The sequence below is a fragment of the Nocardia vermiculata NBRC 100427 genome, from assembly GCF_001613265.1.
Lineage (GTDB): Bacteria > Actinomycetota > Actinomycetes > Mycobacteriales > Mycobacteriaceae > Nocardia > Nocardia vermiculata.
The window spans coordinates 1-56,424 of the sequence record NZ_BDCA01000032.1; the positions used below are offsets into that span (position 1 = coordinate 1).

A 56,424-nucleotide genomic window follows, 5' to 3' on the forward strand; every position below is an offset into this window, starting at 1 on the left:
GGGCAAACACGAGAAGAAGTACTACGCCGTCGATGTGCCCCAGGGGGCAACCGCCTACGTCAGTGCCACGCTCTCGTTTCCGCTGATCCGTGACCGCGACTCCATCACCAACGACACGAGCAGCATGGACATCCGCGTCTACGGCGCAGGCGGCCAGGACTGCAACGCATTCGATTTCGAATCGACGGTGTATTCCAGCCACGGTGTCTCCCTGACGGTTGCCGAGACATGGGACGGTGCGACGAAACAAAAGGGCGGCGACAGCCCCTCGGCCGACGCATGCCGTGGCGGTGGCCGCTACTACTTCGCGCCGGAATGGAGGGGAGTCGTCGAGCAGATGCCCGACCGGGTCCCGATGGAGCTGGCAGTGGCGATCGAGCCGGGTGTGAGCGATCCCGGCCCCGCCGCCACGACGTCGACAACCCCCTTCACCGCGCCCGGCGGTGAGCCGGTCTCCGTGGTCGGTGCGGGATCGTTCAATGCGGCCACGACCCTGAACGGTTCGGGCAGTTATGCCGACGTGGTGCAGCGCGGCGAGGTGGTCTACTACCGAGCCAGGCTCGACTGGGGACAGGGCCTGGCCTACCGAGTGACCTTCGACGAGACCGAGCGACACGGTGTCGACGGATTGTCCGTCGTTACCACCACGCTGTACTCGCCGATGCGTAAGCGCATCGATGATGCGTTCACCTCGTACAACGGTGACCAGAACATCCTGCCGGGCAACGATCCCGCGCTGGCAACCGTGCCCGTCCGCTACCGCAATCGTGACGCCGGACCGGGCGACGCAGATCAGAGCATGGCTGGCTGGTACTACATCGGCGTCAAGATCGGGCCGTCACATACCGAAGGCGTGGGAAGCGCCGTCCCGATTCGCATCGACCTGCACGTCGCCGGCGACCCCGAACCCGGACCCGCCTACGAATCGCCGACCGCGGACGGCGTATTCGGGGAGAATGCCACCCCTTCGGATGGCGGAGCGTCAACGGCTGAGAGCACCATCACGATGGCAGATCTCGAGGACAGCGATGACGGCGGATCCCTGATGATGGTGCTGCTCCCCGCCGGCGTGATCGTGCTGATCGCGGTGCTGGGCGCCACGATAGTGCTGGTCAGGCGCAGAGCCGCCCGCAAGTAGTGCGCAGTGGCGGCCTCATCATCGGTTTCGTTGCACCACAACATGAGACAGGGTGATGAGGTCGTCACAGCCGAGGCCCGGGGGGAGACCGGCGAGAGCAGCCTCCACTGCCTGATCCGCGCGGCGCTGGGTCCGTTCCCGGCCCCCCGCCTCGGCAACCAATGCTGCGGCGCGCTCGGCATCGGCATCCGACATCGGCCGAGGGTCGCGATACATCCGGGCCAGTTCGTCACCGGCCGCCGTTCCGGAGGTCAATGCACACACGATCGGAAACGACCGCTTCCGTGCCCGGAGGTCACTGTGACCGGGTTTGCCGGTCACACTCGGATCACCCCAGATGTCGATCGCGTCGTCCACCAACTGGAACGCCAGGCCGAGGTTGCGGCCGAAGGTGTTGAATCCGGCCACGGTGCGCGAGTCCGCACCGGCGCACAGTGCGCCGAGCGCGCACGAGCAACCGAGCAGGATCGCGGTCTTCCCCGCGGCCATGGACAGGTAGTCCTCGACGCTCACATCCGGGCGGGTTTCGAAGTCGATGTCCTGGAACTGTCCGTGGCACAGGATGGCGGTGGTGCGTGCCAGCCGGATGACCGCCGCGCCTCCCGCCTCCTCCGGGACACCACCATCGGACAGGACGGCGAACGCCAGGGCCTGCAGGGCATCCCCGAGCAGAGTGGCATTGGTCGTCCCCCACACCCGCCACACGGTGGGGCGGCCGTGCCGCATCGGATCCGCATCCATGACGTCGTCGTGGATCAGCGAGAAATTGTGCAGTAGTTCCACGGCGGCCGCGGCATGCACGGCGTCGGCGGCCGATGCTCCGCAGGCGGAGGCCGTGGCCAGAGCCAGCGCCGGACGCAGGCCCTTGCCGTGCACGCCGTGGCACAGCGTCCCGTCGACATCGCACCAGCCGAAGTGGTAGCCCGCCATGCGGTCGAGCGGATGGCCCAGCGTGGCCACCGCGGCGCGCAGCACCGGTGAGATCGCGGTCCGTGCATCGGCGAGCAGCGCACCCGCCGATCGCTCGCCCGGCACGGCATCCGTGGCGGCCCGGATGCGGCGACCCGGTTCGCGGGTGGCGGCATGCGGGCGCGGGGTGGGTTTCGATGAAGATCGCATGGTCGTACCCGCTCCCTCGGACACGGCCACCGCTCGGCGTCGCGGTCGCCGTAGTGAAAAACTGTCGTCACATCGGAACCCGCAGGATATCTCGCCGCGGTCGATTACGTATCGGCAATATTCACCGGTGTCGCCTGTGGACGTACCCACCGGTGTTCCGGAGGCTGCCGGGCCGGAGGTCGCGCGCGCCAGGAAATGCCACTAATCCGGCAAAACGACTGGTAGACGGATGTTGAGCGCGCATTCGGGGCGGTCGAGAAGTACTCTGCTGCTGCGGCACGACACCGAGATCGAGGAAGTCCGATGGGCAGGTCACGCCGCGCCGGGTGTCGAGCAGAGGTGGTGAGGGCGTGCGCGAGCGGCGAGCACATCTGGTGGTATGCGCGGTGCTGGCGACGATCGTCGTTCTCACCGGCGGCTGTGGTGATTCCGGCGACGGAGCCTCGGCCGTGCAGTCGAACGCGCCCGTGGTCACGGCACCGGCCACCATCGATGTCCCGGCCGCCGACCACGGCCCTTGGAACCCCGCGGCCCCGATCGTGGTCGGCTCCGCCGACGGACTGCTCCAGGCCGTCACCGTCGCCGACGGTGACGGCACAGCTGTCACCGGCACATTCGCTGCCGACCGGCACCAGTGGACGTCGACTGGCCCGCTCGCCTACGGCACGACCTATCGAGTGGACGTGAAGGTGGTCGACCTCGCGCAGGTGGTGACGGACCGGACCGAGACCGTCACCACGATCGATGCCGAGCACAAGGCTTATGCGAATGTGGTTCCCGCGCCGGGGCTCGTCGCCGAGTCCGGCATCGGGGTCGGGCAGCCGATGGTTTTCCAGTTCACCGCCCCGGTGTCGAACAAGGCGGAGGTGCAGAAACATCTGAAGGCCACCGTCACCCCGGCCCAGCCCGGCGCCTGGTACTGGGTCGACGACAAGGATGTGCACTTCCGTGCGGCGCAGTACTGGCAGCCCGGCACCAAGATCCACATCGAGGCGGATGTATTCGGGGTGGACCTCGGCGGCGGCGTGTACGGAGCGGAGAACAACAGCGCCGACTACACCGTGCACGACGCCTGGGTCGCGCAGGCCGACGGCAGCACCGACCAATTGACGATCTTCCACAACGGCGCGCAGGTGAACCGGATGCCGATGAGTCTCGGCTCTCCGGGGTTTCCCTCCCACGAAGGGCCGCACGTGATTTCGGAGAAGATGCCGACCATGATCATGGACTCCTGTAGCTATGGCGTGTGCGCCGGGCAGGCCGGGTACTACCGGGAACAGGTGGATCTGGACGAGCGCATCTCCAACGACGGTGAATTCGTGCATTCGGCACCCTGGTCGGTCGGGCAGCAGGGTGCGAGCAACGTCTCGCACGGCTGCGTCAACCTCTCACCCGACAATGCCCAGTGGTTCTTCGACCATTTCGGCGTCGGTGACGTCGTGGAGATCACCAATTCCGGAGGGCAGCCACTGCCGGTCTGGGACACCTACGGAGATTGGGAAGTGCCGTGGGACGTCTGGCAGGCGGGCAACGCGAACGGTTGAGCAGCGCCGGCGGGCACATTCGTGGAGCCGAGGCCCGACCGATAGCATCGGGGCATGATGGCGAACTCTCTCCGCGTACTCCCGCTGCTCGCGGTGCTCGTCGGGGGTGTCGCCTGCTCCGGCGGCACCGACGCCGAACCCGCCGACACCGGGCCGGACTCTCCGGCCGGCCACAGCTACGAGTCGACAGCCGTCCGAGGCCCGGAAATCCCCGGGGCCGGCCCGCTGCATCTGACATTCGGCACCGACGGCCGGCTCAGCGCGAACGCCGGCTGCAACACCATGATGGGGCAGGCCGACCTCGCCGACCACACACTCCGCACCGGCGTGCTGGCAACGACCCGGATGGCGTGTGTCGGTGAGCGCCAGGGAGCCGACGACTGGGCCACATCGTTGCTGCAGAGCACGCCGACCTGGAGCCTCGACGGTGAGACGCTGACTCTGACCACCTCCGACCGCACGGTCACGTTGCGCGAAACCGAACCGGACCGGTAGCGCGCTGCGGGCACTAGCCCGCGCGCGGTTCGCGCGATAGTCGCGACAGGTGCGGGCGCCGGCGGGCAGGATGACGCTATGCGCGCACTGATACAACTTCGTCCCGCCACCGATGTGATTGCCGCAGTTGCGGATCCGGGCATCCCGGTCACCGCCGGTGATATCGCGGGGGAGCTCCCCGAATTCGTGCTCGACCACACCTTCGCCCCGTGTGCAGTTCCCGGAGTATCGGGCGCAGAGCAGGTGGTGGCGGGGGATTCGGTGGTGGTGCGTGGGGAGATCCCCGACCGGGATCTCGCTGCCGTTGCCACCCGCCTGTCGGAACATCCCGATGTAGCAGGCGTTTTCGCAGATCCGCGGATCCAGACCTGCCCGACCTGCGGCGGTGATTCCGCCGTCGGAGACTCCGGCGAGGTACGCACCCTGCTCCGTACGGGCGATCTGGCTGCCGCCGGTATGGACGGCGGATCGGTCGCGCTGGCCGTCGTCGACACCGGGATCAACGCCGCGCAGGTGCGCAAAGTGCTCGGCGGCGAGGTGACCATCGATACCGTCCGCAGCTGGAATCCGCCGGGCGTGCAGGGGAGGGCGGGGGAGTTCCCGGTCGACCACGGATCGATGTGCGCATTCGACGCGTTACTGTCCGCCCCACGCGCGAGCCTGCTCGACATCCCGGTGCTGCGTAGTAGGACCCACGGGGAAACCACGATGGACGGCCTGCTGTCCGACGCGCTGGCCGCCTACGCCCATCTGCGTACCGTGCTGATCGACCAACCCGAAGCGTCACGCGCGCTGGTGGTCAGCAACAGCTGGGGTGCATTCTCCCCGGAGTGGGATTTTCCGGTGGGGCAGCCCGGGAACTACTCTGACAATCCCTCGCATCCGTTCAATGTGATCGTCGGCTCGCTCGAGGCAACCGGTGCGGACATTCTGTTCGCCGCGGGCAATTGCGGGCGCGACTGCCCCGATTCGCGCTGTGCCTACCGGGAAAAGCCGATCACCGGGGCGAACTCGCATCCGCAGGTGCTGAGCATCGGGGGAGCCGATATCCACGGCCGGCGGGTCGGCTACTCCTCCCAGGGGCCGGGCCGGCTCGCCGATCGCAAACCCGATATCTGCGGCTACACCCATTTCCTCGGGTCGAAGGCGTTCGGCCCTCAGGAGCCCGATACCGGCACCTCGGCGGCCTGCCCGGTCACGGCCGGGCTGGTCGCCGCCATCCGAACGGTGTATTCCGCGAGCGTCCTGCCACCCGCCCGGCTGCGGTCGGTGCTGCAGACCACCGCGACTGCCCGACCCGATGGCTACGACTACGACTACGGATACGGCGTCGTGGATGCTGCCGCAGTACTGAAAGCACTGAAGGACAACGGGGTGCGCGCGTAGCGTGACGGCATGCCGTTGCTCACTGTCCGGCTCCCGGCCGATACCACCCTGGCGGCAGCCCTGCGGGCGCTGGACCTCGCCGATGACGAGGTGGACCAGGCCTACGGGCTCGTCGCCGTCGATCCGGCCCAGCAGCTCTACGCCCTACGGGTGACGGAGACGGCCGCGACCCGCGTCGCGGCCGCTACTTCCGGCGCGGCCGAGGTTTTCGCGGATCCGCGCATCGAGTCCGCGGGTACCGATTCCGGGGGCGTCGGCGGTGATACCGCACCGCCCGCGGAGTCGTCCGGACGGTGAGAGGTGTGCCACGTTCGCCGGGTTCGGTTTGCCACTCTCCCCTGACGGGAGGGTAGGGTCGCCGGGTCTCGAGCGGTCGACCTGCCGCCGGTGTCGGCGGTGCCGTCGCGCCGGATCCGCGACCGGAATTCGTGGAACTGCTGGCAGCACGCGGGCAGTAGCCACGCACCCGCTCATCGGTCGATGAATTCGAGAGCATCGCTGAGTGCCGTCGTCGGGAGCTGTCCGCCTGTCGGCTGTCCCGGTCACGGGCGCATCGCGATGAACAACGCGCGACCTTGCGCGCAGATCCGGTCTCCGTGGCGCAGCGTGCCGCGCAGTGTGCGTTTACGACCGGATTCGTCGGTGAGCTCGGCTTCCAGGACGACCGGTTCGTCGATCGGGGTGATGCTGCGGTAGTCGAGCTGCAGCGACACGGTGCGCGACGGCGTCCGGCCGTCCGCATCGGCGAGGCGGCCGAAGACCTCGTCGAACGCCAATGCCACCGCACCACCGTGGGCGGCAGCGTATCCGGCGTGAAACGGTCCGAAGACGGTTTCGCAGACCAGCCGCCCGACGCCGGATTCGATCACGCGTACCGGAGCCGCGAGCGTCTGGCCCCGGCCCGGTGTGTCGATGATCCGGCCGTAGATCCGCTCGGTCGCTTCGGCCCGGTGCGGCGCCAACAGGGTGCGGGCGCGGTCCAGCAGTTCGGTGACCGGTCCGACCACCTCCGCGGGTGGATTGGTGGCGGCCACCTCGTCCTGCAGGACGCGCAGCTCCTCGATCATCTCCAGCCAGCCCGGTGCCGACCGTGCTCGCGCCCGTCCGCCGAGGTCCTGCCAGAATGCGCTGAAAGCAGGCCCGGGCGGGGAATCGATGGTGTCGATGACAGCCTCCCTGAATGCCCATAGATAGAGAGCGTTTACTTACATCATCGCAGTACTGCGGGAACGGGACACCGCTTCTCGGTAAATATCCGCCGCGGCGACACCCGGCGCGGGTCGACGCGCCTGCATCCGAGCGGCGCGCATGCCTTCGCCGCCGTCTCACCGGGAGCCGTCCGCGAAAGGCGGTGCGCGGGCGCCCCTTCCGAGCCGGCCGGGGCAAGTAGAATGCGCTCATGTCACCTTCGGTCCCACAGCGAGCAGTTCATCGTGCCCTGGTTCTCGGCGGAGGGGGTTCGGTGGGGCTCGTCTGGACGGTCGGCCTGATCACGGCACTCCGTGCGGAAGGTATCGATCCGGGAGCAGCCGACCGGATCATCGGCACCTCGGCCGGTGCCATCGTCGGCACGATCATCGCCGACGGCGGTGACCTCGACCGGATCCTGCAACCGCCTTCGCAGGAGGTGTCGCCGCCTGCTGTCGACCCCGCCGCCGTCACAGAGGTGTTCGGCATCTTGTCCACGCCCGGGATCGACGCGTCGGAAGCGCTGCGCCGGGCCGGGAAACGCGCACTCGAGCTGCCGCTCGGCGACCCGGAGGATCACGTCGCCCGGATAACGGGGCTGACCGGGGTCACCGCATGGCCCGGGGGCGACCTCGTCATCACCGTCGCCGATGTCACCGCGGGGCGGCGCCGCGCACTGACCGCGGCCGACGGGGTCCCGGTGACCCGAGCGGTCGCCGCCAGTACCTGCGCCCCGGGTGTATTCGCACCTGTTCCGATCGACGGCCGGCACTACATGGACGGCGGCCTGCATTCGCCGGTGAACGCCGATCTGGCGGCCGGCGCCGAGGTGATCGTCGTCGTCGAACCGCTGGCCCACCTGTTCCGGCGCGCACCCGAAGATGCCGACCTGGGTAGCGGCACAGTGTTTTCCGTAATCGCGGACGCCGACGCCATCGGCCCCGACCCGTTCGACACGGCTGCGTTGACACCCGCTTACGAGGCCGGTGTCCGTCAGGGACACGAGGTGGCGCCGCAACTACGTGAGATCTGGACGGCCGGTTGACGGTTCGCCGCGACCGCTGGTGCGACAGCGAGGTCAGGTGCTCGGCCCACGGCCGGCCGCGGCGCGTTGTTCACGACCGCTGACTGCCGGATTCGCCACACCGACGGTCACGCGGACCCGATCCTGGTAGAACCCGATGTGGTCACGGATCAGCGCCACTTCGGGATACGGGTCGTGGTATTCCCAGGCAACCGGGTCGCCCCCGGCGCTCGGGCGCCAGTACCGGGCTTGCCCCTTGAACGGGCAACGCGAGGTGTAGTCGTCGGGAGTCAGGAGATCGAAACGCACGTCGGCGGCCGGGAGGTAGAACACGAGCCCGTGATCCTGTTCGGCCACCAGCAGACCCGCCGTCGTTTCGGCGAGTAGTCGGTCGTCGTGGTCGACCGTGATCAGGTTGCGGACTCGCCGCACGTCGATTCGGTAGTCGGGCCATTCGGTGAAGCCTGACGGTTGCATGCGGTTCCTCCGATGTTCGGCGTCAGAGCACGGTGTCGGTGCGGGCGCGGGCCGCCGCATCGCCGGGGCGGAACCCTCGCACCATCGCATGCACACTGTAGGACGCCAGCAGCCGGCCGTCGGCGCTGTGTATCCGTCCTTCGCTCTGGGCGTGGCCGCGCCCGGTGTAGACGACGCGCGTGCCGTACAGCAGCCATTGCGTCACATCGGCGTCGTCGTGGAAGGTCATGGTGATCATGGTGATTCCGGTGGAAATCGTCGAGTGTGCCATGGACTCCCCGAACCCGGGATGGGGACGTAGGGCCGCGGCCACCGTCCAGTGGCCCGCCGACTGGGTGAGCAGTGCCTGCTGCAGCGCAGCCGCGCCGGGCGCATCGCGGAATCGTGTCCAGACGAACAGCTCCGGTGGGCCGACGGTGTCGGGGTCCGGGGTGTAGGCGTTGCCGACCACACGCATATCGCGGCCCTCGACCTCGGTGCCCGGAATATCGAGCGACGACAGCGCTTCCGGCGGATCGACATCCGGCAGCGGCGCGGCCGAGCGAATCAGGTCCGGCGCTCCCGCGTCCAACAGGACGATGCCGGTGCAGCACTGCGCTTCGCGTTGGGACACCTGCACCCGAGCCGTGCCGAACGTCCGCCCGGCGCGCACCACGTCGACATCCACCGCCAGCGGTTCGTCGTGGGCGGCGGCACGCGAGAAGACCATGGACGCCGACACCACACGGTGCGCCGGCGCTTCCTTGGCCGCCGCGACGATCGCGGCACCCAGCAGTTGGCCGGCCTCGACCACGTTCCGGATCGTCGATCCGTGCGCCGGTGCCACGTAATGCCCGTCGCCGGAGGGGGATACGTCCATCAAGCGGATGAGTTCGGCCTCGGACCAGGGCGGGCCCGTCCGATCGGCGCCGGTAGGCAGTTGGTGGTCGTTCATCGAACCCCTTCGGATGTAATTAGCACTCTCCGAATACGAGAGTCACATTACCAAAGGTGGATGCGGGCGTTGTCCCGGTAACCGGAATTCGGGACCGGGAGCACCACACTCGTTGATATGACGATCTGACGACCGCCGGCAACGGCACGATCGATAGGACGTCTATGCGGGATCTGTTCGACAACAATGACATGACCGGCCTGGCCGCGGCGATCGAGACCGGCGAGGTGAGCGCGGCCGAAGTCGTCGAGTTCAGTTTGCAGCGCATGCAGGAACGCAATCCGGCCATCAATGCGGTCATCGCCGATCGTGCCGAAGAAGCACGCACCGAGGTCGCCGCGGGGGTGCCGGCCGGACCGCTGCACGGTGTTCCGTTCGTGATCAAGGATCTGCACATGAATGTGGCGGGGATGGCGAGCACCAACGGGTCTCGCCTGTTCGCCGACGTCGTGGCCGGTGCGGACTCCGAGTTGGTGCAGCGGTATCGCCGCGCCGGTCTGGTGATCGTCGGCAAGACGAATTCGCCGGAGTTCGGGTTGAACGCGAGTACGGAGCCGACACTGTTCGGACCGACTCGCAATCCGCGGCGCCTCACGCATTCCGTCGGCGGCTCCTCGGGCGGTTCTGCCGCGGCGGTCGCGGCCGGAATCGTTCCCGGCGGTCAGGCCAGCGACGGCGGTGGTTCCATCCGGATACCGTCGTCCGCGTGTGGCCTGGTCGGACTCAAGCCCAGTCGCGGACGTGTGCCCGCCCATCCCGAAAAGAATCTGCTCGCCGCCCCGATGAGCGTCAACCACGCCGTCACCCGGAGCGTGCGGGACACCGCGTTGCTGCTCGACATCGGCGCCGGTGCCGTTCCCGGCGATCCGTATGTCATCGCGCCGCCGGCGAAGCGTTACGTCGACGTGGTGGGAACCGATCCCGGACGACTGCGGATCGGCATCGCGACAGTGTTGCCGTCCGGGGTACCCGTGCACCCCGATTGTGCCGCCGCAACCCGCGAGGTGGCCGGGACGCTCGCCGGCCTCGGCCACGAGATGGTCGACCGAGCACCGGACTTCCCCTTCGAACAGATCATCAGCGGCCTGCAATACCTGATGGCGGTGCCGGTGGCGGTGGAGATCAATGCGCGCCTGACCGCGCTCGGGCGGCCCCTGCGCGACGACGACCTCGAACCGATGACCCGGGTGATCTACGAACGCGCGAACCAGAACAGCGCGGGGGAGTACGTCGAGGCGCTACGCGACCTCGAACGGGCGGCCACCACGCTGGGCGGCTACTTCACCGACCACGACCTGCTGCTGACCCCTACGCTGGGCACGGTCGTCCCGCCACTGGGATTGCTCGACACCAACGACCCGGCATCGATCTGGGAGCACGGGATGACGTTCAGCGGCATGACGAGTCCGTTCAATGTGACCGGGCAACCGGCCATCTCACTGCCGTTGGGCACCGACAGCTCCGGTATGCCGATCGGTATCCAACTCGTGGCCGCCTTCGGCCGCGAGGACCTGCTGCTGCAGGTCGCGGCGCAACTGGAACAGGCGCGGCCGTGGACCACGACCCCGATCGAGCCTGCGGTGACGGACTGACGGACTGACGGAGCTCCGGCGCCGGGAGCGAGGCAGGCTTCCGGCGCCGGTAACGCTATGAACTACAGGTGGACGGGGCCGATTCGCCCGCCATGACACGGTCTGCGAAGTCCTGTGCGTCCTGTAGCGACGCCGGGACGGTGCCCCGGTGGTCCTGTCCCTCGTAGACCCGATAGTCGGTCGGTACTCCCTTGTCGCACAGCGCTTCGACCAGCGAGTCGGTCCCCGGCTTCGCGACGGCCGTATCCGCTGTTCCCTGCGCGACGAGGGTGGGGACCTCCGGCGTGACCCGTGCCGGATCCTGCTTGTCCAGATAGGCAGTCAAGCCTGCGAAGTCGGCATTCGGTGCGAACAACCGAGCGGGTGGTACCGGCGGCACCGCCCTGATCTGTGCCAGACATCCGGTACGCCCGGCAGTCAGCAGCGGCGCAGCCTCCGGAGTCAGCAGTTCATCCGGATCGATCGCCGGATCGGCAGCCTGAGCGCCGAGCAGAATCACCGGCAGGAATGCCTCCGCGGCCGCCGCACCGGGCTTGTCGTTGCGCATGTAATCGACGGTGCCGCTCAACCCCACCCCGCCCGGCGCGATCGATACCGCACCTTTCAACTCGAGTTCGGGAGCGCGTTTTCCGGCGTCCTGGGCCGTGAACAGTGTGGCCTGACCACCTTGACTGTGCCCGGCGACGACCCAGCGGTTGCCGATCGAGGAATCCAGATCGCGTGCCGCCCGGACGATGTCGGTGACCGTATTGGCTTCGCTGGTGCCGTTGATGTAGGGGTGCCCACCAGGCGTGCCGAGACCCTCGTAATCGGTCTGCACCACCGCATAGCCCTTGGCCACCCACGAGTCGAGGTCTCGGCTCACCGGGCCGAGATAGTCGTGGTCGGGTCCGTCGGCGGTATCCGCGGAGGGGGCGCAGGTGTCGGCATATCCGGTGGTGCCGTGCGCCCAGCTCAGCACCGGCCACCCTTGCTCAGGGGCGGGAGATTTGGGGATCGCGACGGTGCCCGAGACGACGATCGGTCGCCCCTGCGCATCCTGGGACATGTAAGTGATCAACCGGGTGCTGGCCGCACTGGGCAGCACCGCGGCGTCCATCGCGGGCCTGGAGGTCAGCAGCTTTCCCGGTTCCAGCGTCTCGCTGTCGGTCTCGGTTGCTCCGGAGCAACCGGCGGCCAGCAGCGCCGCCGCCGCCAGACCAGCGCCGATCCGGGTGGTATTGCGCATTCGTCGAGACAGCACAGCCGTCAACTCCGATCACTCGAGTCCGTTGAGATCACCGAAGGATAGAGACGATCCTCGCACCGAGGTTCGATGCTCCCACTCGCCAGGACTGTCGTGATCGGGCCACGACGGCAGCAGATTCTTCCACCAGTTGGAAAGTCGGGTGTTGCGCTCGACACACATGGTCTGTAATTCCGTTCATGACCGATCCCACTCCCTTCACCCCCGGCCCGCTGCTGGCCAGCCGGCGTGCCGTGGTCACCGGCGGGGCCGCCGGAATCGGCGCCGCCGTCGCGCGGGTGTTCGCAACTCACGGCGCCCAGGTGCTGGTAGCGGATATCGAACAGCCGGGCCCCGCCGAGTTCGACACTGCCGCGGGCGGTGCGATCACGACTATCGAATGGGATGTGCGCACCGCGGCCTGCCCTCCGGCAATCGTCGAGCACCGGCCCGACATTCTGGTCAACAACGTCGGGCACTACCTGCAGCCCCCGCACACGTTCGCCACCAACTCGCAGACGCTGTGGGAGGAATTGCACGAGATCAATTTCGGGCACGTCCTACGGCTCACGCAGGCGGTGGTGCCGGGTATGTCAGAACGGCACCGCGGCTCGATCATCAACCTGACTACGGTCGAGGCTCATCGAGCGATTCCGGGCCACTCCGTCTATTCCGGCTACAAGGCCGCGTTGACCGGGTTCACCCGCTCCCTGGCCGCGGAGGTCGGAAGCGACGGGATCCGGGTCAACGCCATCGCGCCGGACCTCATCGAGTCAGTCCAGGTGCCCTATGCCGAGCTGGTTCCGGAGCAGGATGTGCCCCTGTGGCCGACCTGGTCACCGCTGGGCGGCCCCGGCCGACCCGAGGATGTCGCCGGGGTGGCGCTGTTCCTCGCCTCGGACCTGGCCCGCTTCGTCACCGGCGGCACTATCCACGTCGACGGTGGGACCCACGCCGCGGGCGGGTGGGTGCCACGACAGTCGGGTGGCTGGACCAACCGCCCGCGCAACCCCTGATCCACCGAAAGGCAGCTTTTCGTGAAAGTTTTGATCATCGGCGGCACCGGAATGATCGGTGCACACGCTGCGCTCCATCTGCGTGACCACGGCGACGACGTCACCGTCGCCGGCCGCGGCCCGATCGGCGACGATTCCCCTGTCGCCGGCTTCGCGCATCTGGCCGGCGACTACACCGTTCCCACCTTCACCGAGGAACAACTCGCCCCCTTCGACGGCATCGTCTTCGCCGCGGGCCAGGACGTGCGGCACAAGAAGCCCGAGGACGACACCGACCAGTTCTGGGAGAACACGCAGATCACGGGGGTGCCCCGGTTCGCCGAACTGGCCAAGCGCGCCGGTGTGCGGCGCTTCGTCCAGGTCGGCAGCTATTACCACCAGCTGCGCCCGGACCTGGCCCGGAACAATCCCTACATCGCGGCACGCAAGGCCGCGGACGACGGTGCCCGCGCACTCGCCGACGAGTCGTTCACGGTCTGCACACTCAACCCGCCGTCGATCATCGGCGCGGTCCCGGGGGCCTCGGCGCGACGGTATCGGCGCATGGTGTCGTGGGCAGCCGGCAACGAGCCCGACATCCCCGATTTCGCTCCGGCGGGCGGCACCAACTACATGTCCGCCGAGTCGCTGGCACAGGCTGTGCGGGGCGCGCTCGTGCACGGCGAACCCGGTGCGGCATACCTCGTGGGCGATCAGAACATGTCCTACCGGCAGTTCTTCCAGATGCTCGTCGATGCCGCCGGTGGTGGCCGAACCATCGACGAGCGCGACGAGTCGCATCCGTTGCAGCCGGACCCCTCCATCATTCAGGGGCGCGGCAACACCCTGGCCTATGAACCCGACGCCGACCAGGTACGCCGTCTGGGCTACGCCCGCAACGACTGTGCCCGAGCGGTGAAAGCGCTCGTCGACGTCGTCACGGCCTCGAACTGACCCATTGGTGACCGTGTGACGGGTGTGCTGCCGTTGTCGGCAGCCACCGTCCGGGTCGAATTCGATCACTGACGCTGGAGCTCCCATGGACGTACCGAAGCAGCAGCCCGCAGCCCCGACGCTGCCGGACAGTGCGGTGCGCGCGAGCGCGACCGATACCACGCAGTTGCGCAAAGTCGCGCTGTCGAGCTTGCTCGGCACCGTGCTCGAGTACTACGACTTCCTGCTCTACGGCACCATGGCCGCTCTCGTCTTCGGAGATATCTTCTTCCCGTCGTCGAATCACGCAGCCTCCACTGTCGCGGCGTTCGGCACCTTGGCCGCCGGTTATGTCGCCCGTCCGGTCGGGGGCCTGGTGTTCGGCCACTTCGGCGATCGCCTCGGACGCAAGTCGATGCTCATCATCACCATGGTGATGATGGGCGGTGCGAGCTTCCTCATCGGTGTGCTGCCCGACTACCGGTCGATCGGCGTACTGGCACCTGTTCTGCTGGTGGCGTTGCGGGTGATTCAGGGCGTTGCGATCGGCGGCGAATGGGGTGGCGCCGCGCTCATGGTGATCGAGCACGCCGACGACGACCGGCGTGGACGATGGGTGGGGATCATGCAGCTCGGATCCCCGCTCGGGTCTCTGCTGTCCACCGTCGTGGTCATGGCAGTCACAGTGCTGCCGGACGACAGTCTGTATTCCTGGGGCTGGCGGATCCCCTTCCTACTGGCCGGTGTGCTGGTGGCAGTCGGCCTCTACGTCCGTCTGGGCGTGGTCGAAAGCCCGGTATTCCGGGAAGCGGTAGCGAAGGCCGACGCCGAAAACGCCACGGCGGCACCGAAAACACCGTTGGCGCAGTTGCTACGCCGTCCCGGACCACTGCTCGTGGCCTGTGCGGCTGGTATCGGACCGTTTGCACTCACTGCGCTGGCCACTTCGCACATCATCGCCTACGCCACGGATAACGGTTACGACTCGTCCCAGGTGATGCCGGCCGTCGCCGCGGTCGCAGCGCTGTCGCTGATCACGATCCCGTTGTTCTCCGCACTCTCGGATCGGCTGGGTCGCCGGTCGGTGATCCTTGCCGGTGCGGTCGGGGCTGTCGTGTTCGCATTTCCGATGTATGCGCTGGTGAACACCGGATCGCAGCTGTGGTTGCTGGTCAGCCTGCTGATCGCCCAAGTAGTGCAGAACATGATGTACGCGCCGCTGGCGCCGCTGCTGGCGGAGATGTTCGGCACCGAGAACCGCTATACCGGTGTGTCTCTCGGATACCAGACGGCCAGCCTGATCGGTGCCGGATTCGGGCCGCTGATCGCGAGCAGCCTGCTCGCGTCGACCGGCGGTTCCAGCGTCTCTCTCAGTCTGATCATCGTGGTAGCCGCCCTGGTCACGGCAATCGCGGTCCGATCTACAGCCGAAACACGAGGACGTGACCTGAACACCGAATTCATCGGCTGACTCGCTCGGCTCACCCGATTACGCGGCCACCACGCCAGGTGCCGTGTCGCTGGGTGCTGCCCACGCACTGCCCGGAGTCCCACCGGACAGCCAGGATAAGAAAGAAGAAACGACATGCGTAAGACGCTGCCCACAGCCGCCACATTGCTGGCGACGCTGGCAATCACCACCGGGATGACCACAGGCACTGCCGGCGCCGCCGATCCGGCCGCCGGTCCGGTCGGATTCACTGCGGACCAGCGAGGAAATTCGACGGTCGTCAGCATCGATTCCGGTGCTCTCGTGGTCGACGACGGGAAATTCGAAGTCACCGCAGCGGACGGGACGGTACTGGCCGGCACCCCGCTCAGCTTCCGGGTCGACGATTTCGAATTTCCGATCGCCGCGCAGATCGACGGCAGGACCGCGACGCTGACCCCGATGTTCGATACCGAACATGCCCGGTATTCGCCGGTGGCCCTGCCGTACGAGGACCAGGCCCCGTGGAAGACCCCCTACGACCGTGAGCAGGCGGCGTGGTCTCGCATGGTCACCACCATCACCATGGGTGCCTCCGTCGGTTCGGTGGTCGGCGGACTCGGCGGCGCAGCGGTGGGTTGTGTGCTCGGCGGTATCGCCGGCGCCACGGTTGCCGCGGCGACGATCGTCGGCATGTTCGGCCCCTTCATTCCGGCGGCCGCGGTCGGATGCCTCGGCGGTGTGATGGCCGTGGGCGCCCTGGGAACCGTCGCGGGGCAACTGTTCGTGACCGCACCCGTCGCGATTGCGGCCATCGCTCAGTACTTCACGACGATCAACAGCCCGATGCCGGGCAAGTGATCGCCGAAGTTCCGCAGGAGCGACGCGACACCGGAGTCGATGAATAGTCGAACATGGTGTTGCACAACCTTATTCGCACTCGATCAGCACCCCCGGCCACAACCCCGGGGGTGCTGACGTTCCCGGGTCAATGTTCGTCGTAGTGTCCGTCGTGCGCCGCGTGCCGATGTCCGTCGTGGATGTAGTCGACGTGATCGCCGTGCGGGATGGCGACATGCCCGCACCCCTCACCGTGGACGTGCTCGTGACCGCTGTGTTCGGCGTGTTCCCCGGCCTCGCACTCGTCGACATGCCCCTCGTGGGCGCGGTGGATGTGTCCGTCGTGGATGTAGTCGACATGGTCGCCGTGCGGGACGGCGACATGCCCGCACCCCTCACCGTGAACGTGCTCGTGACCGGGATGAGTGGTATGCGTGCTGCTGGTCATCGGTGCGACTCCTTTCACTGCCTACCATCTACTTATTCGTATCCTCGCATGTCCCGCAGGGTTAGCGAAAGGGTTGCCGGACGACTCTCGGGCCGGCCGCTGCGCTCCGCTCCGGACCGGCAGCGCAGCGGGGGTAGGCATGGCGTCCGAGTCGGATGCGGTGGCGTTTCGATCGCGTCGCCGGCCGGTTCGGACTGTTGCAGCAGGCATGACAACCAGTACTGCGACACCCGAGGCGGTCGCGCCGCACCCGGACCGCCGGGCCCGGTCGGCCTTGTTCATCATGTTCCTGGGCAGCTTCTCGCTCGTCACGGCCGAATTTCTGCCGCCGGGTGTATTGACCGAGCTCGCAACCGATTTGCGTGTCCCGGAAGGAGTGGTCGGGCTGTCGGTGAGCGCGACAGCGGTCACCGCGCTCGTCGCGGCCCTCGGGCTGAGCTCAGTATTTCCCCGGCTGGACCGGCGCACCCTGCTGATCGTGCTCACCCTCGGCGCGGCCGTATCCAACCTCGTGGTGGCGCTCGCACCCAACATTGTCCTACTGCTGGCGGCGCGACTCCTGCTCGGTGTCGCCGTCGGTGGCTACTGGTCGATGGCGCTGGTGATCGCTTCCCGACTGGTTCCGGCCGATCGGCTCGGCCGGGCGATGATGATCGTGAACGCCGGTACCACGGTGGCGACGGTCGCCGGTGTGCCGCTGGGAGTGGTGCTGAGTACGGCCGCCGGATGGCGAGTCACATTCGTCGTGGTGGCAGCACTGACCACCGTCGCGGCGGTGGCCGTCCGGCTGGCCCTGCCGCCGATTCCGCCCACACCCGGAATCGGCTGGGCCGCAATGGGAAGCGCGCTGCGCACCCCCGGACTGATCGCCGGTCTGGCCGGTGTGGTTGCCGTGATCGGCGGGCATATGGCGGGGTTCACCTACGTGCGTCCGGCCCTGACCGAACTGCTCGGTGCCGGACCGGCGGTGGTCGCGGTGCTGCTGGCATTGTTCGGCGTCGGGGGAGTGCTCGGCAATTTCGTGCTCGGGGCGCTCGCGGATCGACGGCTGGAACTGCTGCTCACCGTGGTGCCCGGCGCGATCGGGGTGTCGCTGCTCGCTGTCGTCGTCTCCGAGGTGGTGGCGCCCGCGGCCTATTTCGCCGTAATCGTCTGGGGAGCGGCATTCGGCGGCATCCTGAATCTGGTCCAGGTCTGGGTCTCGCGGATGGTGCCCGATCGGGTGGAGGCCGGTAGTGGCCTGGTGGTAGCCGGGTTCCAGCTGGCGATCATCGCGGGCTCCGCGATCGGCGGCCGGGGAGTGGACAGCCTCGGCACGGCCGCGACCTACGGACTCGCCGCCGTCGTGGCGGTAGCCGGTGGGGCTGCGCTCAGAATGTCACTGCGCCGCGCACCGCGATAACGGACTACTACACCGCGGGCATGCGGGCCGCACGTCGCCACTGTGAGGGCGTGAGGCCGGTATGCCTGCGGAACGCCCGCCCGAAGGCGGTCTCCGAGGTGTAGCCGAGTTGCCGCGCGAGCTTACCCACCGGGATGTCCTGTTCGCTCAGGTGACGCTGCGCGCGTTCGACACGCAGTGTCGTGACGTAGCGGCCCGGGGTGAGTCCGGTCGCCTCCTGGAATCCGGCGGCGAAGCCGGACCGCGACGCGAGGGCGATACGGGCCAGCGCTTCGACCGTCCAGTCCCGGCCCGGATGGGCGTGGATGGCAGCCACCGCTCGCGCGATCCCCGGCTCGTTCACCCGCAACAGCCACTGTTTCGGCGCGCAGCCGCGATCGTGCCAGGATTCGATTGCCATCGAGGCGATCAGGGTGGCGACCCGGTCGCCCTGTACGCCGCTCGGGTCGGGGCATTCTTCGACCAGATGGCGCAACATCGTCGCGGCGAGCGGTGCGTGCGCGGCGAATCCGGTCAGTAACACTCGTGGTGGCAGCGCCTCCATGGCCGTACCCGTGGCAGCCGGGGCCAGCTCTATACGCAACACCCGAGCCGCGGCCAGGGCGTTGATCGCGACACGGCGAGGCTGCGGCAGGAACAGGAAGTCCTCCTGTGCGAGGTCCTCGGCGTCTCCCGGGCCTTCGACCCGGATCAGTCCCTCGGTGACCAGCAGGGCGCTCGGAGCATCCGAAAGAAACTGCCACTGCCCGGTATCGAGGACGACGGTATCGCGCCCAGCGAATCGCCAGCGCAGATCTGCCAGCACAGTGTCGAGGCCCCTCGTGCCCACGTCGACCGGTGTCATCGTGCAGTTCCTCTCGCTGCCGAACGTGCCGATCCACAGTAACAATCCGCGCCCCGATCGTCGTCCGGGCTCCGCTGATAACACATCCGCCTGCCGTCCCGATCACACCGAGGACAGGCTCGGACACCGGCGGGCTCGAATTCCTGCGTCGTCAGAGGTTTCGCCGGTGTAGTACCGGGAGGTGTACCGATGAAGTCCACTCGACGCGGGCTGGTGGTCGCCGCCACGGCGGCAGCGCTCGCGATACCCACAATATTCACCAATTATGCTGCCGCGCAGCCGAACAGCATCGCGCCGGAGCAGATGCCCGGCCCACTGCTCGGATACGCCGGATTTCAGCGCACGACCGATGCGTTTCGTGAGATCGATCCCGCCCAGGTGATGTACCCGTCGGCATGCGCGCCGGCCACGGTCCCCGATCAGTACTCCACTGCCGACAGTCATCGCGGCCGCGCGTACGAGGTCGCCGGGTTCGCTGCCCACGACGTCACCGGTCCGGCCGGGGAAGTAGGGTCGGACGTCTATTCCTACGATTCGACCGAGGGTGCCACGGGCGCCTTCGATCGGCTGCGTTCACTGTTCGACCGGCAATGCCCGCTCGATCACGAGGCGATCGGGTGGGAGTTCCTGCGCGAATCCCCGATCACCGGAACCGGTTCGCCCTATGCGCCGCACCGGGCGTTCACGGCAACGGCCGGCAACGACGCGCTGGGGGCTCGCACCTCGGTCACCTTCTCGGTGCTCGACGATTACGTGGTTGCCGCCGGATACCGCGTCGAGACGAGCGATGCACCACAGGATCCGGGCACCTCGGCCGATATCGCCGATCAGGCGGCTCGTGCAGCACTGGAGGCCGTCGTGGAGCACTCCGGACGCTGAGTACGGAACCCTCGAACGGGCCGCAACCGGGGCGCCGCAGAGCCGACTATCAGACCGTGACGCTGATTTCTCCCGGATTCGTGGTCATGGTGACAACCACCGTGCCCGGTCCGGTATCGGCCAGGGCCCGCTGATAGCCGTGATCGGTGGGATAGGGGCCGCCCGGATTCGGGATCGACGACACCGAGACGTCCTGGCTGCCACTCGCCCCGGAATCCAGGTTGCGCCAGGTCAGCGTCGCATGCGCCGAGCAGGCCGGGTCCTGGCGGTCGGCCCGGAACATCACCGCCGCCGCGACGCCGTTCGCATTGTTCGGCAGTGGAGCGACCGCGACCTCCGTGCGGACCGTGCCACCGCATCCCGGTGACACCTCCACCCGGGCATCCTGGAAATCGGCAGCCGTCTGAGCCCCCGCGGGCGCCGCGAACGGGAGCAGGGCCGATACGGCAAAAGTGCCGAGGGCGAACGGACGCAGGAGCATTCGCAAAACGGTGTTTCCTCTCTGGGGACTTCGGCGCCGATTACCCCGAAGCGCCGCCCCGGTAAACCCGACCGGTGCGTAACGAACCGGCACCGGAGGTACGAACCCTCCCGCCGGGGCCGCGCCGCGGGCCGACCCGGAGGCAGCCGCCGGCATTCGGAACGCAGGCCGCACACTGTGGGAGATGAAACTGCCGGAACTTCCCGATCTGCCGATTCGTGACGTCCTCGACGACGTCGTCGAGACGGTGACCGAACACGCGACGGCCGTGCTGGTCGCCCCGCCCGGGACCGGGAAGACGACACTGGTGCCATTGGCACTCGCGGCCGCTGTCTCGGGTCGGGTGGTGGTAGCAGAGCCACGACGGCTCGCGGCCCGGGCCGCGGCCGCCCGGATGGCCGCACTGCTCGGCGAGCAGGTGGGTGAGACGGTCGGATATTCGGTGCGTGGTGACCGGCGCGTCGGGCGCCACACCCGTATCGAGGTCGTGACCTCCGGTCTGCTGGTGCGCCGGCTGCAGGACGATCCCGAACTGGCCGGGGTCGATGTGGTGCTGCTCGACGAATGTCACGAGCGCCATCTCGACGCGGACCTGCTGCTGGCACTGCTGCTCGACGCGCGGGCCGGACTGCGACCGGATCTGCGAATCCTGGCTACCTCGGCGACGGTTGCCGCCCAGCGCCTTTCATCCGTCCTGGGTGAGTCGACCCCGGTGCTTCGAGTCGAGGGACGGACTCATCCGGTGCAGACCACCTACAGTCCGCCACTGCCACGCGAACGCATCGAAGCCCACGTGGCGCGAACCACCCGCGCGGCCCTGGCCGGCTCCGCGGGCGATGTGCTGGTGTTCCTTCCCGGTGCCGCCGAAATACGCAGAACGGCAGCGTTACTCGACGACGTCGAGGTGGATGTCGTGCCATTGCACGGCCGACTGTCCACGACCCGCCAGGACACCGCACTGCGGCCCGGAACCCGGCGGCGAGTGGTGCTTTCCACGGCAGTCGCGGAGTCCAGCCTGACGGTGCCGGGGGTGCGGGCCGTGGTGGATTCGGGGCTTTCGCGGGTGCCGCGCATCGACCGGGCGCGGGGCCTGTCCGGGCTCGCGACCGTGCGGGTCTCGGCAGCGGTGGCCGAGCAACGAGCCGGACGCGCCGGGCGGGAGGCTCCGGGGCGGGTGTGGCGATGCTGGGCCGAGTACGAGCACGCCACCCTGCCCGCATATCCGGAGCCGGAGATCCGCACAGCGGACCTGACCCGTCTGGCGTTGGAGCTGGCCTGCTGGGGCACCGCCGACGGGCAAGGACTGAGCTGGTGGGATGCGCCGCCGCCCGGTGGCTTGGCCGCGGGGCGCGAGGTCCTGGTCGCGCTGGGGGCGGTGGATGTCGACGGCCGGGTCACCGATCGCGGCCGGCGCATGGCCCGGATCGGACTGCATCCACGGCTGGCGCGCGCGTTGCTCGACGGTGCAGCCGAGGTCGGTGTGCGTTGCGCGGCCGAAGTGGTGTCCGTGCTCGACGACGACACGCATCTGTCCGGAGTCGATCTCGTGGCCGGTCTGCGAATGCTGCGGCGCGAGCAACCTCCCCGCTGGCGTCGCGAAGTCGATCGTCTCGCGCGACTGGTCGACGGGCCGCCGGGGGAGGACGACCCGGCTCATGTTGTGGCATTGGCTTATCCGGAACGGATGGCCCGGCGCCGTGCGCCGGGGTCGTCGAGTTACCTGATGGTCGGCGGCACCGCGGTCACCTTGCCCGCCGGGTCCGGGACCGGTGCCCCCGAGTGGCTGGCGGTCGGCGTCGCCACCCGCGATCCGGGACGGTCCGAGGGGCGTATCCGGCTCGCCGCGGCCGCCGACGAACAACTGGCGCGCCGGGCTGCCTCGCCCCTGCTCGCCACGACTGCGGAAATCGAGTGGATCGAGGGTGATGTCGTCGCCCGGCGGACCGAACGGCTGGGCGCGATAACGTTGTCGGAGAATCCGATTCGTGACCCCGATCGCGCACAGCTCGGTGCCGCGGTGCGCCGCGGACTGGCTTCGGACGGCCTGTCCGTGCTGCCGTGGGCTGCGGAGGCGACCGCCCTACGCCGGCGCCTCGACTTCCTGCACCGGACGCTCGGGTCACCGTGGCCACCGGCCGACGAGGAATCGCTGCTCGCCGACCTGGACACCTGGCTGGGCCCCGAACTCGCCACCGCCCGCCGCCGCGCCGACCTCCAACGCATCGATACCGCCGCAGCACTCCGCCGCCTGCTGCCCTGGCCGGAGGCCGCCCGCCTGGACGAGTTGGCTCCCGAACGGCTCGAGGTGCCCTCCGGGAGCCGTCCGCGCCTGGACTATTCGGCCGACCCGCCGGTGCTGGCGGTCAAGGTGCAGGAGGTCTTCGGCTGGACGCAGACACCGCGCCTGGCCGGCGACCGCATCCCGGTCGTGCTGCACCTGCTCTCACCCGCCCAGCGTCCGGTCGCCGTCACCGCGGACCTGTCGTCGTTCTGGCACACCGGCTGGCCCCAGGTCCGCGCCGACCTACGGGGGCGGTATCCCAAGCATGCGTGGCCGGAAGACCCCACCACCGTGCCCGCCCACCGCGGGACCGCCCGTAATGCGCGCCGGGGGTAGGCGGCCCCGCCCCGTCCGGGGCGGTCAGCCTTCGCGGATCGTCATCGACACGATCCGATCACCCCGACTGCGAAAGGTGAAGCGCGACAGTCCGTTGGCGTGCGTACTACGCCAGTCGCCGATCACTGTGACATCGCCGCTGTCGTCGACGGTGACCTGTTGCGGAGTCAGAGTCCCGTTCGCGCCGATGAATTCCCGATCACTCCATCCGGCGATGGCGTCTCGCCCGGTGAAGACCCGCCCCCAGTCGTCGACGAATCCGTCGTCGGTGAATAAGTCGAGACATGATTCACGCTCGTGCCGGTTGACCACATCGATGAAGGCATCCACCGGGTTCGGAATCTCGAGTTCACCGGCCATCGTTCAGACTTCCTTCCGTCGGTTGTCGAAGCACCGTCATGCAACCACGATCGAATCCCTGAGCAACGAACCCGGTTCCCGCGTGTTTCGGCCGGTGCTGTTCATCGCTCTCACCCCGAACTGCCCTTCGACTACTTCGGTAGCGTCGCGGAGTGAAGGGACGGGCAGGGCGTACCCCGTACCGCGGTGGATACGGGTGCACCTGATGCGTGGTCTACTTCGGTCTGGCCTGCTCCGTTACGGTCCGGTTGGTGTGCACGCCCGCCGGGGATTACTCGGCTGGGGCCGGGACTGGGGTATTGCACAGGGCCAGGAGTGCCGTCGCAGTGACCGGGGAACCCGTATGCCGGCATGCACTCCTTCCCGCAACCACGCGGGGGCCGTCCGAGTCCGCCTTTACCGGCCGGCCCTGTGTCATCGGAAAGGGTGCATCGGCCCCTCTGACGGGCGACGGCACCGCGAGTGAAGCGGCCTACCCGTCGAGCGCCACGGGCACAGGGCGTCAAGGGGAAAGGTGGCTGAATCGCCGAATGCGGTAGCCTCTGTGGCTACGGCGTCGGTCTGCTGTTCTCAGATCCTCGCCCAGGCCCCGGCGAGTGTTGGTGCACTTTCCGGGGCTGACTTGTATCCGTCACACTACCAGATAGTTATGACGTCGTAACCGCAGAACTCTTTGCGGCAGACCGTATTTCACGGTTTACCCGGTTTGCCTGATTGGCCGCCGAACAACCACACCCCGTAGCCTCACCCGCCATGAGCGAGCAGCGGTCCAACCCGCACGACTCCTATTTCCGGGCTGTCATGGCCCGCCCGGAAAACGCTGTCTCCGAAATCCGAAGCGCCGTACCCGCCGCACTGGTGTCGCTCATCGACTGGACCGATCTGCAGTTGCAACCAGGTAGTTTCGTCCACCCCGATCTCCGCGACCGCTACAGCGACGTCCTCTATCGCGCCCGTCTTGCCGATCGGCCCGCCTACATCTACATCCTGCTCGAACACCAGTCCAGCAGTGATCGGTTCATGGCCTTCCGCATGCTCGAATACATGACCGCCATTTGGCGGCGCCACCTCAACGACTGTAAACCGAAACGCTCCGGCACAATCTCCACCGCAGCCCTTCCTGCGATCGTTCCGCTCGTCGTACACAACACCGCCAAAGGGCACGCCTGGTCGGCGCCCACCGAGCTCGCGGAACTCATCGATGTCGACAACCTCACCCGCGAGGTCCTGGCCCCCTACCTGCCCCGGCTGCAGTTCCTCCTCGACGATGTCGCCGTCCTGAGCCCCGACGCGTTGCGGGTACGCGACCTGACGCCGGCGACCCGCGTGTTGCTGGTGTTGCAACGTATCGCCCCCAAGAACAAGGCGCTCGGACACGATATGCTGAACTGGCTCGAAGACCTGCGCGAACTCGACGCCGGACCGGACCCCGTCGCCGACTACCTGACCGTCCTGACCTACATCATGACGGTGGGCGAAACCCCCGAGCCCGACGTCGCGGCAGTATTCGAACAGCTCGGCCCACGAGCAAAGGAGGCGATCGTGACCACGGCAGAAGCTATCGAAGCACGCGGAGAAGCACGCGGAGAAGCACGCGGCAAGGCACTCGGTAGGGCAGAAGTGCTGCTCGAACAGATGGCCGCTAAATTCGGTTCGCTCCCGAACACTGCGATCCGACGTGTCCAGTCGGCTACTCCTGCCGAGATCCGTGCCTGGACGACTCGAATCCTCACCGCGCCGACCCTCGACGACTTGTTCTCCTGAGCCGCTCGCTGCCGCGTCGCCCGCACGGTCCAACACATCTCGTGACCGGACGTGCCCTAGCCCGTGGGCCCCTGCGGCCGCTTCGAGAGATGCGGGTCGCAGGGGTCTCGCGACAGGATCAGCTTGGTTTCTGCACCTCCTGGCGCTCTGCCGCAGGGGGAGCGACCGGCCTTTGCGGTCGTGAGCGGTCGAGTCGGTGCAGGGCGTAGGCCGATACCGCGCCGATGAGGGCCAGGCCGGCCCATACTGCCCAGTCGGCCCCACCGGCTCGGGCGGCGCCGACGACGGCACCGGTGGCGAGATTGCCGATCAGGATGCCGATGCCGACGATGGTGTTGTAGAAGCCGTAGTGGGTCGCCACCAGCTTCCCGTCCGCGAGGGAGACCACGGTATCCATCTCGAAGGGGAACACCACTGCGGTGCCGACCGCGAGGAGCGCGGTGGTCAGCAGCAGGGCGCCGATCGCCACGGCGACTCCGAGGAGCCCGGGCCCGGGGACGAGCAGCAGCGGCAGGAAGGCGGCGGCCAGGATCATCATGCCGAGCACGAGACTTCGGCTCGTTCCCCAGCGAGCGCCGAACCATCCGGTGATCCGGAGCTGCCCGGCCACTGCGACCACCCCGGACACCACGAACAGCGCCGAAACGAGCATTTGCGCGTTCGCCCCGGCCAGATACTCGGCCTGCAGCGGCAACGCCAGATACACCTGGAACGACAGCACGTACGAGCCGATCATCGCCAGCGAGAACCACAGGAAGCGACGGTTGGCCACCACGGTTCGCCAATCCTGCAGTACCGCAGTCTGTTCGGCGTTCCTTCGGTCGTGGCGCTCCGGTAGGGCGAACAGTTGCGCCGCGGTGAGAGCCGCGAAGACGACGGCCGCGGCGGCGGCGGTCACCCGGAAGTCGAGGACCATCAGTGCCAAGCCCACCAGGGGACCGGCCAGAATGCCGGCTTGATAGAAGATGTTGAACACGGCGAACGCTTCCACGCGGCGCTCACCGGTATCGGCGGCCAGATAGGCACGCACCGCGGGATTGAACAGCGCCCCGGCGAAACCTGTTGCCGCGGAGGCGATGAGCATGGCCGGGAGCGACGTCGCGAACACCAGCAGGGCGAAACCGCCGGTACGGAGCAGACAGCCCGCGACGATCAGCGGTTTGTAGCCGAGCCGGTCGGCGAGGGTGCCGCCGATGAGGAACATGCCCTGCTGGGAGAAATTGCGCACCCCGAGCACGAGTCCGACTGCCCACGCCGCCAATCCCAGGGGTCCGGCGAGGTAGCCCGCGAGATACGGCATCAGCATGTAGAAGCCGAGGTTGATGCCGAACTGGTTGACCATCAGCAGCCGCGCGGCGAGATCGAAGCTGCGGAAGCTCTGCAGTACGTTCACGAAGCGTCCTTTCCGGATCGGCCGAGGGCGCGAGGGTCGACGACCGTGGTGCAGCGCGTCCACGAGCGCACCACTTGCTGGGCGGGATGCGCGATCGTCTCCGGTTCGATCGGGGGATCGGCGTCGAGGAGGCCGTGTGCGCGGCAGTAGTCGTCGTTGTAGACGGTGTCGAAGTAGCGTTGCGGTCCGTCCGGGAACACCGCGGCGATCCGGGTGCCGGCCGGATAGCTACGCGCTGCCCAGCCCGCGACCAGCGCGACTGCCCCAACGCTCCAGCCGCCGGTCGCATAATGTGTTCCGGCCAGGGCTCGGCAGGCCCACACGGCTTCCGCCGGTGCCACCCAGTGCACTTCGTGGAAGGCGGGGTAGTCGACATTGCGGGGGAGAATGCTCGAGCCGAGCCCGCGCATCACCCGAGGCCCCGCCTGCTGACCGAAGATGGTGGAGGCGATCGTGTCCACGCCGATCAGTTTCAGGTCCGGGTTGAATCGGCGCAGCACCCGTGCCACGCCGGCCGAATGCCCGCCGGTGCCGACCGCGCACACCAGGACATCGACGTTGCCCAGCTGACGGATCAGCTCGGTGCCGAGTGTTTCGTATCCGGCGACATTGTCGGGGTTGTTGTACTGGTCCGGGCACCAGGCGCCCGGTTCGGCGGCCAGCAACTCGGTGACGCGATCACGCCGTGCCTGTTGCCAGCCGCCGCTGGGGTGCGGTTCGGCTACCAGTTCGACGCGCGCCCCGTAGGAGGTGAGCATGCGTTCCACGATCGGTTCCAGCCCTGGGTCGGTGACCACGGTGACGGGGTGGTGTAGCACCGTGCCCGCGAGCGCCAGTCCCAAACCCAGCGTGCCGCTGCTGGATTCGATGATGCGAGCACCGTCGGCCAGCTCACCGCGCTGTTTCGCGCAGCGCACCATGTGCAGGGCGGGGCGATCCTTCATCCCGCCGGGGTTGGCTCCTTCGAGTTTCGCCCAGAATCCGCGTCCGGCGGGCGCCAGCGGCGCCCCCACCCACAGCACCGGGGTATTGCCGACGAGCGAATGCAGCCTGCGTGCCGGAGCCGGTGGTGTCAGTACGGCCGCAGCGTGCCCGGCGATCGCGTCGGGGACGACGTTGTTCATATGTGTGGCTTTCTGTATCCGAACCGCCATCCGGCGGTGAAGACGATGAGCGGGCAGCGGACACCGGCCGGCGCACTTCGTAGGCGTCGGCCTGGCGCTGACCGGTCAGCGTCGGCAGATACAGAATTCTGTGAGAATCGCTTGCCCACTCGCCACGGGCAGGCCACCGCTCGGCGGCCCTCTGATGACGCGGATGCGGGGACTTGCCGTGGCGAACACGGCGAGGGCGGCCACCGCGATCAGCAGTAACCACAGCTCCGGCGCGACCGTCGTGCCGGTGGGCAGGATCAGCTGCTCCAGGCAGTGCAGCGTGTGCTGGTCGCAGTGGTCGCCGGGGTGGTCGTCGATGCCGTGCAGATGGTCGGCGGCTGCTCCGGGTGCGGCGGCCATCACTGTGCTGGAGACAGCATGGGGGTATTCGTCTGCCCGGTGCCCGGTACAGTCCAGGATCGCCGCGAGGAACAGCAGCGCCAGCAGCGCCGCGACCGCCGAATACCCGGAACGCGCGCGAATCTTCACCGTGCGACGCTCGTCTGTGCGCCCGGTCGGCCGCCGCGAGCCGATCTCCTGGTCACCGCTCGCCCTGGCCACATGCATGGAGACCGGTCGCCAGCGGCCCGGTGACGTCCCGATCGCCGCACACTGTTGCCGTGGCGGTCGTGGTCGGGTTACTCACATCGGGTCCTTGCGATCGAACGGGCGAGACACACCACTTATACCATACCCCCGAGCGGTATCTAACGGACTGTGGCACCGCCGCCGAGGGTGCGTCGACGCCGGCACACGACGACTGCGAGCCTAGCGTTCGGCAGCCGACTTGCCACCCGCGCACACCCCTCCTCACCGTGCTGCGGCAGGGACCGGATCCAACACGTCGACACCTGGCGAGAATCGGCCGGTTGAACCGGGCATTCGCCTCGGCGACCACGCCGACGGCTCGGGGTATCTCTGCTGTGGCTCACCACGAGCGGCGCTACGACACCGCCGCAGCGCCCTCCGGAGTTCCGAACCAGCGGGACAGGGCACCTTCCAGGCCGGCCGTTTCACCGGTATCGGCAGCCCACGCCACGCAACCGTCGGGCCGGATCAACAGGGCCGAGAAGTTCCGCGGCTGCGCAGCCTTCACGGTCAGCACCCGCACCCGGTCGCTCCATCGGGCCGCGACGGAACGCAGTGGCGCCGAATCGGTGAGGTCCAGCAGGAGCGCGCGGCCGTCGGTGCAGTGCCGGCTCAGCCAGGTACCGTCGGCGAGTTCGATATCGGGGGCGGCCCGGCCGAGCAGTTCGTGGCCGTCGCCGAGATCGTAGCGATGGGTGACGCCACGGATCTTCTTGCAGACGAAGGTCGCACCGTCGCGCGAGGCCAGCAGCTGCCGGGTGACTGTGCGCATGGCGCGACTGTGCGGGTCCGGACGCATGATCGCCACTTGCGCGCGAGTCCACTCCAGCACCCAGGCGCCGATCGGATGTCGCTCTGCCGTATAGGTATCCAGCAGTTCCGCATCCGAGTCGCCGCGCACCACGGCGGCCAGTTTCCAGCCCAGGTTCACCGCATCACCGATCCCGAGATTGAGGCCCTGCCCACCGAACGGTGAGTGGACGTGGGCGGCATCACCGGCGAGTAGCACCCGTCCGAGCCGGTAGTCGGTGACCTGGCGGGTGTTGTCGGTGAACCGGGTCGCGGAATGCACCGTACCGATCTCGACCCGGACGCCGGACACGGCGAACAGACTCTCCTCCAGCTCGCTCGCGGTGATGGGGGCATCGCGGTCGGCGGGCGGGCCGTCCATCTCCACGGTGAGAAACCGGCCGGGCATCGGCCCGTAGGCGTAGATGCCGTGCTCGGTGGTGTGCCAGCCCGGCCGCAGACCCTCGGTGCCGGTCATCTCGACGACGGCCTGATGCCCGGTGATCAGCGGGTCCACACCCGGGAAGTCGAAACCGGCGAGTTTGCGTACCGCACTGCGGCCACCGTCGCATCCGACCAGCCACTGCGCACCGACGGCCCGGTCGCCCAGCTCGATCCGCACACCGTCGCCGTCGTCGTGGAACCCGGTCAGTTCGGCGCCACGCCACAACGGCACACCGAGTTCGGCCGCGCGTTCGCCGAGTATCTGCTCGATGCCCTGCTGATCGACGAACCAGGCGTCGCCGATCGGGCCGAGATCGGCGAAGTCCGGATCATCGTGGTCGATCACTTCCCCGTCGAGAAAGATCGCGGCGAAATGACCCCCGGGCAGCTTCATCGGGATGGGTGCCGAGCCGGCCGCAGCACGGAACTCGGCCATCTTCTGCAACGCCGCCCGGTGCCGTTGCTGCAACCCGTCCAGCAGGCCTCTCCGCGAGAATGCCTGGACCGTAGGCACATTGACTGCGCCCGCCTTGATCGTGAGATCGGGTTCGGTCAGCCGCTCGACCACCAGTACGTCGACCCCGGCCAGCCGCAATTCGCACGCGAGCATCAGCCCGACCGGTCCGGCTCCGGCTACCACCACTTCGAATGTCTCGTCCATGGATTCGACTGTGCCGGGCAGCTCTTGCACCGGAATTGCATCCCACTGACGTGCCGGCGCAAGCGCCACGGCAGACGAGGCGGTGCGGAAGACAGTGGTCGGCTCGAGTGACGGATGTGGCGCCCGACGGGCAGTCACCCGCGTGAAACGGCACGGTGTCGCACACGGGGCCCCAGCGGCGCCATCAGTCGACGCAGTTCAGCCACTCCAGCGCGCGCGGAAGCGCGCGGAAGGTGAATTCCCAGACTTGACGTCCTTCCCGCCTTGAAGGACGGGGATTCCTACCAGCGGCTCGCGCCACTCTCGGTGGGGTACTGCTTCTCAGCCAAGTGCCGGAACACGTTCCGGTCTTACTTCGGCTCCACAGCCGTTTCGACTGTCCACCCGTCCGGCGGCCAGAATGTTCCTCGCGGCGTTGAGATCTCGATCGTGGGTTGTCCCGCACGTGCAGGTCCATTCCCGCACGTGCAATGGTTTCTTTCCGCCGATCGCCCCACACACCGAGCACATGCGGGTGGAGGGAAACCATCGGTCGACCTTGGCGAAAGTGCGGCCGTACCGCTGCGCCTTCTCCTCCAACATGCGGGTGAACAGCGACCAGCCCGCATCGTGCACCGACTTCGCCAACCGCGTGCGAGCCAAACCCTTGACGCTCAGATCCTCGACATAGATCGCTTGGTTGTCACGAACTATCGCCGTGGAATGCTTGTGCGCCCAGTCTTTGCGGGTATCGGCCACCCTGGCGTGAGCCCTCGCGACCCCGACTCGGGCCTTCGCCCGGTTCTTCGAACCCTTCTCTTTGCGGGACAACGCTCTCTGCGCCTTGCGAAGCTTCCGTTCCGCTTGCCGCAGGAACCTCGGCGAGGCGATCGTCTTGCCATCCGACAGGACCGCGAACGTCGTCAGTCCGAGATCGATACCCACCTCGGACTCGGTCGACGGCAATGGCTCGGCCTCGGTGTGCACCACGAACGACGCGAAATACCGGCCGCTCGCGTCCTTGACGACGGTTACCGAGGACGGTTCCGATGGCAACTCCCGCGACCAGCGCACTTGCACATCTCCGACCTTCGGCAGACGCAACGCGCCGGCCGGAGTCACCGCGAACCGCGCGTTCTTCGTGAACCGGACCGATTGCCGACTGTCCTTGCGCGACCGGAATCGAGGCGGCGCTACCCGCGCCCCTCTCCGTTTCCCAGTGACCGATTCAAAGAAACCCCGGTACGCGGCATTCAAGTCCGCCAGCGCCTGTTGCAGAACGACGCTGGACACCTCGGCCAGCCACGCACGGTCCGGAGATTTCTTCGCCTCGGTCAACCGTTTCGACAATTCCGAGTCCGGCAGGTACGGCAACCGATCCTCGAACGCGGCCTTCCGCGCGGCCAGCGCATCGTTGAACACCACCCGAGCACACCCGAACGCACGCGCCAACTTCCGCTGCTGGCCCACGGTCGGGTAGAGGCGGAAGTTGTACCGGAGCTGCACCACTCCACACTAGCGTTGATTTATGGCCGGATACGAATCCATTCGCACAGGTACGCCCAAGGTCGCACTGTCGCGACGCGCGATCAGCGCAACGGCACCGACCACACCAGAATTGTGCCCGGTCTGTCCGGATTTTCGGTCGCCGCCGGCCCGGCTCCGAACTCGAACCGGCCACCGAGCGACTGGGCGCGCCGCGCCAGATTGGTCAGCCCGCTGGGAGTGATGTCGGCGCCGATTCCACATCCGTCGTCGGTCACCGTGACCGTGAGGTCGTCGCCGACGACGATCGCCACCTCGATGATGCCGGCGCGGGCGTAGCGGACCGCATTGCTGACCGCCTCGCGAACGACGGCCTCGGCATGGTCGGCCAGTTGCGAATGCACCACCGACAGTGGCCCCGTCACCCGGAACGTGGTGCGGACTCCGGTGTCGCCGGTCTGCTGGCGGACCGCCTCCTCGAGCCGCTGCCGCAACCGGGTGCTGGTGCCACCGTGCAGGTCGAAGATGGAGGTACGGATTTCCTGCACCACATCCTGCAGGCCGTCGATGGCATCGGCCAGTCGCGTCTGCACGGCCGGAACCCGAGTGTGCGCAATCGCGCCCTGCAGGGACAAGCCGATCGCGAACAACCGCTGAATCACGTGATCGTGCAGGTCGCGGGCGATCCGGTCGCGGTCGGTGAGCACATCGAGTTCGCGCAGGCGCCGGTGGGTCGCCGCCAACTGCATGGCCAGTGCCGCCTGATCGGAGAACGCGGCGGCCAATTCCAGCATCTCGTCGTCGAAGGGCGCGGCGTCCGTGGCACGTACTGCGATCAGGATCCCCTGCGGAGAATCGCGCGCGTGCAACGGGGTCAGCAGTACCGGGCCGCCGGTGGGGAACATCGCGTCGAGTTCCGCCGCGGCGGCATCGTCGAAGCGCTGCGGCAGGCGATCGGAGAAGACCGTGCCGACCGTACCCGCGACCGCCAGCGAGGCAGCGGTTTCCCCCGCTCGTAGGCCGGAGGAGCGGGTCACCCGCAGCGCGGCGATCTGCCCGACCGGCACATCGGGATCATCGACCGTCGCCAGGAGTACCTGCTCGGAATCGGTCAGCCTGCGCACGTGTTCGACCAGATGGTCGAGCACGGTCCCGGTATCGGTGGCAGCAAGGAATTCGGTGGTCAGATCGCGAGTTGCCTCGATCCACATCTGCCTGTTGCGTGCCGCCTGGTACAGGCGCGCATTCTCGATCGCGATCCCCGCGGCGGCCGCCAGTGCCCGCACGATCAGTTCGTCGTCTTCGGTGAACGGCTGACCGCCGGTCTTCTCGGTCAGATAGAGGTTGCCGAAGATCTCGTGGCGGATATGCACCGGCACCCCGAGGAAGGTCCGCATCGGCGGGTGGTGCGGTGGAAACCCCACCGACGACGGGTGCCGCGCTAGGTCTTCGAGTCGTATCGGTTCGGGCTGGGTGCACAGCATGCCCAGCACTCCGTGGCCTTCGGGAAGCTCGCCGATCAGCGCGCGGGTGGTCTCGTCGATGCCCTCGTAGATGAACTGGGTGAGATGTTCGTCGTGTCCGCGCACCCCGAGCGCGCCGTAGCGGGCATCGACGAGATTGATCGCCGCATGCACGATGGTGCGCAGGGTTTCGGCGAGATCGAGTCCGGAGGTCACCGACAGCATCGCTTCGACCAGACCGTCCATCCGGTCGCGAGAGTCCATGATTTCGTCGACCCGATCGCGGACCTCGGACAGCAGCTCGCGCAGCCGCAGCTGCGACAGCGTGTCACGCACCGAATGCGGGCCGAAACGCGGGTCCTCTGCCGCGCCGACCGAGTTACCGGTCATGGTCGCCGGAGTGGATTCTGGTCGCGTAGACCGCGGCCTGGGTGCGGCGCTGCATGCCGAGCTTCGCGAGCAGCCGGGAAACATAGTTCTTGACGGTCTTCTCCGCGAGGAACATCCGCTCGGCGATCTGCCGATTGGTCAGTCCCTCGCCGAGCAGAGTCAACAGGGTGCGTTCCTGTTCGGTCAGGGTGGCCAGTGGTCCGGCGGGCTCGGTGCCGCGGCGCAACTGATCCATCAGCGCCGCCGCGGCCCGGTTGTCGAGCAGCGACTTCCCGGATCCGACGTCCTTCACCGCCCGCGCGAGCTCCATACCCTTGATGTCCTTGACCACATATCCACTGGCACCGGCGAGAATCGCGTCGAGCATGGCCTGTTCATCGGTGAACGAGGTCAGGATCAGGCACCGCAGCGTATCTAGCTTCGACAGCAGCTCCCGGCACAGTTCGATGCCGTTCCCGTCGGGCAGTCGCACGTCGAGGACCGCGACATCCGGGTGCACCGCGGGGATGCGCGCCAGCGCCTGCGCCACCGTTCCCGCCTCACCGACCACCGACAGATCCGGATCGTTGTCGAGCAGATCGGTCAGGCCGCGGCGGACGATTTCGTGGTCGTCGACCAGGAAGACCGAGATCATGGTGGGCATCCAATCGGGGAGCAGCGGCGGTGTTTCACGATAGATCAGCCGGTGACAGCCACGAGCCTGATGCCTGTGACCAGCGACGGCTCTATCTCCACCACCGTGTCCATGGTCGCGGCAACCCACGATTGCAACAGGTCCTCGTATCGGGAAATGCGGGCCGGGTCGGTGACCGTGCGGGCCAGTCCGGTCACCACGACCGACCAGCCCGTGCGGGTCCGCGGGTCGATATCATCGGCCTCGTAGGCGACGACCACCTCGGGATCGGCCCGGATCGATGAGGTCAGGCGCGAGGTGAGCCGAGTGCGCACGATGATCGTGCCGTCGCGGTCCACCAGGTGATTGACCGGGCGAATGGCCGGCAGCGCGTCCCGTGTGAAAACCACCCGCCCGTAACCGATTCCCTCGAGCAGGCGCATCGCCTCGGCCCGTTCCAGCGGCACCACACGGCTGGGCGCGCCGTCGGTGGCGCGGGCGTGGCCGGTCACGGTGCAGCACTCCTCAGAGACGAAAAGAGAGACGAAAAGCGTGGGTCGCTCACATCTCACCATGCCGGGACGAGGGGGAACAGGGCCGAAAGTCCCATACACCCCGGCGACAGACCCCGGGCCGAGAACCGATCACGCACCCACTGGGACGGTCGTCGTTGCGAATCAACGCTTGCGGCAGGGCATTGCGGCCGAGTAGCCGGTGGCACCGGCACTCCGGAACGAGGACCTTGGGCCCTACACCGCCGCTGCGGGTGCGCGCATGCTCGACAGGTGTTGACGTCCGGGCATGCAACTGTGCCCGGACCCGGATGTACGGAGGGTGCTGTGTTGCAGATGTCGCAAGCGTCGGCGGGTGCGCGGTGACCCGTCCGCTGACCCAGCGCGAGATCCTGACCGAGCTCGAGCCGGTCGCCGAGTCCGCCCTGAACCGCCACCTCGCCCTGGCTCAGGATTGGCATCCGCACGACTACGTGCCGTGGAACGACGGACGCAACTTCGCCATGCTCGGCGGAAATGATTGGGATCCAGGGCAATCCAGGTTGTCCGAGGTGGCGAAGGCGGCGCTGGTGACGAACCTGCTCACCGAGGACAACCTGCCGTCCTACCACCGCGAGATCAGTGCGAACTTCTCCCGCGACGGTGCCTGGGGGACGTGGGTCGGACGCTGGACGGCCGAGGAGGCCCGCCACAGTATCGCGATCCGCGACTATCTGATCGTCACTCGCGGTGTCGACCCCGTCGCCCTGGAGCAGGCGCGCATGCAGCATATGACCGGCGGATTCCACGCCACCGACACGGCCATCGCGACCGACGAGCCCGGGTTCCTGTATTCGGTGGCCTACGTGTCGTTTCAGGAGCTGGCCACCCGCATCAGTCACCGCAACACCGCCGTCGTCTGCGCCGACCCGGTGGCGGATCGAATGCTGCAACGGATCGGCGCCGACGAGAACCTGCACATGATCTTCTATCGCACGCTGTGTGGCGCCGCGCTGGAACTGGCACCGGATCAGGCGATGACCGCGATCGATCTGATCGTGCGCAATTTCCGGATGCCCGGGACCGGGATGCCGAACTTCCGGCGCAACGGTGTGCTGATGGCCAAACACGGCATCTACGATCTGCGCCGGCATCTGCTGGAAGTACTGCACCCTGTGCTGCGCCGATGGGATATCTTCGGCCGCACCGACTTCGGGCCGCAGGGCGAGCAGGCGCGGGAGCGACTCGGGGACTTTCTGGACGATCTCGAACAGGTGCAATTGCCTCGCTTCGAGGAACATCGCGCTCGCGCGCTCGCTCGCGAGGCGGCGCAGGCCTGAGCCGGGACTGTACTTCTCGTGAGCGGACAGGCCCGGCAGTGATCTGGACCGGTTGTTTTCCGGTCCACTGCACCGTGGGAGCAGCGGACTGGCTTTTTATTTTTTCTGACGTATGGTCGAAGTCAGTCGGATGGAACTTCGAAAAGCAGGAGCGACAGTGGCTGACAAATCCCGTGGAAAATCGCTGAAGAAACCGTCGGCGACCATGAAGGAACGCCGGGCGGCGAAGCGTGAGCAGCAGGAGAACTCCGTGGAGGTCGTGCGAAAGAGGAAGCGCTGAAGCAGGTCTCGTAAGCAGCGCAGTCGTGGTCCGCCCGCCCGCAGACCGGGCGGACAGCACGCCGGCAGCCTTGCCGGGCACCCCTCGTCGAACACTCGAAGGAAAAAGGAAGCATTCTTCCCGCTTTTCTCGCATTGTATTCGTTCGACCCTGTATGTGACGAAATTCTTTTTCGAGGAGTGGAACATGACTGCGTCGGCAATTGCAGAGAGCAGAAATTACGACGGAACGCGGTTCACGACCGCCGAAATCAAGTCTCGAATCGAGGCGATGTTCGATGCACGGGCACACCGCACACCGACCGACAGGTTCGGCAGCAGTGAACACGACGAACACGAACCCTAGGGGCGGGGCACCGGTACCTCCCGGGCGCTGCACCGCAGTTCCGTCGGCGGGCCGGGCGCACCGGCTCGAGGACGCGATACTCGCCGAGTTTCGCGAGTTCGGCATCGAGGCCACCACGGCGGGCGTCTCGGACGGCCCCTGCCGGTGGTGGCCGGGCGACCGGTCGCCCGCGCCCCCACAACCGATCACCGTCAGCGGTAGCGGCGACGAGGCCGTCGTGGTCGTTCTCGGCCGCACACCGCTCGAATTCCTCTTCGGTACCGCCGGCGAGGGACGAGCGGGGCTCCCACTGCTGCTGCGCACCGCGCGAGCGCGGTCCTTCGAAAATCGTGTGTGCGAGAAGGTGACCGAGGCAGCCATGGCCGTCGAGGCGCGCCGCCTGCTGATCGTGTGCGATGCCACGCGAACCGGTCCGGCCGAGCGACCGCGTGCCATCCGGTGGGTTCGCGAAATGGCGCACCGAATCGGATACGAGTCGTCGATCAACGGCCTGCAGGACCTTGCGACCTCATATCTCGTCCTGGTCGCCGCCACCGAATCCGCGGATGCGGCACGCTCGGTGCTCGACTGGTATCGGGGCGTCGAAGAGCGCTGAGCGCCACGCACCGGTAACCCGAGTCGCGCCGCGCCTACCGAAGAAAACCGTCGAAGAACAGCTTCGTCAGCAGTTCCGCGAAATCTTCGGTGCTGTGCTCGGCGCGACTCGGCCAGTGCATGCTCGCCCACAACGAGTCGCGCACAGTGCGATAGAAGAGCTCGGCCGGTATGTCGCTCCGGAAGGTTCCGTCGGCGACACCGGCCTCGAGCGCGTCCAGCCAGTAGTTGCGTATCTTCCGCGAGGCGGAGTCCACCGTTTCGAGCAGGCCGTGCTCACGGAGATACTGCCGATTCTGCTGGTATATCGCCGTCGGATGCGGGTGCACATCGATGACCTGCAGGGTTTGCCGGATCAAGCCGCCGACGGTGTCGCGGGGGGCGTTCGAGTTCGCGACGACCTCTCCGAATCGCCGGTCGATATCGGTCATGTAGCCGGACAGGATCTCCTGCACCAGAGCGTTTTTGCTGCGGAAGTAGTGGTACAGGCTGCCCGAGAAGACACCGGCACGGTCGCCGATCTCGCGGACCGAGGTCGCGCTGATTCCGCGTTCGGCGAACAGCTCGGCCGCCAACGCCATGATCTCCTCGCGCCGATTCTCCGTTCGCGCCACCGTGTCTCCTGTGTTGTTCGAAATTCGGCGGCGCAGTCCAACTCAGTGGGAATCGGGGATGCGCATCTGCCGGGACATCTCTACTGTACTTTACCAAGCGCTTGCTCAAGAACGGCGGTGGGAGTGATGCAAACCTTGGAACAACAATTCGAGCAGTTCGTCGGTCAGGAGGCCGAGCCACCGCGGGTGGCGCGATACCCGGTCAATGCGGCGATGATCCGCAACTGGGTCGAGGCACACGACGATCTCAACCCGATCTATGTCGATACCGACGCCGCCCGCACCACGGGTCGTGCCGACGTGGTCTGCCCACCGGCGATGATCTCCACCTGGGTGATGTCGGGTTACCGTCGCTGGCGCGAGGTACAGCGCCTCCGCGCCGAACGGGTCGTCGAGGACTGCGCGTACGCGCGGTTGCTCGCGCTGCTGGACGAGGCGGGATTCACCTCGGTGGTAGCCACCGACGTGGAGCAGGACTACCACCGTGAACTGGTACCCGGCGACCATGTCACCGCCCACTTCACCATCGAATCGATCTCGCCGGTCAAACGCACCGGGCTCGGTGAGGGTCGCTTCATCACGTTGCACAAGTCCTACGAGAACCAGCACGGAGATCTCCTCGCCGAGGAACGTTTCCGGCTGCTCCGTTTCCGGCCCCAGACCGACAAGGAGGCATGATGACCGGGGTACCTCACCTGATCGTCACCCAGGACAACGAGTTCTGGTTCACCGCCGCGAAGCAGGGGCGACTGGAGATCCAGCGGTGTGCCGACTGCCAGACGCTGCGCCACCCACCGAGTCCGGCCTGCCCCAGCTGCCGCTCCTTCGCCTGGGACACCGTCCAATCGAACCGGCGAGGCCGCTTGCACAGCTGGACGGTCATTCACCATCCCAAGGACCCGGCATTCGACTATCCGCTGGCGGTAGGGCTGCTCGATCTGGCCGAGGGAATCCGGATCGTCGCCGACATCGCCGGCGTCGACCATGAGCGGCTCGAGATCGGAATGGAACTCGAGGTCGGCTTCGCCGAACACGCCCACGGCGAGATGCTTCCGCAGCTGCGGCTTCCGAGCGGAGGTGCGGCATGAGCCTGCCCGAATGCACGGTGGGCACCGAGTTGCCGGCCCTGGACCTCCCGCTGGATCGGAGCACCATCGTTGCCGCCGCGATGGCCTCGCAGGACTTCGAGGATGTGCACCATGATCCCGGCGCCGCGAACGAGCGCGGTATGCCCGACATCTTCATGAGCATCAACTCGACGAACGGATTCATCGACCGATACGTCACCGACTGGGCCGGACCGGCTTCCCGGATCCGCAAGGTCGCGCTGCGCCTCGGGGTTCCGAACTTCCCCGGCGACACCATGCGCATGAGCGGCGTGGTTACCGAGATCGACGGCGCCCTGGTGACCATCGCGCTCGAAGGCCGCAACGACCGCGGCGTACACGTCACCGCCCGGGTGAGCGTCGAACCGTACCAGGAAGGAACACGATGACCGCCACCGGCTTCTCCGGGGCCGCCGCAATCGCCGGTATCGGAGCCACCGAGTTCTCGAAGAATTCCGGACGCAGCGAATGGCAACTGGCCTGCGAGAGTGTGCTGGCCGCACTTGCCGACGCGCAGATCGGGGTCGAAGAAGTGGACGGCTTCGCGCTGTTCACCATGGAGACCAATCCGGAAATCGCCGTCGCCCGCGCGCTCGGCATTCCGGAACTGAAGTTCTTCAGCCGCATTCCGCACGGTGGCGGTGGCGCGTGCGCGCCGGTACAGCAGGCGGCGCTGGCGGTGTCCAGTGGTGTCGCCGACGTCGTCGTGGTCTATCGCGCCTTCAACGAACGCTCCGGTCACCGATTCGGTTCGGGCCCACCGCCGTTCGCGTATACCGCGAACACCGATCAGGAATACCGGAACTGGATCAATCCCTACGGCTTGATGACCCCGGCACAGCAGGAAGCCTTCCTGGCCCGCCGCTACATGAACAAGTACGGGGCGACCAGCGCGGACTTCGGCGCGATTTCGGTGCTGTCGCGCCAACACGCGGCCCGTAACCCGAAGGCATGGTTCTACGACCGTCCCATCACGCTGGAAGATCACCAGAACTCCAGGATGATCGCCGACCCACTGCGACTGCTGGACTGCTGCCAGGAAAGCGACGGTGGCCAGGCACTCGTCATCGTCAGCGCCGAGCGGGCCCGCGATCTGCCGCACCCGCCCGCCGTCATCTCCGGTGCCGCTCAGGGCGTCGGTCCACAGCAGATCTCGATGAGCAGTTACTACCGCGACGATATCGACGAGATGCCCGAGGTCGAGCTGGTGGCCCGGCAGCTGTGGAATCAAGCCGGAATCGGCCCGGACGGCATCGATGCCGCGGTGCTCTACGACGCCTTCACCCCGATGGTGCTGCTGCAACTCGAGGAGTACGGATTCTGCGGCCGCGGCGAGGCCAAGGACTTCATCGCTGCCGGTGAGCTCGAACTCGACGGACGCCTGCCGATCAACACCCACGGCGGTCAGCTGGGCGAGGGATACATTCACGGCGTCAACGGCATTGCCGAAGGCGTCCGGCTGATCCGCGGCACATCGGTCAACCAGCCGGCCAAGGACATCGGCAATGTGCTGGTCACCGGTGGTTCACCGGTGCCGCACAGCGCGATCGTCCTGTCCACGGACCACTGATCAGATCGACTCCTCACAAAAGGTAATTCCGATATGACCGATCGCATCACCTACGCCCGGGCGACCCACGGCGAGCAAGAGATTCAGGCCGTCGTCGACGTGCTCCGCAGCGGACATCAGGGCCTCCGAATCGGCAAGAACGTGTTCGAACTGGAACGCCGGGTACCCGAACTGTCCGGCAAGAAGTTCGGCGTCATGTGCAACTCGGGTTCGTCGGGCTTGTATCTCGCCGTCGAACTGCTCGACCTGCCCGCGGGCAGCGAGGTGATCACCTCGCCGTTGACCTTTTCCACCGATGTGGCACCGCTGGTGCGGGCCGGACTCGTCCCCGTCTTCGTCGATGTGGCACCCAGTACCTTCAACATCGACCCGGACCGGATCGAGGCGATGGTCACTGACCGGACCAGTGCGATCCTGGTCCCGAACCTCGCCGGCAACTGCCCGGACTGGGACGCTATCCGCGAAGTCGCCGACCGGCACGGCTTGAAGGTCATCGAGGACACCTGCGACACCCTGGGTGCGCGACTGCGCGGAACCCCCACCGGCAGCCGCGCCGATCTGAGCGTCACCAGCTTCTCCATGGCGCACATCATCACCTGCGCGGGGACCGGCGGGATGGTGATGATGGACGACGAGCAGACCCGTGACCGTGCGCTGCTGCTGCGCCGCTGGGGACGGCGTTCGGAACCGAACCTGTTCGGCAACGGTGCGGGCCGGGTCTTCCGTGAATCTCTCGACGGCGTCGACTACGACAACGACTTCATCTTCGACGCGGTGCCGTGGAACTTCGAACCCTCCGAACTCGGTGCGGCCTACGGGGTGGTCCAACTCGGCAAACTGAACGAGAACTACCGCCGTCGCCGGGAGATCTTCGCCGCGTACACCGCTGCCTACGCTGCCCACCCGCAGTTCTTCGTCCCGCCGGTCGAAACGCCGGAACTCGACACCGCGTGGCTGTGTTATCCGGTGATGGTCGCCGCCGACGCCCCGTTCTCCCGCAGCGACCTGCAGGAGTTCATCGAGTCGCAGGGCATCGATACCCGAACGGTGTGGAGCGGCAACATCACTCGGCATCCGATGATGGCCGGCACCGAGTTCCGGATCCCCGGCGACGGGCTGCCCGAAGCCGACGCGGTCCTCGAGCGGGGCATGACCTTGGGTATGAGCCACGGCCTCACCGATCCCGAGATCGGCCGAATTACCCAGGCGATCAACGATTTCGCCGCGAAATGGTCATGACCGCTCGTTTCTCCGGCATGCGGGCCGTGGTCACCGGTGCCAGTCGCGGTATCGGTGCCGGGATCGCCCAGCGGCTCGCGGCCGAGGGGGCCGATCTGTTGCTGGTCGCGCGGACCCTCGACCGCCACCCGACGCTGCCGGGCAGTCTCACCGACACCGCGGCCCGGCTCGCCGGCTACGGCGGTCGGGTGGAGGTACTGGCCGCGGACCTGTCCGATCCGGACGACCGCGCCCGGATCGTCCCCGCCGCCGTGGAACGGCTCGGGGGGCCGGTCGACATTCTGGTGAACAACGCGGCCGCGGCGATCTACCAACCGCTGGCGGATTACCCGCTGCGGCGCAGTCGACTGACCTTCGAGATGAATGTGCACGCCCCGCTGGAGCTGATGCAGGCGGTGCTCCCCGGCATGCGGGAGTCCGGCCGCGGCTGGATCGTCAACATTTCCAGCGCCAGCGCCCGGCTGTTCGACGGGCCACCGTTCCGGTTGGTCGAGCCGGGGACGAGCTTGGCGGTCTACGCCGCCTCGAAGGCAGCCCTCAACCGGGTCGCCAACGGGATGGCGGCGGAGTTGTATGGCACCGGGATTCGGGTCAACACGGTGCGACCGCGGGCGGCGGTGCTCAGCGAAGGCGCCGCGGTGCTGGCCGGGACGACTCTTCGCACGGATCAGATCGAACACCTGGAGGAAATGGTGGAGGCGGTCACCGCGCTGTGTGCGGCCCCACCGGATCTGACCGGGAAGCTGTGCAGCAGCCTCGATCTGATCGACGAACTGGGACTGCAGGTGCACGGCCTCGACGGCCGCACCTGGAACCGACCGGAGGTATCGAAATGAAACCGGTGATCGTGGATGCGGCTCGCACCCCGTTCGGTAAGCGCGAGGGGTGGATCTCCGGGCTACATGCGGCCGAACTGCTGGGACTGGCACAGCGCGGCGTGCTCGATCGGCTCGACCTGGATCCCGAACTCGTGGCGCAGGTGATCGGCGGATGCGTGACCCCGGTCGGCGAGCAGTACGGCAACATCACCCGTACCGCCTGGATGCATGCCGGCCTGCCGGCGCACACCGGCGCGACAACCATCGACGCCCAGTGCAGCACCGCACTGCAGGCGGTGCACCTGGTCGCGGGCCAGATCGCCTTGGGCACCTTGGATATCGGCGTCGCGTGCGGAGTCGAGTTGATGTCACGGGTGCCGCTGACCGCGAAGTCCGGTTTCGGTCTCGGGACGCCGCGCCCGGCCGACTGGAAGCTGGACACGCCCGATCAGTACACCGCTGCCGACCGGATCGCGCGCCGGCGCGGTTTCACCCGGGCGGACCTCGACGCGTTCGGCTTGCGCTCCCAGCAGCGCGCTCACGCGGCGTGGGACGAACAGCGATTCGAGCGGCAGCTGATCCCGGTGACGGTGCCCGGCACCGACGGCGACAGCACAGTCGTCGACCGCGACCAGGGGCTGCGGGACACCAGCATGGAAGCACTCGCCCGACTGCGCACCGTCAAGGGCGACGGACTGCACACCGCCGGCACCTCCTCGCAGATCTCCGACGGCGCCAGTGCGGCGGTGCTGATGTCCGAGGCGCGAGCCCGGGACCTGGGCCTGGCGCCGCGGGCCCGGCTGCTCGCCCAAACCGTCATCGGTGGCGACATCGAATACATGCTGGACGGCCCGGTCGCCGCCGCACAGCAGTTGTTCGACCGCACCGGCATGAACGTCGCCGATATCGACCTGTTCGAGGTGAACGAGGCATTCGCCGCGGTTCCCCTGTCCTTCGCGCAGGTCCATCGGATCGACTCGGACAAACTCAATGTCAACGGCGGCGCGATCGCGCTCGGCCATCCGGCCGGAGCCACCGGCATCCGGCTGCTGGCGACCGCCGTCGACGAGCTCGAACGCCGCAACGGCCGGATCGCGATGATCGCGATCTGTGCCTCCGCCGCCACCTCGTGCATGATTCTGGAGCGCCTCTGATGCCTATCGCCCTCGACGACGACCACCGTGCCCTCGCGGACACGGTCACCGCACTCGCCGCCCGACATGCCCCACTGGAGCAGACCCGCAAGGTTTTCGACGATCTCGCCGCCGGCGAAAAACCTGCCGTGTGGGACGAACTGGTCCGCGCGGGACTGCATACGATCCATCTGCCCGAGGAGTACGGCGGCGCGGACGCAAGCCTGACCGATCTGGCCGTCGTGGCCGAACAGCTCGGCCGGGCGCTGGTACCCGGACCGTGGCTGCCCACGGTGACGACCGGTGCGGTTCTCGCCACACTCGAGCCCACCGGTCCGGTGCCGGCGTTGTTGCGTGCGCTCGGTGCGGGGGCCGGAGGTGCGCTCGTCACCACGCCCGGGCTCACCGCGACCGCCACCGACGCCGGGTGGACCGTCACCGGTACCTGCGGACCGGTACTCGGCCTGCCGGGAGCCGACACCGTGATCGTGCGCGCGGACCTCGACGGGGCACCGCTGTGGTTCCGCCTGCCCGCGCGCACGGGTGAGATCATCGTCGACGAGGGCACCGACCTCACCCGATCCGTCGGCCGCCTGCGCCTGCACGATGACCTCGTCACCCACGAGGACGCGGTACCGGCACCGGACCCCGACCGCGTCGACCTGATCGTGAACACCCTGCTCGCCGCCGAGGCCTCCGGTGTCGCCGGGTGGGCGCTGGCCACGGCGGTGGACTACGTGCGCGACCGCGTGCAGTTCGGCCGCCCCGTCGGCACCTTCCAAGCCGTGCAGCACAAGGCCGCAATGATGCTCGTGCATACCGAAACCGCTTGTGCGGCAGCCTGGGACGCCGCGCGCGCCGCCGGGCACTCGACCGAGCAGATTCGCCTCGCCGCGGCGCACGCAGCGCTCACCGCGCTGCCCGCCGGGATCGACGTCACCCACGACTGTGTGATGCTGCTCGGCGGTATCGGCTTCACCTGGGAGCACGACGCGCACCTGTATTGGCGGCGCGCGGTGAGTATCGCCTCGATCGGGGGCCCCGACGCCGGGTGGGCGCGCCGGCTCGGCGCGGCCGCACTGACCGATGTCCGCGACTACTCGTTCGTCGAGCAGGACGCACTGCCGCAGCTACGAGCCCGGGTGGCACCGGTGCTGGAGCAGGTGGCTGCGCTGCCGGAGACCGGCACATCCGACGAGGACGACGACCGTCCGGTTCAAGAAGGTGGCCCGCGACGCGAGCTCCTGGCCGAAGCGGGTCTGGTCGCACCGCATTACCCGGCGCCCTACGGTCTGGGGGCCGGGCCCGTCGAACAGGCCGTGATCGCGGACGAATTCGCGCGGCACCGAGTGAAGCAGCCGACCACGGTGATCGGGGAGTGGGTACTGCCGACCCTGCTGGTGCACGGCACCGCCGCGCAGCAGCAGCGATTCATCGGCCCGACGCTGCGGGGCGAGTTCGTCTGGTGCCAGTTGTTCAGCGAGCCGGGTGCGGGATCGGATCTGGCGAGCCTGACCACCCGCGCCCGGAAGGTCGACGGCGGCTGGTCGTTGAGCGGCCAGAAGGTGTGGAACTCGAAAGCACACGAGGCCGATTTCGGTGTCTGCCTGGCCCGCACCGACCGCGATGCACCCAAACACAAAGGGATCTCGTACTTCCTGGTCGATATGCGCAGCGCGGGTGTGCAGGTGCGGCCGCTGCGTCAGGCCACCGGGCGCGCAGAGTTCAACGAGGTGTTCCTCGACAACGTCTTCGTGCCCGACGACTGCCTCGTCGGCGGGCCGGGCGACGGCTGGCGGCTGGCGGTCACCACGCTGTCCAACGAACGACTGAATATGGGCGCCATGCTCACCCACGGTTCCGCCCGCCGAGTTCGGGAGCTGATCGACTCCGGGCAGTACGTGGCCGAGCGCGACGACGCGATCCGAGTCCTCGGTCGCGATACCGGACGCGAAATGACGCTGTCGGCGATGAATCTGCGCAATGTGCTCGGCCGGATGTCCGACGCCGATGTCGGCGCGGAGATCAGCGTGCAGAAGCTCTACAACGCGCTGGTGCAACGCGACGGGGCACGCGCGCTGCTGTCACTACTGGGGCCCGCGGCGGCGATTGCCGACGGTGGCGGCGCCCTCGACTACATCGGTGTGCCCGCAGTGCTTTTCGGGGGCGGCACCGTCGAGATCCAGCTCAATGTGATCGCGCAGCGCGTGCTCGGACTGCCGCGCTGACGTTGCCTGCGGCCACGCGTCGAGCCTGCACCACAGTAATCAGAGGAGACCACATGCAACCCGAGCTGTCCGAGAAGTCACGGCGGCTACGCACCGAACTCCGGGAATACTTCGCCCGGATCATCAACGACGAGGATCGCCGGGCCCTGGTGGACCAGACCGAGGGCGGCCCGGTCTTCGACCGGATCCTGCGGCAGATGGGCAGTGACGGCTGGTTGGGCCTGGGCTGGCCCGAAGAATACGGCGGCCGGGGTGAAGATCCCGAAGCGCTGTATGTGTTCTACGACGAGGTGATTCGCGCCGGCGCCCCGCTGTCGCTGGTCACCCTGAACACGGTGGCCCCCGCGCTGATGAAGCACGGCACCGACGAGCAGCGGGAATTCTTCCTGCCGAAGATTCTCACCGGGGAGCTCATCTTCGCGATCGGCTACACCGAGCCCAGTGCCGGCACGGACCTGGCGTCCTTGCAGACCCGGGCCCGGATCGAGGGCGACGAACTCGTCATCAACGGCAACAAGATCTTCACCAGCGCCGGGGTTTTCGCCGACTGGATCTGGCTGGCAGTACGGACCGACCCGGACGCACCGCGCCATCGGGGCATCTCCATCGTGCTCGTTCCGACCTCGGCACCGGGGTTCTCGGCCACCGAAATCCACACCGTCGGCGGAATCAGCACCTCGGCAACCTATTACGAGGACGTTCGGGTGCCGATCAGCAATATCGTCGGCACCTTGAACGACGGGTGGAGCCTGATCACCAATCAGCTCAACCACGAGCGCGTCGCACTCGCCGCCCGCGGCGGGATCGCCAACGAGCTCTACGACGCCGTGGCGGCCTGGGCGAAGACCGAGCCGGTCGGACCGTCCAGCTTGTACGACGTGCCGTGGGTGCGCAGCACTCTGGCCGAGGTATACGCGCTGCTCAGCGCCGCAGATCTGATGAACCTGCGGTTGGTCTCCGATATCGCGGCCAACACCCTCGGCGGCGGCGATTCGGCGGCGGCGAAGATCTTCGGCACCGAAGCGGTGGTGACCGCGTACGGGAGGCTGCAGGAGGTGCTGGGGGCCAAGGGCCTGCTGCGTCCGGGCAGTGCCGGCGCCGCGATCGAGGGCCGGGTCGAGACGCTGGCCCGCCGAGCACAGAACAACACCTTCGGTGGTGGCACCAACGAGGTGATGCGCGAGATCGTGGCGAGCAAATGCCTGGGTATGACGCTCGCCGCCCGCCGCCGCACCGAGACCCCGGCGAAAGCTAGGAGCTGACAATGGAATTCGCACGCAACGAAGATGTCGCGGCGGTCGCCGAGCTGGCCGGACAGGTTTTCGGCTCGCTCGCGAAACTGGACCGCGTCGTCGAGGTCGAGACGCGGGAAGGCGGGTTCGACCGTCCCCTGTGGGAAGCAGCGGCCGAGGCCGGGCTGCTCGGCATAGCGCTGCCCGAGGAGGTCGGGGGAGCAGGTCAGGGCATGCTCGGACTGGTCGCGATGCTCGAGGAGCAAGGCAAGCGGGTGGCTCCGGTCCCGTTGTGGCCGATACTCACCGGTGCCGCGCTGCCGATCGCGCAGTTCGGCAGCGCCGAGCAGCATGCGCGGTGGCTACCCGGTTTGATCGACGGCACCCTGGTGCTGACCGGTGCGTTCGAATCGGCTCCCGGACAGGATATTCCGGTTTCCGGAATCCGCGAGAAGAACGGGCTCGTGCTGAACGGTGAGATAGCGGCGGTAACGGCGGCTGCGGTCGCCGATGGCATCGTGGTGCCGGTGCGCTGCGCGGACGATTCGGTCGCGGTGGCGGTGGTCCCCACCGACGCGACCGGTGTCACGGTGGTTCCGGTGGACCCGACCAACCGCGAAAGCGCCGCGGCGGTCCGGTTCGCCGATGTCGAGGTGCCGGCGGCCGACGAGTTGAGCGGCGACGGCGCCCGAATCGTCGGCTGGGTCCGGCGACGCGCCCGGATCGCCCTGGCGGCAGTGCAATTGGGTGTGTGCGAGGAAGCGCTGCGGATGACCGCCGGGTACACCTCGGAGCGGGTGCAGTTCGGTCGTGCACTGTCGACCAACCAGGCCGTGGCGGTGCGCGCGGCCGACGCCTATCTCGACACCGAGGCGATCCGGCTCACCACCGAGCGCGCGGCATGGCTGCTCGACAGCGGTCGCGAGGACGAGGGCGAGTCGGCGAGCCTGGTGGCCAAATGGTGGGCTTCGCGCGGCGGGCTGCGCGTCGTGCACGCCACGCAACACCTGCACGGTGGTATCGGCGCCGATGTCGACTACCCGATTCATCGCTACTTCCTCTGGGGGCGGCAGGCCGCCTTCACCCTCGGCAGTGCCGATGCCGTCGCCGCCGAACTCGGCAACGGCCTCGACTCCGCACCGGCCATCGGTGCCGCACTGTGAGGCCGCGGCAGGACCAGGACGGTATCGGGATTCGGGAGCGAGCATGAGCACGATCGATATGACGGGCCGCACCGCGGTGGTGACCGGCGCGGGCGCCGGCCTGGGCCGCGCCGAGGCACTGGCACTGGCCGCGCACGGTGCGAATGTGGTGGTCAACGACATCGGCGAGGCCGCGGATGCGGTAGCCGGCGAGATCGAGGCTGCCGGCGGTCAGGCGATCGCGGTGCACGGTGACGTCGGCCGCTGGGCGATCGGACAGGAATTGGTCGACGCCGCGGTGGGCCGGTTCGGTGCACTCGACATCGTGGTCAACAATGCCGGGATCACCCGCGACACCATGGTGTTCAATATGACCGAGCAGGCCTGGGACGATGTGATCCGGGTCCATCTCAAAGGACATGCGGCGATCACGCAGGCCGCGGCCGCCTACTGGCGCTCCGCGTCGAAGGCACAGGGCGGCCCGGTGTACGGGCGAATCGTCAACACCACCTCCGAGGCATTCCTGCTCGCCGGCCCGGGACAGGCGAATTACGCTGCCGCGAAGTCCGGCATCGTCGCGCTGACCACAGCCACCAGCCGGGCACTGTCCCGGTACGGGATCACCGCGAATGCGATCGCCCCGCGCGCCCGCACCGACATGACGGCCGAAGTGTTCGAAGCCGACACCAGCGGTCGCACGTTGGACGCCCTGGCACCGGAGCGAGTGGCCACCTTCGTGGCCTACTTGGCCTCACCGGCGGCCGCGGCAGTGAACGGCCAGGTGTTCGTGGTCTACGGCGATATGGTCGCACTCATGGCACCACCGACCGTCGAGCACAAGTTCGTCGCCGCCGACGGCGCCTTCACCGCCGAGGAGCTCGATGCTCGAGTGGCGCACTACTTCTCGAACCGTCCGGCGGGCCGCACCTTCTCCGCTGACGGTGTTGCGCAACTGGACACCACCGGGATCCGGACCAAGTCACGGTGAACGCGGCAGGTGCCGCGACCACTGAGCCTCGGGGAAAAGAGAAGTCGATGTTCGATCTGACCGGCCGAATCGCCCTTGTCACCGGTGCTGGGAAGGGTATGGGCACCGGAGTGGCTCATACGCTGGCCCAACAGGGGGCCGCGGTGGCAGTCAACGACCTGGATGCCGTTGCGGCCCAGCGGGTTGCCGCGGAAATAGTCGAGTCGGGTGGGCGGGCCGTGGCGGTCCCCTTCGACGTCACCGAACTCGAGGCCGTACAGCTCGGCGTCGACCAGGCGACCGAACAGCTCGGCGGGCACATCGATGTGCTCGTCAACAATGCCGGAATCGCGCTCGGAATGGCGGTCGGGCCGTTTCGCACCCTGGACCCGGCGGTCTGGCGCGCTCCTGTCGAGCTGAACATCTTCGGATCGATGAATTGCATCAAGGCGGTGGTGGACCCGATGTGTGATGCAGGCTGGGGCCGCATAATCCAGATCTCATCGGGTGCGGCACGAAGGGGCCTGGGTATCGGGGTTTCACTGTATGGCGCGAGCAAGAGCGGCATCGAAGGATTCATCCGTCATCTCGCCGTTGAACTGGCTCCCCAGGGCGTCACCGCGAACAGCCTGGCGCTCGGCCTCATGGATACCCCGGGTTCGCGGACAGAGACGAAACTGGCCCGCGGGATCCCGCTCGGACGGCTCGGTAGACCCGAGGATGTGGGCGCCGCTGTCGCCTACCTGGCCTCGACGGAAGCCGAGTGGATCACCGGGCAAACCTACAACCTCAATGGCGGCTCCTTGATGAACTGAGGTACCGGCGACCGGGATCACTGCACTGCGGCGGCGCGCGGTACCCGGTCCCGGCTGGGCGGGACCTCGCGATGAACACGGGCAGCCCAGAGCGCCACGACAATGTAGAGCAGTTGTTCGGGGATGCGGAACCACAGCGGTGTGGCGGGTGCGCCGTTGAACGCGATATCGGCAATGGCGGCGTAGATGTTGGCGGGAAGGAGCACGACGAACAGTGCGACGAGCCCGACACCGGCCACACGCCGCGTTCCGGTCAGGACGAGACCGAGCGCGCCGAGTAGTTCGAGCACCCCGGTCAGGTAGACCTGAAAACCCGGGAACGGCACGAAGGGTGGCACCATCGGGACGAAGTCACCGTGGGTGGGGGCTGGGCCGCCCACCAGCGCGTCGGGCAGAAAATGCGTGGTGCCGGTGAGAACGAGCATGGCCGCGAGCGCATATGCCGCGCAGGTCGGCCAGGTGCCGAGATGTTTCACACCCAGCGCACCGGCCAGTCGGAGCCCGAACAGGACGGCTAGAAGAAAGATCAGGGTTTCCATGTCATGCCTCCGGGGTCACTTGGTGGCGCGTACGAGATAGTCCTGCGGGACACCGGGTGTACCGAGGCGAGTCACCACGGCTTGCCAATCACGGTCGGTGAGAAGTGTTCCGGGCTCTTCGTTCCCGTAACGCCAAGCCACATCGCGTTCGGCGAGGCGGTCGAGCATCGGGCATATCGATAGTGTCGCTATCGACTACGATTATGCGGAGCCAAACTTTCCGCTGTCAAGATACGGGTGTTCGGCGAAGCGCACCGTCGAAGTGGGTCCGCTCGCTACTGTGATCGGGAACACGTAGACCGTCTCGGCTCGGAGCCGTGTGCCGCGCGGAGGACAGGAGTGAGCATGACTGCCACCACGGAAACGACCGGCGAAGCCACCACCGAACCGTTGCGTTCGCGACGCAACCACTGGAACAACCAGGTGCATCGGCACGCCCTCATGACACCGGACCGCACGGCCGTCACCTACCTGGACAAGTCGACCAGCTGGCGCGCGCTCGACGACCGGTCCCGAGCGTTCGCCGCCGCCCTGCACCGCCGCGGCGTACGGTTCGGCGACCGGATTCTGATGGCGCTGCTCAATCGCACCGAATACCTCGAAGCGGTGCTGGGTGCCAACCTGATCGGCGCGATCCCGGTTCCGGTCAACATCCGGATGAGCCCGGCCGAGGCCTCCTACCTCGTCACCGACAGCGGTGCGGCAGTCGTCGTCACCGAGAACGCGCTGATCCCGCTGCTGGATGCGGTGAGCGCGGCGACCGGCACGATCGAGACGATGATCGTGGTGGACAGCGACGGTGCCGCGGCGCATCTCGATTACGAGGCACTCCTCGCCGAGGCACCCGCCGAGCTCCCCGAGATCGACGTCCCCGAGGACACCGTCGCCCTCATCATGTACACCTCGGGTACCACCGGAAAACCCAAGGGCGCCATGCTCACCCACACCAATCTGCACGCCCAGGCGGTGACCACCATCAACGCCGCCGACGGGGCTTCCGACGAGGATGTCGCCTCCGTCGTACCGCCGATCTTTCACATCGCCGGACTGGCGGCATTCGCGCCCGTCCTGTACCGGGGGATCCGTGCGGTGATTCATCCGCTGGGCGCTTTCGACGCCGACGCCATGCTCGACATCATGGAACGCGAACGCACCACCTCGGTGTTCATGGTGCCCGCGCAGTGGCAGGCGATATGTGCTGCGCAACGGGCGAAACCACGCAATCTCGCACTCCGCAACATCAGCTGGGGCGCCGCGCCGGCCTCGGACACGGTCCTCACGGCGATGAACGAGACCTTCCCGCAGGCACTGAACACGACCGCCTTCGGCCAGACCGAGATGTCTCCGGTCACCTGCATCCTCGCGGGCAAGGACGCACTGCGCAAGATCGGTTCCATCGGCAAGGTCGTACCGGCGGTGACCGCCCGGATCGTGGACCCCACGATGAACGATGTGAAACCCGGTGAGGTCGGCGAAATCGTCTACCGCGGACCGAATCTGATGAAGGGGTACTGGCGCAACCCGGAGGGCACCGCGGAAGCGTTCCGCGGTGGCTGGTTCCACTCCGGCGATCTGGTCCGCCAGGACGAGGACGGATTCCTCTACGTCGTCGACCGCGCCAAGGACATGATCATCTCCGGCGGCGAGAACATCTACTGCGCCGAGGTCGAGAACGTCCTGTACGCGCACCCCGCGATCTCCGAGGCCGCTGTGATCGGCCGCGCCCACGAGCGGTGGGGAGAGGTGCCGGTGGCCGTCGTCGCACTCGCCGACGGTGCCACCACACTCACCCTCGCCGACCTCGAACCCCACCTGAACGAGAACCTCGCCCGTTTCAAACATCCGAAGGATCTGGTGATCGTCGAAGCACTGCCGCGCAATGCGAGCGGCAAGGTCGTCAAACCGGACCTACGCAAGACATACGGCAGTAAGGACGAGGGATTCGCGGACTGACGTCCACCGACCCGGTCCGGTAATGTCCCATCCGATCGTGGCCGGGGTGCCAGCAGCAGCGGAGAAGGGGATGTCGGGTGGGGCGCAGTCGCGACATGATCGGCGTCACGAATCTGGTGTGGACGTTGGCCGCCGGGCTGGCAGCCGTCCTGTTCGTGGCAGCCGTGGTGAATCTCGGTTGGCGGCTGGCAGTGTGGTCGGGCAACGACGCGATCATCGCGCTGGCACTTCCGGTCAGTGCAGTACTCGCGATGATGCTGTGGGGCCCGGTACTGGGCATGTGCTGGCGGTGGCGGCGCACCCACCTGCAACGGTCCGGAACGAAAGCGGAAGGGCGAGTGGCCGACTCCGACTATCGGCGAATCAACCGAACCAACGGCCTGGATCAGCATCGTGTCCGGATCCGGGTCGAGTTCACCCACCCCGAGACCGGTGCGGGCCACCGGTTACGGAAGCAATACACGTTCTCGGACATTCGCCGCAGGCGTGCCCGGGCGTTCCACGAGCGGTTCCCCGTGGGGGCCTCGATGCCGCTGCTGGTGCGCGGGCAGCAGGCGGTGTTCGACCTGCCGCAGCGTCCGTGCTGGTCCGACATCTGGTGACGCGGTAGCCCGATCCGGCGGCACCACTCGAGCTTCGCCGATTGTCGACGCCGCGGCGCCGCCGATATCAGGGCTGTCAGATCAGTGCCGCTGCCAGGGCTCGGAAGGCATCGGCGGGGAACGCGGTGGCGTCCCCGCCGTTGAGTACCTGGATCGCCACTTCGTCCGCACCGGCCTGGTAATGCTTCTCGATCCCGGCAGCAACCTGCTCGACCGTGCCCCAGGGAATGAGAGCGTCGACGAGGCGGTCGCTGCCGCCGTCGGCCAAGTCGTCGTCGGTCCAGCCGAATCGGCGAAGGTTGTTGGTGTAGTTGGGCATTGCCAGATACATGGTGGTGTACTGACGGGCTGTCGCACGCGCGGCGGTGGCGTCCTGCTCGAGGACCACTGCGACCTCCGGCGCCAGCAGCGGTCCGGTGCCCAGTGTCTGCCGGGCCTCGGCGGTGTGCTCGGCGGGAACGAAGTACGGGTGTGCCCCGGCCGAGCGGTCGCGAGACAGCCCCATCATGCGGGGACCGAGTGCCGCCAGGATCCGTTGCTCCGGAGGGATCCCGGCAGCATCGAGCGCGTCGAGGTAGTCCACCATCTTCGAATACGGTTTGCGGTACGCGGTGCCGTTGCCTTCCACCACCACGGCGTGGCTGGCTCCGAGCCCCAGGAGGAAGCGCCCGGGATGCACCCGCTGTGCCTCCGCGGTGAACGCCGCCGCATCCGCCGGGGCCGTATGCCAGATGCTGAGGATTCCGGGGGCTACGCCGATCCGCTCGGTTCCGTCGAGGATCTCACGGAAGCGCGGGGGAATCTGTTCCTCGAACCCTCCCGAGAACCAGATGCGCGAATATCCGAGTCGTTCGAGCTCCACCGCGGCATCGACGGCGGCGGAACTGTCGCTCGCGAGGAAGAAGGGCTGCCAGACGCTGACGTGTCGTTGTGCCATGACCGAACTTTACGACGAACCGGCGCCCCACTCCGCGCCCCGGACACGAATTTCCCACAATGAATGTCATGACGACTCCCGACGACGAGTGCTCGGTGGACGAGCTGGCGACGTGGCTGGCGCACCGGCTGCCCGGTGATCGCCGGTATCTGCTCGGTATCGCCGGCCCACCCGCCGCGGGCAAGTCCACCTTGTCGGAGCGGCTGGCACTGGCGCTGACGCAGAGGGAGGGTGTCGCCGCGCAGATCGCACCGATGGACGGCTTCCATATGACCTCGCAACGCCTGTCCGACGTGGGCGCGCTGGACCGCAAGGGCGAACCCGATACCTTCGATGTCGACGGTTTCGTCACCGCTCTCGCCGCATTGCGTTCGGTGCGGGCAGGGGTTGTCGTCCGGTGGCCGGCCTTCGATCGCGTGCTGGACGACCCTGTGCCCGAAGCGATCACCTTCGCGCACCAACGCGTGGCCGTCGTCGAAGGCAACTACCTGTTGCTCCGGCAATCCGGCTGGTCGGAGGTTCGGGACCTACTGGACGAGGTGTGGTATCTCGACGCGGACGACACAGTCCTCGAGCGACGCCTGCTCGACCGCCACCTGGCCGGCGGCAGAACCCCCGAGCGAGCGAAAGCCAAAGTGGCCGACAGCGATATGGTCAACGCCCGGCTCGTCGCATCGACCCGAGAGCACGCCGATGTCGTACTGCGGGAATCCCAAGGCGCCTACGTCCTCCTCGGTCACCGCACCTGACCGACTCGACGCCCCTCGTCGGCGGGTGTGTACCGGATTCCCCAGCTACCCGACCAGGAGGCGCCCGGCTCCAGCCAGTGCAGGCCCGCACCGGAATTGAGGGCGTCGGGTGGTGCAGTCATCGGCTCGAGCGCGAGGGCGACAGGGCGGCCGGGGAAGGTCCGGGGCGTGAAGACCTGCAGGTAACCCCAGTCGTCGTCCTGGAGAAGCTCGACGACGCCGTCCGGGGCCCGGAGTACGGCGACGGCACCCCGCTGGTGGTGTACCGCCCCGAACGTCGTATCCAGGTCGAGGTCCTTGACCCGGCGGCCGTCCCGCAGGTCGTAGCCGGTCCCGGAGACCGAATTCTCCGAGATCGGGTTCATCCGATCGTCCACCTCGAAATATGTTGCGGCATGCACCGTGAGCGTGAGGTCCTCGACGGGGTGATCCCCGATGCGCACGTAGGGATGCGCGCCGACCGCGAACGGTGCCCGGCGGTCGCCGTGATTGACGGCCCCGTGCGTCACCTGCAGCCCGTCCGGGCGCAACGTATAACGCACCCAGGTGTCCAGCAGGAACGGCCAGCCGTGTTGCGGCGGCACGAGTGCGCCGAGAGTCACCTGGTCCTTGCGCTGCTCCCGCACCGTGTAGTCGGTGTTGCGCAGCAGGCCGTGAATGGCATTGCGCCGGGCGACCTCGGTCAGGTCGAGCTGCTGCGGGTCCCCTTCCGGAGACCACAGTCCGTCGCGGACGCGATTGGGCCACGGCGCCAACACGATTCCGGCCGCCATGGGCGGTGGCGTATTCGCCGGCAGCGGTTCGGTCACTGCCACACCGTGGACGGTCAGAGCACGCAGTACCGCGGCGACCGTGCCGATCTCGGCGCGCACACCGGCGGCTTCGATGACGATCGGGCGGCCGGTCGGACCGAGATCGGATTCCGTCACGGCGTCAGCCTAGTGTTGCGGGGGCCGGATCTGCGTGCTGTCGGTCGATACTTCACCGCCTACGCGTGTTCCGGTAAGTGGGACCGATACACCTGCTCCCGTCGGCGGGTGATCGGGTGGTGAGACTCGGCCTGACGGTCGGACTGCGCGAGAACAGGAGTGAAGATGGGAAAGCTCGACGGGAAGGTCGCACTGATCACCGGGGCGGGGCAGGGGATCGGCCGGGGGACCGCTCTGGCGCTGGCCAAGGAGGGCGCTGCTGTCGCGGTGGTGGGCCGCACCGAGTCCAAACTGAACGACACCTGTGCGATGCTCACCGAGCTGGGCGCTCGTAGTGCGGCGATCACCTGCAATGTCGGCAATACCGACGAGCTCCCCGGCGCGGTCGAGCGGACCGTGGAAGCGTTGGGTGGGGTCGACATCCTCGTCAACAACGCCAACGACTGTAAGCCGGGTCCGGTCCTGTCGATCACCGAGGACGCCTACCGGCAGTCGTTCGCGACGGGGCCGCTGGCCACCTTGCGCCTGATGCAGCTGTGCCACCCGCATATGAAAGCCCGCGGCGGCGGCGTGATCATCAACATGGTGACCTCGGCCGCGGTGCGCTGGGACGCGAGCAACTACGGCGCCTACGCCTCGATCAAGGAAGCGATGCGCGCCCTGACTCGCTCGGCCGCCTGCGAATGGGGCCGTGACGGCATCCGCGCCCTGGCCGTCGCCCCGCACGC

Annotated in this window: 55 protein-coding genes and 1 pseudogene (1 of these 56 only partly in view); 34 read left to right on the forward strand and 22 right to left on the reverse strand. The window is 67.6% G+C overall.

Annotated elements, in window-relative coordinates; all coding sequences use genetic code 11:
* Positions 1-1,138: pseudogene (locus NV2_RS31805) on the forward strand (vWA domain-containing protein); the annotation flags it as partial.
* Positions 1,139-1,156: 18 nt separating this feature from the next.
* Here NV2_RS31805 and NV2_RS25530 read toward each other — a convergent pair.
* Positions 1,157-2,257 carry a polyprenyl synthetase family protein gene (locus NV2_RS25530; protein ID WP_084475455.1) on the reverse strand — a complete coding sequence of 367 codons (1,101 nt, stop codon included), beginning with the start codon at positions 2,255-2,257 and terminating at the stop codon, positions 1,157-1,159.
* A 350-nt stretch (positions 2,258-2,607) separates the two neighbouring features.
* On the opposite strand from NV2_RS25530, the gene NV2_RS25535 reads away from it, so the two are divergent.
* The 4 genes from NV2_RS25535 to NV2_RS25550 all read left to right on the forward strand — a co-directional run bounded on the left by NV2_RS25535 (position 2,608) and on the right by NV2_RS25550 (position 5,979).
* Positions 2,608-3,801, forward strand: coding sequence for a L,D-transpeptidase (locus NV2_RS25535; RefSeq protein WP_373863615.1), 1,194 nt, complete (start codon positions 2,608-2,610; stop codon positions 3,799-3,801).
* Between the two features lie 54 nt (positions 3,802-3,855).
* The gene (locus tag NV2_RS25540; protein WP_245662778.1) at positions 3,856-4,296 is read left to right on the forward strand and encodes an META domain-containing protein; all 441 of its coding nucleotides are present in this window, start codon (positions 3,856-3,858) and stop codon (positions 4,294-4,296) included.
* A 78-nt stretch (positions 4,297-4,374) separates the two neighbouring features.
* On the forward strand, positions 4,375-5,682 hold the full coding sequence (locus tag NV2_RS25545; protein ID WP_067879653.1) for a S8 family serine peptidase: 1,308 nt from the start codon (positions 4,375-4,377) through the stop codon (positions 5,680-5,682).
* Positions 5,683-5,691: 9 nt separating this feature from the next.
* On the forward strand, positions 5,692-5,979 hold the full coding sequence (locus tag NV2_RS25550; RefSeq protein ID WP_174550634.1) for a hypothetical protein: 288 nt from the start codon (positions 5,692-5,694) through the stop codon (positions 5,977-5,979).
* 245 nt (positions 5,980-6,224) lie between these two features.
* On the opposite strand, the gene NV2_RS25555 is transcribed toward NV2_RS25550, so the two are convergent.
* Positions 6,225-6,749: a hotdog domain-containing protein gene (locus NV2_RS25555; RefSeq protein ID WP_067879656.1), complete on the reverse strand. Its 525-nt coding sequence runs from the start codon at positions 6,747-6,749 to the stop codon at positions 6,225-6,227.
* A 332-nt stretch (positions 6,750-7,081) separates the two neighbouring features.
* Here NV2_RS25555 and NV2_RS25560 point away from each other — a divergent pair, with 332 nt between their 5' ends.
* Positions 7,082-7,915, forward strand: coding sequence for a patatin-like phospholipase family protein (locus tag NV2_RS25560; protein WP_084475457.1), 834 nt, complete (start codon positions 7,082-7,084; stop codon positions 7,913-7,915).
* A gap of 33 nt (positions 7,916-7,948) precedes the next feature.
* On the opposite strand, the gene NV2_RS25565 is transcribed toward NV2_RS25560, so the two are convergent.
* A complete protein-coding gene (locus NV2_RS25565) occupies positions 7,949-8,371 on the reverse strand; it encodes a DUF427 domain-containing protein (protein ID WP_067879662.1) in 423 nt (140 codons plus the stop codon).
* A gap of 22 nt (positions 8,372-8,393) precedes the next feature.
* Positions 8,394-9,305, reverse strand: a complete 912-nt coding sequence (locus tag NV2_RS25570) for an acyl-CoA thioesterase (RefSeq protein ID WP_067879664.1) — start codon at positions 9,303-9,305, stop codon at positions 8,394-8,396.
* A gap of 164 nt (positions 9,306-9,469) precedes the next feature.
* On the opposite strand from NV2_RS25570, the gene NV2_RS25575 reads away from it, so the two are divergent.
* Positions 9,470-10,897, forward strand: coding sequence for an amidase (locus NV2_RS25575; protein WP_067879667.1), 1,428 nt, complete (start codon positions 9,470-9,472; stop codon positions 10,895-10,897).
* Positions 10,898-10,952: 55 nt separating this feature from the next.
* On the opposite strand, the gene NV2_RS25580 is transcribed toward NV2_RS25575, so the two are convergent.
* Positions 10,953-12,125 carry an alpha/beta hydrolase family protein gene (locus NV2_RS25580; RefSeq protein ID WP_067879670.1) on the reverse strand — a complete coding sequence of 391 codons (1,173 nt, stop codon included), beginning with the start codon at positions 12,123-12,125 and terminating at the stop codon, positions 10,953-10,955.
* 197 nt (positions 12,126-12,322) lie between these two features.
* On the opposite strand from NV2_RS25580, the gene NV2_RS25585 reads away from it, so the two are divergent.
* The 4 genes from NV2_RS25585 (at position 12,323) to NV2_RS25600 (ending at position 16,340) form a co-directional block, all read left to right on the forward strand.
* The gene (locus tag NV2_RS25585) at positions 12,323-13,138 is read left to right on the forward strand and encodes an SDR family NAD(P)-dependent oxidoreductase (protein ID WP_067879673.1); all 816 of its coding nucleotides are present in this window, start codon (positions 12,323-12,325) and stop codon (positions 13,136-13,138) included.
* Positions 13,139-13,159: 21 nt separating this feature from the next.
* Positions 13,160-14,071, forward strand: a complete 912-nt coding sequence (locus NV2_RS25590; RefSeq protein ID WP_067879676.1) for an NAD-dependent epimerase/dehydratase family protein — start codon at positions 13,160-13,162, stop codon at positions 14,069-14,071.
* 85 nt (positions 14,072-14,156) lie between these two features.
* Positions 14,157-15,521 carry an MFS transporter gene (locus NV2_RS25595; RefSeq protein ID WP_067879679.1) on the forward strand — a complete coding sequence of 455 codons (1,365 nt, stop codon included), beginning with the start codon at positions 14,157-14,159 and terminating at the stop codon, positions 15,519-15,521.
* Positions 15,522-15,635: 114 nt separating this feature from the next.
* A complete protein-coding gene (locus NV2_RS25600) occupies positions 15,636-16,340 on the forward strand; it encodes a DUF8020 domain-containing protein (RefSeq protein ID WP_067879682.1) in 705 nt (234 codons plus the stop codon).
* Positions 16,341-16,467: 127 nt separating this feature from the next.
* Here the strand turns inward: NV2_RS25600 and NV2_RS25605 are convergent, their stop codons facing one another.
* Positions 16,468-16,767, reverse strand: a complete 300-nt coding sequence (locus NV2_RS25605) for a hypothetical protein (protein WP_067879829.1) — start codon at positions 16,765-16,767, stop codon at positions 16,468-16,470.
* A gap of 208 nt (positions 16,768-16,975) precedes the next feature.
* Between NV2_RS25605 and NV2_RS25610 the strand changes: the two genes are divergently transcribed.
* A complete protein-coding gene (locus NV2_RS25610) occupies positions 16,976-18,169 on the forward strand; it encodes an MFS transporter (protein ID WP_067879685.1) in 1,194 nt (397 codons plus the stop codon).
* Between the two features lie 7 nt (positions 18,170-18,176).
* Here the strand turns inward: NV2_RS25610 and NV2_RS25615 are convergent, their stop codons facing one another.
* Entirely contained in the window at positions 18,177-19,013 is an 837-nt protein-coding gene (locus NV2_RS25615) for a helix-turn-helix domain-containing protein (RefSeq protein ID WP_067879688.1), read from the reverse strand.
* 189 nt (positions 19,014-19,202) lie between these two features.
* Between NV2_RS25615 and NV2_RS25620 the strand changes: the two genes are divergently transcribed.
* The gene (locus NV2_RS25620) at positions 19,203-19,892 is read left to right on the forward strand and encodes a hypothetical protein (protein ID WP_157103090.1); all 690 of its coding nucleotides are present in this window, start codon (positions 19,203-19,205) and stop codon (positions 19,890-19,892) included.
* Positions 19,893-19,941: 49 nt separating this feature from the next.
* On the opposite strand, the gene NV2_RS25625 is transcribed toward NV2_RS25620, so the two are convergent.
* A complete protein-coding gene (locus NV2_RS25625) occupies positions 19,942-20,373 on the reverse strand; it encodes a hypothetical protein (protein WP_067879693.1) in 432 nt (143 codons plus the stop codon).
* A 184-nt stretch (positions 20,374-20,557) separates the two neighbouring features.
* Between NV2_RS25625 and hrpB the strand changes: the two genes are divergently transcribed.
* The gene (gene hrpB / locus NV2_RS25630) at positions 20,558-22,990 is read left to right on the forward strand and encodes an ATP-dependent helicase HrpB (protein ID WP_067879696.1); all 2,433 of its coding nucleotides are present in this window, start codon (positions 20,558-20,560) and stop codon (positions 22,988-22,990) included.
* 24 nt (positions 22,991-23,014) lie between these two features.
* Here the strand turns inward: hrpB and NV2_RS25635 are convergent, their stop codons facing one another.
* Positions 23,015-23,350 (reverse strand): nuclear transport factor 2 family protein, encoded by a 336-nt coding sequence (locus NV2_RS25635; RefSeq protein ID WP_067879699.1) that lies wholly within the window; start codon positions 23,348-23,350, stop codon positions 23,015-23,017.
* 753 nt (positions 23,351-24,103) lie between these two features.
* On the opposite strand from NV2_RS25635, the gene NV2_RS25640 reads away from it, so the two are divergent.
* Positions 24,104-25,114: an Rpn family recombination-promoting nuclease/putative transposase gene (locus NV2_RS25640; RefSeq protein WP_067879702.1), complete on the forward strand. Its 1,011-nt coding sequence runs from the start codon at positions 24,104-24,106 to the stop codon at positions 25,112-25,114.
* A 118-nt stretch (positions 25,115-25,232) separates the two neighbouring features.
* Here NV2_RS25640 and NV2_RS25645 read toward each other — a convergent pair whose 3' ends face one another.
* The 8 genes from NV2_RS25645 to NV2_RS25680 form a co-directional block, all read right to left on the reverse strand.
* On the reverse strand, positions 25,233-26,456 hold the full coding sequence (locus NV2_RS25645) for an MFS transporter (RefSeq protein WP_067879832.1): 1,224 nt from the start codon (positions 26,454-26,456) through the stop codon (positions 25,233-25,235).
* Positions 26,457-26,503: 47 nt separating this feature from the next.
* Positions 26,504-27,631 carry a PLP-dependent cysteine synthase family protein gene (locus tag NV2_RS25650; RefSeq protein WP_067879705.1) on the reverse strand — a complete coding sequence of 376 codons (1,128 nt, stop codon included), beginning with the start codon at positions 27,629-27,631 and terminating at the stop codon, positions 26,504-26,506.
* Between the two features lie 105 nt (positions 27,632-27,736).
* Complete coding sequence (lpqS, locus tag NV2_RS25655) at positions 27,737-28,150, reverse strand: putative copper homeostasis (lipo)protein LpqS (RefSeq protein WP_157103091.1); 414 nt, start codon at positions 28,148-28,150, stop codon at positions 27,737-27,739.
* Between the two features lie 454 nt (positions 28,151-28,604).
* Positions 28,605-30,143, reverse strand: coding sequence for an FAD-dependent monooxygenase (locus NV2_RS25660; RefSeq protein ID WP_157103092.1), 1,539 nt, complete (start codon positions 30,141-30,143; stop codon positions 28,605-28,607).
* Between the two features lie 321 nt (positions 30,144-30,464).
* On the reverse strand, positions 30,465-31,628 hold the full coding sequence (locus NV2_RS25665; protein ID WP_067879837.1) for an RNA-guided endonuclease InsQ/TnpB family protein: 1,164 nt from the start codon (positions 31,626-31,628) through the stop codon (positions 30,465-30,467).
* A gap of 83 nt (positions 31,629-31,711) precedes the next feature.
* Positions 31,712-33,460, reverse strand: coding sequence for a GAF domain-containing sensor histidine kinase (locus NV2_RS25670; RefSeq protein ID WP_067879711.1), 1,749 nt, complete (start codon positions 33,458-33,460; stop codon positions 31,712-31,714).
* Positions 33,450-34,094, reverse strand: coding sequence for a response regulator transcription factor (locus NV2_RS25675; RefSeq protein ID WP_067879840.1), 645 nt, complete (start codon positions 34,092-34,094; stop codon positions 33,450-33,452). Before NV2_RS25675 ends, NV2_RS25670 begins: the two co-directional genes overlap by 11 nt.
* 44 nt (positions 34,095-34,138) lie before the next feature.
* The gene (locus NV2_RS25680; protein WP_067879714.1) at positions 34,139-34,585 is read right to left on the reverse strand and encodes a pyridoxamine 5'-phosphate oxidase family protein; all 447 of its coding nucleotides are present in this window, start codon (positions 34,583-34,585) and stop codon (positions 34,139-34,141) included.
* A 362-nt stretch (positions 34,586-34,947) separates the two neighbouring features.
* Between NV2_RS25680 and NV2_RS25685 the strand changes: the two genes are divergently transcribed.
* The 3 genes from NV2_RS25685 (at position 34,948) to NV2_RS25695 (ending at position 37,124) form a co-directional block, all read left to right on the forward strand.
* A complete protein-coding gene (locus tag NV2_RS25685) occupies positions 34,948-35,904 on the forward strand; it encodes an acyl-ACP desaturase (RefSeq protein ID WP_067879717.1) in 957 nt (318 codons plus the stop codon).
* Between the two features lie 157 nt (positions 35,905-36,061).
* A complete protein-coding gene (locus tag NV2_RS32740) occupies positions 36,062-36,184 on the forward strand; it encodes a hypothetical protein (protein WP_281198559.1) in 123 nt (40 codons plus the stop codon).
* Between the two features lie 319 nt (positions 36,185-36,503).
* Positions 36,504-37,124 (forward strand): hypothetical protein, encoded by a 621-nt coding sequence (locus tag NV2_RS25695; protein ID WP_067879722.1) that lies wholly within the window; start codon positions 36,504-36,506, stop codon positions 37,122-37,124.
* 34 nt (positions 37,125-37,158) lie between these two features.
* Here the strand turns inward: NV2_RS25695 and NV2_RS25700 are convergent, their stop codons facing one another.
* A complete protein-coding gene (locus NV2_RS25700; protein ID WP_245662780.1) occupies positions 37,159-37,737 on the reverse strand; it encodes a TetR/AcrR family transcriptional regulator in 579 nt (192 codons plus the stop codon).
* 126 nt (positions 37,738-37,863) lie between these two features.
* Between NV2_RS25700 and NV2_RS25705 the strand changes: the two genes are divergently transcribed.
* Genes NV2_RS25705 through NV2_RS25760 form a run of 12 tightly spaced genes read left to right on the forward strand, consistent with a single transcriptional unit; the run spans position 37,864 to position 49,987 of the window.
* Positions 37,864-38,415: an FAS1-like dehydratase domain-containing protein gene (locus NV2_RS25705; RefSeq protein ID WP_067879725.1), complete on the forward strand. Its 552-nt coding sequence runs from the start codon at positions 37,864-37,866 to the stop codon at positions 38,413-38,415.
* A complete protein-coding gene (locus NV2_RS25710) occupies positions 38,415-38,825 on the forward strand; it encodes a Zn-ribbon domain-containing OB-fold protein (protein ID WP_067879728.1) in 411 nt (136 codons plus the stop codon). Before NV2_RS25705 ends, NV2_RS25710 begins: the two co-directional genes overlap by 1 nt.
* A complete protein-coding gene (locus tag NV2_RS25715) occupies positions 38,822-39,232 on the forward strand; it encodes a hotdog family protein (protein ID WP_067879731.1) in 411 nt (136 codons plus the stop codon). Before NV2_RS25710 ends, NV2_RS25715 begins: the two co-directional genes overlap by 4 nt.
* The gene (locus NV2_RS25720) at positions 39,229-40,413 is read left to right on the forward strand and encodes a lipid-transfer protein (RefSeq protein WP_067879734.1); all 1,185 of its coding nucleotides are present in this window, start codon (positions 39,229-39,231) and stop codon (positions 40,411-40,413) included. Before NV2_RS25715 ends, NV2_RS25720 begins: the two co-directional genes overlap by 4 nt.
* A gap of 33 nt (positions 40,414-40,446) precedes the next feature.
* Positions 40,447-41,652, forward strand: coding sequence for a DegT/DnrJ/EryC1/StrS family aminotransferase (locus NV2_RS25725; RefSeq protein ID WP_067879737.1), 1,206 nt, complete (start codon positions 40,447-40,449; stop codon positions 41,650-41,652).
* Positions 41,649-42,488: an SDR family NAD(P)-dependent oxidoreductase gene (locus NV2_RS25730; RefSeq protein WP_067879740.1), complete on the forward strand. Its 840-nt coding sequence runs from the start codon at positions 41,649-41,651 to the stop codon at positions 42,486-42,488. The genes NV2_RS25725 and NV2_RS25730 overlap by 4 nt, the downstream gene beginning before the upstream one ends.
* Entirely contained in the window at positions 42,485-43,624 is a 1,140-nt protein-coding gene (locus NV2_RS25735) for a steroid 3-ketoacyl-CoA thiolase (RefSeq protein ID WP_067879742.1), read from the forward strand. Before NV2_RS25730 ends, NV2_RS25735 begins: the two co-directional genes overlap by 4 nt.
* Positions 43,624-45,831: an acyl-CoA dehydrogenase family protein gene (locus tag NV2_RS25740; RefSeq protein ID WP_067879746.1), complete on the forward strand. Its 2,208-nt coding sequence runs from the start codon at positions 43,624-43,626 to the stop codon at positions 45,829-45,831. Before NV2_RS25735 ends, NV2_RS25740 begins: the two co-directional genes overlap by 1 nt.
* A 53-nt stretch (positions 45,832-45,884) precedes the next feature.
* Positions 45,885-47,093: an acyl-CoA dehydrogenase family protein gene (locus NV2_RS25745; RefSeq protein WP_067879749.1), complete on the forward strand. Its 1,209-nt coding sequence runs from the start codon at positions 45,885-45,887 to the stop codon at positions 47,091-47,093.
* A 2-nt stretch (positions 47,094-47,095) separates the two neighbouring features.
* On the forward strand, positions 47,096-48,226 hold the full coding sequence (locus tag NV2_RS25750) for an acyl-CoA dehydrogenase family protein (protein ID WP_067879752.1): 1,131 nt from the start codon (positions 47,096-47,098) through the stop codon (positions 48,224-48,226).
* 43 nt (positions 48,227-48,269) lie between these two features.
* Complete coding sequence (locus NV2_RS25755) at positions 48,270-49,193, forward strand: SDR family NAD(P)-dependent oxidoreductase (protein WP_067879755.1); 924 nt, start codon at positions 48,270-48,272, stop codon at positions 49,191-49,193.
* A gap of 47 nt (positions 49,194-49,240) precedes the next feature.
* The gene (locus NV2_RS25760) at positions 49,241-49,987 is read left to right on the forward strand and encodes an SDR family NAD(P)-dependent oxidoreductase (RefSeq protein ID WP_067879847.1); all 747 of its coding nucleotides are present in this window, start codon (positions 49,241-49,243) and stop codon (positions 49,985-49,987) included.
* A gap of 17 nt (positions 49,988-50,004) precedes the next feature.
* Here the strand turns inward: NV2_RS25760 and NV2_RS25765 are convergent, their stop codons facing one another.
* Positions 50,005-50,526, reverse strand: coding sequence for a DoxX family protein (locus NV2_RS25765; protein ID WP_067879758.1), 522 nt, complete (start codon positions 50,524-50,526; stop codon positions 50,005-50,007).
* Between the two features lie 15 nt (positions 50,527-50,541).
* On the reverse strand, positions 50,542-50,694 hold the full coding sequence (locus NV2_RS31570; RefSeq protein WP_157103093.1) for a hypothetical protein: 153 nt from the start codon (positions 50,692-50,694) through the stop codon (positions 50,542-50,544).
* 177 nt (positions 50,695-50,871) lie between these two features.
* Here NV2_RS31570 and fadD5 point away from each other — a divergent pair, with 177 nt between their 5' ends.
* Both fadD5 and NV2_RS25775 read left to right on the forward strand, forming a co-directional pair.
* Positions 50,872-52,479 (forward strand): fatty-acid--CoA ligase FadD5, encoded by a 1,608-nt coding sequence (gene fadD5 / locus NV2_RS25770; RefSeq protein ID WP_067879760.1) that lies wholly within the window; start codon positions 50,872-50,874, stop codon positions 52,477-52,479.
* A gap of 77 nt (positions 52,480-52,556) precedes the next feature.
* Positions 52,557-53,081, forward strand: a complete 525-nt coding sequence (locus NV2_RS25775) for a hypothetical protein (protein ID WP_157103094.1) — start codon at positions 52,557-52,559, stop codon at positions 53,079-53,081.
* Positions 53,082-53,157: 76 nt separating this feature from the next.
* On the opposite strand, the gene NV2_RS25780 is transcribed toward NV2_RS25775, so the two are convergent.
* Positions 53,158-54,018: a TIGR03620 family F420-dependent LLM class oxidoreductase gene (locus NV2_RS25780; RefSeq protein WP_067879766.1), complete on the reverse strand. Its 861-nt coding sequence runs from the start codon at positions 54,016-54,018 to the stop codon at positions 53,158-53,160.
* 68 nt (positions 54,019-54,086) lie between these two features.
* Between NV2_RS25780 and NV2_RS25785 the strand changes: the two genes are divergently transcribed.
* On the forward strand, positions 54,087-54,767 hold the full coding sequence (locus tag NV2_RS25785; RefSeq protein WP_067879768.1) for a nucleoside/nucleotide kinase family protein: 681 nt from the start codon (positions 54,087-54,089) through the stop codon (positions 54,765-54,767).
* On the opposite strand, the gene NV2_RS25790 is transcribed toward NV2_RS25785, so the two are convergent.
* Positions 54,755-55,696, reverse strand: coding sequence for an aldose 1-epimerase family protein (locus NV2_RS25790; protein ID WP_067879771.1), 942 nt, complete (start codon positions 55,694-55,696; stop codon positions 54,755-54,757). The two genes, NV2_RS25785 and NV2_RS25790, sit on opposite strands and share 13 nt — an antisense overlap.
* A 165-nt stretch (positions 55,697-55,861) precedes the next feature.
* Here NV2_RS25790 and NV2_RS25795 point away from each other — a divergent pair, with 165 nt between their 5' ends.
* On the forward strand, positions 55,862-56,424 hold the 5' portion of the coding sequence (locus tag NV2_RS25795; protein ID WP_067879851.1) for an SDR family NAD(P)-dependent oxidoreductase. Its footprint extends 199 nt past the window's final position; 563 of the gene's 762 nt are visible here — the first part of the coding sequence; the start codon lies at positions 55,862-55,864; its stop codon lies beyond the right edge, outside the window.

Excerpts from the sequence above, each read along its gene's own strand:
- NV2_RS25530 (WP_084475455.1), bottom strand. The coding sequence starts at position 2,257 with ATGCGATCTTCATCGAAACCCACCCCGCGCCCGCATGCCGCCACCCGC.
- NV2_RS25540 (WP_245662778.1), top strand. The coding sequence starts at position 3,856 with ATGATGGCGAACTCTCTCCGCGTACTCCCGCTGCTCGCGGTGCTCGTC.
- NV2_RS25545 (WP_067879653.1), top strand. The coding sequence starts at position 4,375 with ATGCGCGCACTGATACAACTTCGTCCCGCCACCGATGTGATTGCCGCA.
- NV2_RS25550 (WP_174550634.1), top strand. The coding sequence starts at position 5,692 with ATGCCGTTGCTCACTGTCCGGCTCCCGGCCGATACCACCCTGGCGGCA.
- NV2_RS25555 (WP_067879656.1), bottom strand. The coding sequence starts at position 6,749 with ATGATCGAGGAGCTGCGCGTCCTGCAGGACGAGGTGGCCGCCACCAAT.
- NV2_RS25560 (WP_084475457.1), top strand. The coding sequence starts at position 7,082 with ATGTCACCTTCGGTCCCACAGCGAGCAGTTCATCGTGCCCTGGTTCTC.
- NV2_RS25565 (WP_067879662.1), bottom strand. The coding sequence starts at position 8,371 with ATGCAACCGTCAGGCTTCACCGAATGGCCCGACTACCGAATCGACGTG.
- NV2_RS25570 (WP_067879664.1), bottom strand. The coding sequence starts at position 9,305 with ATGAACGACCACCAACTGCCTACCGGCGCCGATCGGACGGGCCCGCCC.
- NV2_RS25575 (WP_067879667.1), top strand. The coding sequence starts at position 9,470 with ATGCGGGATCTGTTCGACAACAATGACATGACCGGCCTGGCCGCGGCG.
- NV2_RS25580 (WP_067879670.1), bottom strand. The coding sequence starts at position 12,125 with ATGCGCAATACCACCCGGATCGGCGCTGGTCTGGCGGCGGCGGCGCTG.
- NV2_RS25585 (WP_067879673.1), top strand. The coding sequence starts at position 12,323 with ATGACCGATCCCACTCCCTTCACCCCCGGCCCGCTGCTGGCCAGCCGG.
- NV2_RS25595 (WP_067879679.1), top strand. The coding sequence starts at position 14,157 with ATGGACGTACCGAAGCAGCAGCCCGCAGCCCCGACGCTGCCGGACAGT.
- NV2_RS25600 (WP_067879682.1), top strand. The coding sequence starts at position 15,636 with ATGCGTAAGACGCTGCCCACAGCCGCCACATTGCTGGCGACGCTGGCA.
- NV2_RS25605 (WP_067879829.1), bottom strand. The coding sequence starts at position 16,767 with ATGACCAGCAGCACGCATACCACTCATCCCGGTCACGAGCACGTTCAC.
- NV2_RS25610 (WP_067879685.1), top strand. The coding sequence starts at position 16,976 with ATGACAACCAGTACTGCGACACCCGAGGCGGTCGCGCCGCACCCGGAC.
- NV2_RS25615 (WP_067879688.1), bottom strand. The coding sequence starts at position 19,013 with ATGACACCGGTCGACGTGGGCACGAGGGGCCTCGACACTGTGCTGGCA.
- NV2_RS25620 (WP_157103090.1), top strand. The coding sequence starts at position 19,203 with ATGAAGTCCACTCGACGCGGGCTGGTGGTCGCCGCCACGGCGGCAGCG.
- NV2_RS25625 (WP_067879693.1), bottom strand. The coding sequence starts at position 20,373 with ATGCTCCTGCGTCCGTTCGCCCTCGGCACTTTTGCCGTATCGGCCCTG.
- hrpB (WP_067879696.1), top strand. The coding sequence starts at position 20,558 with ATGAAACTGCCGGAACTTCCCGATCTGCCGATTCGTGACGTCCTCGAC.
- NV2_RS25635 (WP_067879699.1), bottom strand. The coding sequence starts at position 23,350 with ATGGCCGGTGAACTCGAGATTCCGAACCCGGTGGATGCCTTCATCGAT.
- NV2_RS25640 (WP_067879702.1), top strand. The coding sequence starts at position 24,104 with ATGAGCGAGCAGCGGTCCAACCCGCACGACTCCTATTTCCGGGCTGTC.
- NV2_RS25645 (WP_067879832.1), bottom strand. The coding sequence starts at position 26,456 with ATGGTCAACCAGTTCGGCATCAACCTCGGCTTCTACATGCTGATGCCG.
- NV2_RS25650 (WP_067879705.1), bottom strand. The coding sequence starts at position 27,631 with ATGAACAACGTCGTCCCCGACGCGATCGCCGGGCACGCTGCGGCCGTA.
- NV2_RS25660 (WP_157103092.1), bottom strand. The coding sequence starts at position 30,143 with ATGGACGAGACATTCGAAGTGGTGGTAGCCGGAGCCGGACCGGTCGGG.
- NV2_RS25670 (WP_067879711.1), bottom strand. The coding sequence starts at position 33,460 with ATGACCGGTAACTCGGTCGGCGCGGCAGAGGACCCGCGTTTCGGCCCG.
- NV2_RS25675 (WP_067879840.1), bottom strand. The coding sequence starts at position 34,094 with ATGATCTCGGTCTTCCTGGTCGACGACCACGAAATCGTCCGCCGCGGC.
- NV2_RS25705 (WP_067879725.1), top strand. The coding sequence starts at position 37,864 with ATGCAAACCTTGGAACAACAATTCGAGCAGTTCGTCGGTCAGGAGGCC.
- NV2_RS25710 (WP_067879728.1), top strand. The coding sequence starts at position 38,415 with ATGACCGGGGTACCTCACCTGATCGTCACCCAGGACAACGAGTTCTGG.
- NV2_RS25715 (WP_067879731.1), top strand. The coding sequence starts at position 38,822 with ATGAGCCTGCCCGAATGCACGGTGGGCACCGAGTTGCCGGCCCTGGAC.
- NV2_RS25720 (WP_067879734.1), top strand. The coding sequence starts at position 39,229 with ATGACCGCCACCGGCTTCTCCGGGGCCGCCGCAATCGCCGGTATCGGA.
- NV2_RS25725 (WP_067879737.1), top strand. The coding sequence starts at position 40,447 with ATGACCGATCGCATCACCTACGCCCGGGCGACCCACGGCGAGCAAGAG.
- NV2_RS25730 (WP_067879740.1), top strand. The coding sequence starts at position 41,649 with ATGACCGCTCGTTTCTCCGGCATGCGGGCCGTGGTCACCGGTGCCAGT.
- NV2_RS25735 (WP_067879742.1), top strand. The coding sequence starts at position 42,485 with ATGAAACCGGTGATCGTGGATGCGGCTCGCACCCCGTTCGGTAAGCGC.
- NV2_RS25740 (WP_067879746.1), top strand. The coding sequence starts at position 43,624 with ATGCCTATCGCCCTCGACGACGACCACCGTGCCCTCGCGGACACGGTC.
- NV2_RS25745 (WP_067879749.1), top strand. The coding sequence starts at position 45,885 with ATGCAACCCGAGCTGTCCGAGAAGTCACGGCGGCTACGCACCGAACTC.
- NV2_RS25750 (WP_067879752.1), top strand. The coding sequence starts at position 47,096 with ATGGAATTCGCACGCAACGAAGATGTCGCGGCGGTCGCCGAGCTGGCC.
- NV2_RS25755 (WP_067879755.1), top strand. The coding sequence starts at position 48,270 with ATGAGCACGATCGATATGACGGGCCGCACCGCGGTGGTGACCGGCGCG.
- NV2_RS25760 (WP_067879847.1), top strand. The coding sequence starts at position 49,241 with ATGTTCGATCTGACCGGCCGAATCGCCCTTGTCACCGGTGCTGGGAAG.
- NV2_RS25765 (WP_067879758.1), bottom strand. The coding sequence starts at position 50,526 with ATGGAAACCCTGATCTTTCTTCTAGCCGTCCTGTTCGGGCTCCGACTG.
- NV2_RS31570 (WP_157103093.1), bottom strand. The coding sequence starts at position 50,694 with ATGCTCGACCGCCTCGCCGAACGCGATGTGGCTTGGCGTTACGGGAAC.
- fadD5 (WP_067879760.1), top strand. The coding sequence starts at position 50,872 with ATGACTGCCACCACGGAAACGACCGGCGAAGCCACCACCGAACCGTTG.
- NV2_RS25780 (WP_067879766.1), bottom strand. The coding sequence starts at position 54,018 with ATGGCACAACGACACGTCAGCGTCTGGCAGCCCTTCTTCCTCGCGAGC.
- NV2_RS25785 (WP_067879768.1), top strand. The coding sequence starts at position 54,087 with ATGACGACTCCCGACGACGAGTGCTCGGTGGACGAGCTGGCGACGTGG.